Below are 57,671 nucleotides of genomic sequence, written 5' to 3' on the forward strand. Positions count from 1 at the left end.
GGGGTGCTCGGCGGCGGCGTCTTCATCAACGGCGGTGACACGACCGCCGTCCAGAGCCAGCTCACCGACAACACCAGCAGCCTCGACGGCGGCGGTCTGGTCGCCCTCGGCGACAGCCGGGTGAGCCTGGAGCACCTGCTGGTCGTCCGGAACTACGCGAGCGACGACGCCGGCGGCCTCGGGATCGCCGAAGACTCCATCGCCGTCGTCGACCACAGCGTCGTCAAGGAGAACGTGGCCGCCAACGGCGCTGCCGGCGGGCTGTTCAACGACGGCGCCTCGGTGACCCTGCGTGACTCCGAACTGTGGGGCAACCAGGCGTCGGGTACGGCTGGCTTCGCGGGGGGCATCGCCAATCAGGACGGCGTGACCACGCTCATCCGGACCAGGGTCGCCGACAACGTGGCCACCAACCAACCCGGCGGCATCTACACCGACAACAACCGGGTGGAGATCGACCGGAAGTCCGCGGTCACCGGCAACCGACCGACCAACTGCCTCGGCAGCCCGGTCATCCCCGAACGCTGCTTCGGCTGAGCCATCGCCGAGGCGAGTGACGAGCAACCAGGACAGCACCACCACATAGCGGGGCTCCTCCGTGCCGCTCGGCGCCACGGAGGAGCCCCACCTTCGTCCCGATTCCGTGCCATCCAGGGCCGTCCGCGCAGGTCAGAGCAGGTCCGGGGGGAAGCCGCCCGACCGTGCCGATCAGCACGGACCTGGCCTCGCTGGTCATACGCGTACCCAATGTGGGGTTATTTCGGATAAGGCCTTGAGGCGAGGAACATTCTCATACGGTGGTTCTGGGAGCTACAACCGATTTGTAGCAGGGGACGCTCGCCTGTGCGTGACGACCCTGTCTGGTACGACGAGAGGGCAGAGAGCTCCGATGTCCAACTACGTAGCTAAGAACAACGCCAGCGAGTCGGAGGCGACGCCCAAGCGGCGTCGTAAGCTCTGGCTCGCCAGCGGCGTCGCCGGGCTCACCGGCGTGGTCAGCATCGCCGCCGTCGGGGTCGCCACTGGCGCCGGCGCGGTTGGTACCGATGGTCTGCGCTGGTCCACCGCCCAGCAGGTCAGCAGGGACGGGGATCAGCCTGCCGCGACACCGGCAGCACCTGCGGGCAAGAAGGGCGCGCCCGGACAGGCCGACCGCGGCGACGAACGCAACGGGGAGCACCGCGGTGACGAACGCAACGGGGACAACCGCGGCGCCGACCGGCGGATGCCCGTCCCTCCGCCGGAGGGCAAGGATGTGCCCTGCGACAGCGACAAGCTGATCCAGGCACTGATCTTCGCCAACGAGAACCACGGCGGCGTGCTGAACCTGGCCAAGGGGTGCACCTACAAGCTGACCCGGTCCGGCGTCGGCGACGACCGCACCGGCTCGAACGGGCTTCCGGTCATCACCGAGGATGTCGTGCTCAAGGGACACGACACCACAATCACCCGGGACGCCACCGCGGCGGAGTTCCGGATCCTCAACGTGGGTCGCGGCGGAAACCTGACCGTCAAGGGCCTGACCATCAAGAACGGCCAGACCCGGGCACTGCCGATCAACAACGAAACGCCGGAGGCGGTCTGGTCGCGGTTCTCCAACTCGGTCGAGGCGACCAAGGCCGCCGAGGCCAAGAAGGAGTACCTGCCGCTGCTCCAGGCCACGCCGAAGGGCATCGCGCTCAAGGCCAAGGCCGACAGCGCCCCGTCGACGCTTGTCGACCCGTTGTCGAACGACGGTGGCGGCGTACTCGTCCAGCCCGGCGGCAGCGCCTCGTTCGAGGAGACGCACATCGTCGCCAACCAGGCCGGCGGTGTCGGGGGTGGCCTGGCCAACTTCGGTAAGGCCAGCCTGCACCACACCACGGTCGCCGACAACACCGCTTTCCTCTACGGCGGCGGCATCTTCAACGCCGGCGTCCTGCGGGTGGGCGAGTCGAGGGTGCTCAACAACGACGCCATCATCGGCGGGGGTGGCGTGGCCAACGGCGCCGCGTTCATCTTCCGGCGGGACATCGACGGTGGCACCGCCCTGATCGAGAAGGCCGAGATCACCGGCAACGAGGCTCTCGGCTTCGGTGGCGGCCTGCTGGACATCCAGGGCAACACCACGGTGAAGTACACGAAGATCACCGGCAACACCGCTGTCCTGGCCGGCGCCGGGGTCACCGCCGCGGGCGACGACAGCACCGTCGAGCTGGCGCACGCCGAGGTCGCCAAGAACACCACGGCCGGCGTCGGCGGCGGTCTGGCGCTCGGCTTCCGGGCGATCGCCAACGTCACGGAAAGCAAGATCGTCGAGAACAAGGCCGGCTTCTTCGGCGGTGGCGTGTTCAACGGCACCGGTGAGGCGACCTTCCGGCACAGCGAGATCAGCGGCAACCGGGCAGTCGGCCCGCTGGGCGTCGGCGGCGGCATCTTCACCGTCGCCGGTGTGATCGACCTGGAGAAGACGAAGGTAGCGCACAACTTCGCCACTCTCACCGCTGGCGGCGTCTTCAGCTTCCTCGGTGAGGTGAACGTGGACGACAAGTCGGCCATCACGGCCAACAAGCCGACCAACTGCGCCGGCACCTTCACCCCGATCCCGAACTGCTTCGGCTGATCAACCGGGTGACCGGCTCCGCCGGACCGAGGTGAGGGACTTCGGCCCCGCCGGGACGATCCAGAAGGATCGGACCGGCGGGGCCGGAGCGTGTCGCGCGTCGTGTCTCCGGGTGCACTACCGCTGGACGAACACCGCCACGCTGCGTCCCGGCACGGTGAACGTGCCACTGGAGCGGTCGAAGGCCGCGGTACGCAACACCGGGTCGGCCGAGGAGCGCAGCACCGGGTGCAGCGTCACGTCCGCCCCACGCAACCCGGTCACCCGCTGCGTGGCACTCTCCGGAGTGGCGTTGAAGACCACAGTCACCGACTTCCACGCCCCGCCGAGCCCCCGGGCGTCGAGGGTCATGGTGAGCACACCCGGGGTCTCGTCCGCACCCGACAGCGGGAAGGCGACCCGCCGCTGCACCTCCTTCGCGGTGGGCAGGCCGAAGACCGGCGACGAGGCCCGGATCCGCAGCAGCTCGGCGTAGCGGGCGTCGGTCAGCTCGACCGCCGCGCAGTCCGGCACCAGCAACGGATCGGCCAGCAGCGGCTTCGCGTACGGCCACTTGTCCCGGTTGTCCTCGGCCGGCGGCAGCCCGATGCCGAAGCCGTTGCCGTCGGCGCAGTTCCACCGGATCTGGTTGAACCAGTCCCCCGAGTTGTACGAGTTGCGGTCCAGCGACTTCGACCGCAGCCGCTCGGTGCCGGTGGTGACGAAGCCGGTGCCCTGACCCATGACCACGGTGCTCAGCGCCAGCACCTGCATCCGGGCCCGGTCCGTGGCCGAGGTGTCCTGCGGCAGCTTGTACGCAAGCGCGTCGTACAGGATCTCGTTGTCGTGCGCGTCGACGTAGGTGACCGCCTCCCCGGGTGCGTCGGTGTAGCCGGCCGGCGAGCCGTTGTAGTCCACGTCGGTCCCGGTGACCTGCCGGCCCGCCGAGTCGACGAACCGGTAGCCGCGCAGGTTGCCGGTCAGCCCCACCTTCACCAGGTCGTGCTGGAGCAGCAGCCGGGCCCGCTGCTCGGCGGTCGAGCCGTTGACCGGGTCGCCGTTGGGGTCGGTGAACAGCCCGGAGGCGAAGCCCTGCCGGCGTGGGTTGTCGTCGAACGGGCCGCCGCCGCGTACCGCGTCGCGCAGCCGGTCGTTGAACGTGCCGATGCCGGTACCGGCCATGTTGGCCTGGGTGGCCTGCACGAATCGGGCGTCGTCGGCCACCTCGCCGAAGTTCCATCCCTCGCCGTAGAGCAGGATGTTCCTTCCGTCCACCCCGTCCCGGGCCACCGTCAGCTTGTCCAGTGCGGCGCGTACGGCCAGGATGTTCGCCTTCGGGTGGTGCCCCATCAGGTCGAAGCGGAACCCGTCGACCTTGTACGCCTTCGCCCAGGTGACAAGCGAGTCCACCACCAGCTTGCCCATCATGGCGTGCTCGGGTGCGGTGTTGGCGCAGCAGGTGGAGGTGGCCACCGTGCCGTCGTCGAGCAGCCGGTGGTAGTAGCCGGGCACGATCTGGTCCAGCACCGACTTCGGGTCGGTGCCGGCGGCCGAGGTGTGGTTGTAGACCACGTCCATGACCACCCGCAGACCCGCGTCGTTGACCCCGGCCACCAACTGCCGGAACTCGGTGGTGCGCCCGGCGCCCTGCGGGTCGACCGCGTACCCGCCCTCGGGGACGGTGTAGTGCAGCGGGTCGTACCCCCAGTTGTAGCCGTCGGTCTCCTGCACCGCGGCGACGCACTCCTGCTGGCGCTCCGAGTCCGGCGGCAGGGCGGCCAGGTCGCAGTCCGGCTGTCGCTGGTCGGCCCGGCGCTCGGGAATGGTGGCGAAGTCGAACGCCGGCAGCAGGTGCAGGTGGGTCACCCCGGCGTCGCTTATCGCCCTCAGGTGCCGCATGCCGGCGGTGGCCGGGTCGGTGAAGGCGAGGAAGGTGCCCCGCCGCTGCGGCGGCACGGTGTCGTCGGCGATGGAGAAGTCCCGCACCGACAGCTCGGAGATCTGCACCTTGGCCGAGGGCACCGCGGCCGGTTTGCGTAGCCGCGCCCAACCCGCCGGGGCGAGCTTCGGGTCGGTCAGGTCGACGATCTGGCTGTGCGTGGAGTCCGCCGCCAGCGCCACCGAGTACGGGTCGGTGACCGAGGCGGTGACCATCTGCTGCGTGGCCGGCTGCCACGCCTGCACCCGGTAGCGGTAGTACTTGCCGCTCCAGGACCGCTGCCCGCGTACCGACCAGACGCCGGTACGGTCGTCGCGGCGCATCGCCATCGGCCGCGCGGTGGCCGTCGGCGAGTCGGACAGCTCCAGCGACACCGTCCGGGCCGTGGGTGCCCAGACCGACAGGGTCGGTACGCCACCGGTGAACGTGGCGCCGAGTCGGGCGGCGGTGGCCGACGCGTACACGTCGTCGAGCACGCCGGGGATCTGCACACCGGTGGCACCGAGCAGGGTGCCGTCGGCGGCCCGCTCGGTCACCAGCAGCTGCCCGCGCAGCGCCGCCGGCACCTTTGCCAGGTCCCGCCGGTCGAGGGTGAGGGCCCGGTGGTCCCACAGGTGCGGGAAGGCCGCGCGCTGGGCCTCGGTGAGCCCGTTGCGCTGCGCGGTCAACGGCAGCGAGGTGTACGTCCCGACCAGCTCGCCGTCCACCACCCTCACCCCGCCGGTCGGCGCGGTCACCAGGGCGTACGCCCGACCGTCGGTGGGGCCGGTGCGCCAGGCGACGGTGGACCGGTCGATCCAGTGCGCCCGCTGCTTGCCGATGTCGGTGTCCCTGCTGCTGCCGGTGGCCGTCGCCGGCAGCAGCCCGCCCGGTGTCGCGGCGAGCAACCAGACCTCCCGGCCGGCGTCGGCGAAGTCGAGCCGCTGGTCCTGCGGCAGGTCCTTCTCGTCGCCACGATGGACGATGTAGCTGAGCCCGGTGGCCCCCTCGGCCAGCGGCACCCGGAACTCCGCGCCGAAGGAGTCGATCCGGGTCGGCGGCATCGGCTTCGCCCAGTCGGTGGGGGTGGCCGCGCCGTCCCACAGGTGCAGGCCCCAGCCGTCGTAGTCGCCGTCGGGACGGTGGTAGTGGATGACCGCCACACCCTCCTCGACCGGCGGCGCGGGTTCGCCCGCGGCCTCCTCCCGGGTCTGGTACGTCGCCGGGTCGCCCTGCTTGACCCAGACCTCGCCGGTCCGGGTCACGTCGACGGTCCGGTCGTTGTCGACGTCCTTGTTGCCGTCGGCGTCGACCACCAGGAAACCGACGGTCTTCGCGCCCGGCTTGAGCTTCACCCAGGCGAACCGTCCGTACGCGTCGGTGCCCGCGAACGGCTGTCCCTGCGGCCACTCGGTGGCGTACTCCGGGTCGATGTCACCCCAGGCGTACAGCCCCCAGTCGTCGTAGTCGCCGTCGGGGCGCTGGTGGTGGACCACCAGCCAGTCCCAGGACGAGCCAGGCAGATCCGGGGTGCCGACGGTGGTGGTGGAGCGGGCGGCGGCGGTGCGGCCCCGACCGTCACGGACCACCGCCTTGTACTCGATCCTGGTGCCGGCGGCCAGACCGGTCAGGTCGTGGTGCACGGTGTAGGGCGCACGCTGGGCGGAGCCGAGCAGCGTCCACTTGCCACCGGCCACCCGGGCGGCCATCGCGACACGCGCCAGCGGGTCGCCGGTGACCTGGGCGGTCACCTCGGCGCGGGTGGCCGGCGACCCCTCGGGGGCGGTGATGGTGATGCCCGGTTTGGCGTCGGGCAACGCGACCGGCTTGCCGGCCCGGTGCACCACCGCCGACAGGGGCGGCACGGTCAGGGTCAGCTTGCCGTCGCCGGTGGCGACCGGCCGGCCGGTGCTGCCGTGGAGACCGGTGAAGGTGGCGCCGGCCGACCAGGTGTCCACCGTGACGGTCTGCGCGCTCGTGGCGTTGTTGACCGCGACCAGATACTCGGTGCGGTTGTCCGGGTCGAAGCGGGAGAAGGCGAAGACGCCGGGTCCGTCGGCCGCGTACCGGGTGATCTGCACGCCGTCCCGCAGGGCCGGGTGGGCCTGGCGCAACCGGCCCAGGTCGGCGATGGTGCGGTAGAGCGGGTGCGTCGGGTCGAACTGGTCGACCGCGTGGGTGCGGTCGGTGCCGAGCAGGTCGTCGTCGAGGTAGTCCGGGGTGCGCGAGGCGAACATCGGTTGCCGGGCGTCCTTGTCTCCGCCGGCACCCGTGAAGCCCTGCTCGTCGCCGGAGTAGATCACCGGCTGACCCCGGGTGAGGAACATCAGCTCGTGGGCGAGCTGGTCGCGACGGAGGTGGCTGGCCGGGTCGGTGGGACCGTTGGCGATGAACGACCCGATCCGGCCCATGTCGTGGTTGCCGAGGAACGTGGTGAGTCGCCCGGCGTGGGTGTCCCGGGCGGCGTAGAGGTCGTCGCGGGCGTAGAGGTCGGCCAGCGTCCTGGCCGATCCGTCGTTCGCGGTGTAGCCGCGCGCGGCCTCCTGGAAGCCGAAGTCCAAGGTGGCGGGCAGCCCGCCCTGCCGCACGTAGCTGGAGGCGATCTCCGGGTCCGCGCTGTACACCTCGCCGAACATGAAGAAGTCCCGCTTGCCGGCGCGGGCCGCCGCCTGCTGCACCCCCTGGCTGAACTGCGGCCAGAAGTCCATGTTGACGTGCTTGACCGTGTCCAGCCGGAAGCCGTCGACACCGGTGGCCCGCACCCAGTCAGCGTAGATCTTCGTCATGCCACGGACCACCTCGGGCCGCTCGGTCCACAGGTCGTCGAGGCCGAAGAAGTCGCCGTACTCGCTGTTCTCCCCGGCGAAGGTGGAGTCACCGCGGTTGTGGTACATGGTGGGATCGTTCAACCACGCCGGAACCTTGACCTTCGCGTCGGCCCGGGTCTCGAAGGCCGGGGTGTACGGGAAGGAGTCGCCGTCGACCTTCGGGAAGGCCCGGCTGCCGTCGGCGTAGTTGCGGTCCTCGAACGCTCGGCCCTGTGTGTCGCGGTAAGGTGCGGTCGCCTTGTCGACGTAGGTGTACGTGTCCTCTTCGTAGGCGATGACGTCGGCGGTGTGGTTGACGATGACGTCGAGGTAGACCTTGATACCGCGCCGGTGGGCGAGCTGGACCAGCTTCTTCAGGTCGGCGGGGCTACCGAAGTGCGGGTCGACCTGGGTGAAGTCGGTGATCCAGTAGCCGTGGTAGCCCGCCGACACGTCGTCGCCCTCGCCCTGCACCGGCCGGTTCTTGAAGACCGGGGCGAGCCAGATGGCGGTGGTGCCCAGCCCTTCGATGTAGTCGAGTCGCTCGGTGAGTCCCTTGAGGTCGCCGCCCTGGTAGAACCCCTTGTCCGTGGGGTCGTACCCGGTGCGCAGCCGGTCGCCGGCCAGGCCGCCCCGGTCGTTGCGCGGGTCGCCGTTGGCGAACCGGTCCGGCAGTACGAAGTAGAACTGCTCGGCCTTTGCCTGATTACGGCCGGCCGCGAGCAGGGCCGTGGCGGAGGGTTCCCGGTGCCAGGTGACGGCGCCGGTGGCGCTCGGTGCCCCGATGCCGGCGGACCGACCGATCGCGGCGGCGGGGGTCACCGCGACGGGCGTGCCGACCAGGGTGACGGTGAGCAGGAAGACGAGGGCGAGCAGGATTTTTCGCGGTGTCGGCGGGGGTTTCATCGACGGCCTTCCTCTGGTCGCTGATTGGCCCGCACGCTAGCCCTTGCCGAAAGATTCTGCAATACCTTGCAAACAGACCCGCAACAAAGCAGACACTTGCGCAAGAAGGGAAAGTCACCCGTGCCCGTGGGCTAACGACGACTGCGGCAGGTGCGTCCGGAGACGCTGCAGCTCGCGGGACGGAAATCGGCCGACTCGATGTGGAAGCGCAGGTCCACCGACGACCAGGCGTCCAGGTCCGGCCCGCTGCGGTAGGTCAGCGTCCCGCCGGTACCGCTGAACGTCCCCTGCGGCACGCCCTCCAGCCAGGCCGTCACCACCCGCCCGCCCGGGTAGTCCACCCGCGCCACCCAGTCCAGGTCACGGGAGGAGATGTTGCGGATCGACACCTCGGCGATGAAGCCGCCATGAAACGTGTGCAAGACCCGGTAGCGGGCGTCGATCGGTGCGGGCTGCGGTGCCGGTGGCACCGTCGTACGGGACGGTGCCACCGATGGCGGTGCCGACGTCGTACGGGAGGCGCTGGGAGTCGGGCTCGGTGGGTCGGTCCGGCGCGGGGACAGCCCCGGCACCGCGACCGACGGTGGTGTCGACACCTCCCGACCTGCCGAGGAGGCCCGCTCGGGTATCGGCGCGGCGGCGACCGGTGGCTGTCCCGGCGGCACCGGCTGGAAGTCCGGCCCGGGACCCCGGTACGCGCCGACCGCGACGACGAGCAGCACCACCATGACGACGACCCCGATCGACACCAGGATCCACGGCGAGGAAGCCACGGCGGCGGAGCCGTGCGGCGGGAACTGACGGGGAGCGCGACGCGTACCGGACATGTCTCTCCTCAGCGGGCAGCCCGGCAAGCGTAACGATCTTCAGCCGCGCCGGAAAGTGCCCGACGAATCATGAACTGTCCTAACCCATCCCGCAGCCGGCTCCGTTCACCGTGCACTGTGTCGGGTACTCCCCGCCCCCGGTACGGGTGAACCGCAGTTGCACCGACTGCTGCGCGCCGGCGGCGAGCTGACCGGTGCCGCTGAGCAGATACCAGCCGCTGCCCCTGATGGTCACCGACACCCCCGGACCGCTGGAGGCGCGGACGCCGGTGACGCCGCCGGCGAAACGCAACTCCACCTGCCAGTCATCCGACCGGCTGGTGCCGTTGCGGACCACCAGTTGCGCCTCGAAGTGGTCCGCGTCGCTGTCCTGCACCCGGTAGCTGGCGGTGACCGTCCCACCCTCGTCGGCCGGCACCGCCGACACCGACGCACTCGGCGACCGGCTGGCGTCCGGCCCGGCGGCCGATCCGGTACGCGACGGGTCGGTCGGCGGCTGCGGCGACCCGGACCGGGTGGGTGAGCCGGTCGGGCTCACCGAGGCCGTCGAGGTGGCCGAGGCGGACGGACCGGTCGAGGCGGTCGATGGTGCCGTGGGCGTCGAGTCGCCGCGCTGCCCGACGGCTGTCGGCAGACCCATCGGCGGGCCCGGTGACCAGGCCGACGGACTTTCGGGGCCACGGAACGACAGCAGCGCCACCACCAGCAGCACCGCCAGGACCGCGACGCCGACCAGCACCACCACCCAGGGCGCGGAGGCGATCATCCTGGACAGGGCGTGCCCACCGGGTGCGTCACCAGCGCCGGCAGGCTCGCCCGGCCGGTCACCGGTGGCATCGTCGTGCCGGTCACCGGTGCCGGCACGGTTGTCGTCGCCGTACCCGTCACCGGTGGCATCGTCGTTGGCGTCATCACCGGACGGCCGCACTGACATTGAGGTCCCCACTCGTCGTCGCCGACGGGCAGCCTAGTCACGCCGACGCGGGGCGCGAAACGGGCAGGTGCCGAAGCCGTCCGACCCGCCCGACGTACCGGACGCATCGACATCGGGTACCTGGCCGGTCGGCGGCCACGGTCGTCCCGGCGGCTCAGCCCGTCCGCACGACGGTGCAGATGGCCAGCCCCTGCTCGGTGCTGCGCAGCAGGTAGCGGTACCGTTCGCCGGGCACCTGCCGACCCTGACTGTCCAGGAACTCCCACCGCACCGCGACCTCCACGAGCAGCGCGGAGATCTGCTGCACCTGCTCGATGTCGGCGTGCGCCGCGACCAGTTCGCGCTCGGTGTAGTCCGGCGCGGCACCCACGAACGACAGCGCGACGGCCGCCGGTGAGTTGAACGAGAAGCTGTAGGTGTCGGCCACCACCAGCCCGGGCAGGGCGTAACAGCCGGCGATCGCCGGCACGTCACCGACGGTCAACGCCACCCCGTACCGGTCGAAGAAGTCGGTCAGCAGGTCGAGATCGGTGGAAGCAGTCACGCCGCAAGCAATTGCCGCAGCGCGGCTCGCCGAAACCTCAACGCGGCGGGATCCGCACCTCGATCTCGCTGCCCAGCCGGGCACCACCGTGCAGGCCCAGGTCGTCCCCGCTCCAGAACCGGCCCGGGTCGTACCAGCTCGGTCGTCGACCGACCGGCAGCAGACCCATCGCCTCGTAGGTGACCGCGACGACCTCGGCGCAGTACGCGGTCTCCAGGGCCAGGTCCCGCGCCGCCGGGCCGCGCCGCCGCGCCGCCGGCAGCGGCAACCGCGGTGACGGCACCCGGCCGCGCAACCACCGCCAGGCCAACTGGGCGGTGGACGGAAACGGTGTGCCGTCCAGCCGGGCGATGGTCCGCAGCACCGACCGCTCCATCTCCGCGTCCGCCGGCGGCTCGATCTGGCGCAGCCAGCCACGCTGGCCGTACCGGTTGCCCCAGACGCAGACCGCGTCGCGCAGGTCGTGCAGCTGCACACCACGTTGGTGGGTGCCGGTCCACAGGTCCGGCAACGACCGGCCCAGCTCGGCGTGCCACATCAGTGGCGGCATGTCGTCCAGCACCACCGCCATGCCGACGTGGTTGACCGGACTGTTGGTGGTCAACTGGATGGCCCGGTCGGGCACGCTGCGGCCACGGAAGACCCACAGATCGCCGGTACGGGTCAGCTCCACCGCCTCGTCCAGGCTGATGCTCATAGGGGACTACCCTAAGCGGATGCGGCGACGGATGCGGTGGTGGAAGGTCCTCGGGTTGGCCGGTCTGGCCGGTGTCGCGGCCTCCGGCGTGGTGATCGCCCGAGCGGAACGACGGCGGCGCGCGTACACCCCGGAGGAGATCCGGGCCCGGCTGCGCGACCGGCACGCGGAGGCCAGCTCGATCGCCCCGGCCGAGGCGGACGGCTGAGGCGTCCCTCAGTCCACGTCGACGTGGTTGCGGTCCCAGCGGCCGCCGACCGGTTGGTGGTCCAGCCGCAGCGCTCCCTCGGTGTTGCCGGCGAGGTCGTTGTCCTCGACCCGGCAGGAGACACACGCGCCCTGATCGCTGATCCAGATGCCGTAACTCTGCGTCGGGTCGTCGCGGTTGTCCCAGATCCGGTTGCCGCGCACCGTCGCGGACTCGAAATGGGCGTTCACCGTGATTCCGGCCCGTACCGGTGCCGCCGCCGGCAGCTCGTAGCGCGCACCGGGTGGCGGCACGTCCTCGTTCCAGGCGATCGCCGCGTCCGGTCGCAGGTCGGCCAGTTCCAGCTCCATCTCGGTGTTGCCGACCACAAGGGCCAGTCGGGACCCCACCCGGAGCAGCTTGCCGCGGTGCCCGTCGACCGACCACGCCGCCGCCCGGTCGGACACGGCACGCCGGCCGTACCGCACCGACTCCCCGGAGCCGGTGGCCGCCGGGGCGCACTGCCGCCCGTTGCTCCGGATCCGGTTGTTCGTCACCGTCGCGTCGACCATCGGCCGGTCCACCCGGATCCCGTCCAGACCGTTGTCCCAGAACTCGTTGTTGTCGATCACCACGTCCGACGCCGGGCCCTCGTAGCCGTTGCCCAGGCTGTGCTGGTGGTACCCGTACCAGCCGTTGCCGCTGATCCGATTGCCCCTGATCGTGTACGCCCCCGGGGTGTTGCCCATGCTGATCCCGTCGCGGACATTGCGGTCGATCACGCAGTCGGTGAGGATGCCACCCCGACCGGCGATGCCGGCCGTGCCGTTGGCGGACACGTCGAAGCCGGCCTCCAGATTCCCGGTGATCGTGCAGGCCGAGACGATCAGGCCGTCGGCGCCCCAGTCCGAGATGCCGAACCGGTTGGCCTGGCTGTGGCAGCCGATGATGCGGTAGCCGCGCGGCGGCGTCCAGTACGGCTTCTGCAGTTCGAGGAAGATCCCGTTGGTGCCGTTGCCCAGGGTGGTGCAGTTGCTGATGGTGCAACGCTCCACCGCACCCCAGCCGCCGATGCCGATGCCGATGCCCGCGCCGCCCATCTCCTCACCGGTGTCCAGCCGTCCGCACCCGACCACCACCACGCCGTCGATCAGGCTGTCCTGGAGGAAGTCGCAACCGAGTCCGGTGGCGCCGGTGTGGTGGATGTAGAGATTGCGGAAGACGCCCCGCACCACGTACTGCAGGCCGAGCCCCTTGGCCAGATAGCTGTACTCGGCCATGGCCACGCCGGAGCCGTCGATCTCGAAATCGGCGAAGGTGCAGTCGGCGATGTGCCGGTCCCGGTCGGCGCCATGCTGCACCGTGGTCCAGAAGGCCAGCGGTGTCGGGTCGGCACGGTTGCCTTCGTTGCTCAGCACGAACCGGGTCGCTCCCGGCCCGGCGCCGATCAGCGACACCCCGCTGCGCCACACCGTGCCCGCGTCCCGGATCGAGTAGATCCCGGGCGGGCAGTAGATGACCCGCGCCCGGCTGTCGGCGGCGTATCCCTCACCCAGGCGGTCGACCAGAGCAGACAGCGCCGGCTGGTCGTTGGTGACCCCGTCGCCCCGAAGTCCGAAATCAAGCGCGTCGCACCACAGCGGCGCACCGGCGACCGGTGACAGGCGCTCGCGGATGGCGGTGGACCGGTCCTGCTGCCGCACGGACCTCTCCCCTCGGTCGTGACCTGCTGCCCCGGCCGCCGCTTTCCCCTTCCCCCGCTTGAAAAACGCCCCACCACCCCCGCCATGCCCACCGCGAGCCTCGGCTCGCGCAGGCAGGGCCCACCGATGTGGCGACCACCGACTACATGTCCGTTACGTCATGCTTTGCGGTGACCCGGCTCACGCCCCCGGCGGAATCGTGGGCCCGGTCCGGTGGTTGTACATGGCGTAACCACGAGCGCCTCCGAGCGCCGTCCCCGGCCCGGGTCGGAATGACCCCCCGCCGCCGGGCGTTACACCCCCCGGAACCAGGTCAGCCGCCTCCCCCGGCGAGGCCCCGGAATGACCCCGGCCCACCCGGCGTTACATCCCCGGCCCGCGAGCCTACGGGAATGAGCCCGGCCCACCCGGCGTTACACCACGTCCCGGGCACCGACCCGCCGGACAGCGCGTAGCAACGATCATCCCCTTTCCGCACGGCCCACCCGCACCCCCCACGCGGGCACCGCCGCGCGCACCCCCGACCGAAAGGTGCAGATCATCATGGCTACCACCATCCTGCGCAAGACCGCCCTGACCATCGCCGCAGCCGCCGCCACCGCCGGTGGCATCGCCGGCCCCGCCGTCGCCGCCCACGCCGCACCGGCCACCAAGCCCGCCGCCATCCAGGCCGACCGCAAGCCCGGCGGCGAACGCGAACTCGGCGTCCGCTACGAAGCCCAGCCCAACTTCTACTACTGCGGCCCCGCCGCCGCCCGCAACGCCCTGAGCGTGCAGGGCAAGAACATCGACGTCGACACCATGGCCAAGCAGATGCGCACCACCGAGGCCGGCACCAACTCCATCAACGACATCACCCCGGTACTCAACAAGGAGACCGGCAAGGACGTCTACCGCTCGGTCGAGATCACCGACCCCAAGGCCGACGACAAGCAGACCGACAAGCTGCGCGACGACATCGTCGCCACCGTCGACAACGGCCGCGCCGTGGTCGCCAACATCGCCGGCACCGCCACCGACACCGACGGCACCACCCACAGCTTCGAAGGCGGCCACTACATCAGCATCGTCGGCTACCGCGACGGCGGCGACACCGTCACCATCGCCGACTCCGCCGACCCCACCCAGGCCTCCTACCGGATGAACATCGACACCCTGGCCGACTGGATCGCCACCCGCGGCTACAGCGCCACCTCCTGACCAACCCAACACCACGAAGGGCCGACCCCACCCGGGGCCGGCCCTTCGTCGTCTCTCCCGAGCCACCTCCGGACGACGCCGGGGATGCGACAACATCGGGGATAGTGCCGTGTCACGCCACGGTGAACCAGCAACATCCCCGATGTTGTCGCCTCCGGTTGGAGCCTCCGGTTGGGCCGGGCGCCAGCACGGGATCCAGCGTCACGCCGCTTCCCAGTACACCTCCACCCGCCAACCGTCCGGGTCCAGGCACTTGAACGAGACCAGGTCCGATTCGTCGTCCCGTTCCACGATCGGCACGCCGTCGCGTGCCAACCGGGTACGCAGGTCGTCGACCGCCGCCGGGTCGACCATGGCGAATCCGATGTGCAGGAAGGTGGACGACGGGGGCACCTCCGCCGCCGGGTGCAGCGCCAGGTCGAACCCGTCCGCGTTGCGTACGATCACCGTGCCGTCCGGGTACGACCGCGCGGTGGCAGGGTCGAATTCGAAGTACGTCGTGTAGAAGCGCAAGCTGCGTTCGTGGTCACGCACAGGCAGCCCGAGATGACGAAGGCGCACGCCGACCAGCGTTCGGCACCTCCGCCCGCGATGTCAACCGGTTACGGAGTGTTCGAGATCGGGCCGCAGCAGGCACCTCCCGTCCACCCAGTGACACCGGGTTGCACGAATAGCAAGACGGACGTACGGTTTTGTTGACGGCAGGAATCGGCGGTAAGTGTTGCCTAAGCACGGCGGCGCTCCGACCGGTGCGAAAGACTGCTCAGGACTACTCACGGTCGCTGGTGTGAAGGAGTACGACGTGGCGAGCCTCGACACCTTCGGTGCGAAGACCCAGCTACGCGTCGGAGACGCGAGCTACGAGATTTTCAAGATCAGCAAGGTGGAGGGCCAGGAACGGCTCCCCTACAGCCTGAAGATCCTGCTGGAGAACCTGCTGCGGACCGAGGACGGCGCGAACATCACCGCCGAGCACATCCGCCAGCTCGGTGCGTGGGACCCGACCGCGGATCCGAACGTCGAGATCCAGTTCACCCCGGCCCGGGTGCTGATGCAGGACTTCACCGGCGTACCGTGCGTGGTCGACCTGGCCACCATGCGTGAGGCCGTCCGCGAGCTGGGTGGTGACCCGACCAAGGTGAACCCGCTCGCCCCCGCCGAGCTGGTCATCGACCACTCGGTCATCGCCGACCTGTTCGGCCGCGAGGACGCCTTCGAGCGCAACGTCGAGCTGGAGTACGCGCGCAACAAGGAGCGCTACCAGTTCCTGCGCTGGGGCCAGAGCGCGTTCAACGAGTTCAAGGTGGTCCCGCCGGGCACCGGCATCGTGCACCAGGTCAACATCGAGTACCTGGCCCGCACGGTGATGGAGCGCGGCGGCCAGGCGTACCCGGACACGGTCGTCGGCACCGACTCGCACACCACCATGGTCAACGGCCTGGGCGTGCTGGGCTGGGGCGTCGGCGGCATCGAGGCCGAGGCCGCCATGCTCGGCCAGCCGGTGAGCATGCTGATCCCGCGGGTCGTCGGCTTCAAGCTCTCCGGCGAGATGCCGGCCGGCACCACCGCCACCGACCTGGTGCTGACCATCACCGAGATGCTGCGCAAGCACGGCGTGGTCGGCAAGTTCGTCGAGTTCTACGGCCCCGGCGTGAGCGCGGTGCCGCTGGCCAACCGGGCCACCATCGGCAACATGTCCCCGGAGTACGGCTCCACCGTCGCGATCTTCCCGATCGACGCCGAGACCGTCCGCTACCTGGAGCTGACCGGCCGTGACCCGCAGCAGGTCGCCCTGGTCGAGGCGTACGCCAAGGAGCAGGGCCTGTGGCACGACCCGGACCACGAGCCGGTCTACTCCGAGCAGCTGGAACTCGACCTGGGCACGATCGAGCCCTCGCTCGCCGGACCGAAGCGCCCGCAGGACCGGGTGCCGCTCGGCAACGCCAAGACCCTGTTCCGCTCGGCGCTCACCGACTATGTGTCCGCCGACGAGACCGGCGGCGACCCGGGCCGCAAGCCGGGCGTCCCGCAGCAGGAGCAGCCGTACGGCGTGACCGGCCACGCCGACGAGGCCAGCGCCGAGTCCTTCCCGGCCAGCGACTCCCCGGCCAACGGCATCGACGACCCGGCCGACGCGCCCCGTGACCTGGTGAACGCCGCCGTGGGCTCGGGCGGCCGGGCCAGCAACCCGATCCGGGTCACCGGCGCCGACGGCACCGAGTTCGAGCTGGACCACGGTGCCGTGGTGATCGCCGCGATCACCTCCTGCACCAACACCTCCAACCCGCAGGTGATGATCGGCGCGGCGCTGCTCGCCCGCAACGCCGTCGACAAGGGCCTGAACCGCAAGCCGTGGGTGAAGACCACCCTCGCGCCCGGCTCCAAGGTCGTGATGGACTACTACGAGCGGGCCGGTCTGACGCCGTATCTGGAGAAGCTCGGCTTCCACCTGGTCGGATACGGCTGCACCACCTGCATCGGCAACTCCGGCCCGCTGCCGGAGGAGATCTCCGCCGCGGTGAACGAGGCCGACCTCGCGGTCGTCTCGGTGCTCTCCGGCAACCGCAACTTCGAGGGCCGGATCAACCCGGACGTGAAGATGAACTACCTGGCGTCCCCGCCGCTGGTGGTGGCGTACGCCCTGGCCGGCACCATGGACATCGACCTGGCCAACGAGCCGCTCGGTGAGGACAGCGCGGGCAACCCGGTCTTCCTGCGCGACATCTGGCCGAGCACCGCCGAGATCCAGGACGTGATCGCCTCCGCGATCGGCGCCACCGGCTTCAGCTCCGCGTACGCCGACGTGTTCGCCGGTGACGAGCGGTGGCAGTCCCTGCCGACTCCGACCGGGGACACCTTCGCCTGGGACGGTGACTCCACCTACGTCCGCAAGCCCCCGTACTTCGAGGGCATGGGGCAGCAGCCGGAGCCGGTGACCGACATCGCCGGTGCTCGGGTGCTGGCCAAGCTCGGCGACTCGGTGACCACCGACCACATCTCGCCGGCCGGTTCCATCAAGGCCGACTCCCCGGCCGGGCAGTACCTCGCCGAGCACGGGGTGCCGCGCCACGAGTTCAACTCCTACGGTTCCCGCCGAGGCAACCACGAGGTGATGATCCGGGGCACCTTCGCCAACATCCGGCTGCGCAACCAGCTGGTCCCCGGGGTGGAGGGCGGCTTCACCATCAACCACCTGACCGGGGAGCAGACGTCGATCTACGACGCCTCCATGGCGTACCAGGAGGCGGGCGTGCCGCTGGTCATCCTGGCCGGCAAGGAGTACGGATCGGGCTCGTCGCGGGACTGGGCGGCCAAGGGCACCATGCTGCTCGGGGTGCAGGCGGTCATCGCCGAGTCCTACGAGCGGATCCACCGCTCCAACCTGATCGGGATGGGCGTGCTGCCGTTGCAGTTCCCCGCCGGAGAGAACGCCGAGTCGCTGGGGCTGACCGGCACCGAGACGTTCTCCATCTCCGGGGTCACCGCCCTCAACGACGGCGACACCCCGCGCACGGTGCAGGTCACCACCGACGCCGGGGTGGAGTTCGACGCGGTGGTGCGGATCGACACCCCGGGTGAGGCGGACTACTACCGGCACGGCGGCATCCTGCAGTACGTGCTGCGCCGCATGATCGCCAACTGACCGCGATGCCGTGAGGGCTCCCACCCCGGACGGGGTGGGAGCCCTCAGTACGTGCGGGTTCCGTCAGTCGGCGCGACGGGCCGCCCGGATCTTCATGGCGTGCTCCACGAGCATGATGAGCACCTCCTTGGCCGACTCCCGCTGCCGGGCGTCGCAGAGCAGCACCGGCACCTCGGGGTCGAGGTTCAGCGCCGCCTGCACCTCGTCGAGCCGGTACCGGCGGGCTCCCTCGAAGCAGTTGACCGCGACGAGGAACGGTGTTCCCCGCCCCTCGAAGTAGTCGATGGACGGGAAGCAGTCAGCCAGCCGACGGGTGTCGGCCAGCACCACCGCACCGATCGCCCCGAGGGCCAACTCGTCCCAGACGAACCAGAACCGGTCCTGACCCGGGGTACCGAACAGGTACAGCACCAGGTCGTCGCTGATGGTGATCCGACCGAAGTCCATCGCGACGGTGGTGGTCCGCTTCGTCTCGACGCCCTCCAGGTCGTCGATGCCCACACCCGACTCGGTGAGCACCTCCTCGGTCCGCAGCGGACGCGTCTCACTCACCGCGCCCACCAGGGTGGTCTTACCCACCCCGAACCCGCCGGCGATCAGGATTTTGATCGCGGTGGGCAGCGGGGCCGCGTCCGACGGCCGCTCAGAGTGCCCGTAGTCCATTGACAACCGCCTCGAAGATGCTGTGTTCGGTTGGTCCGACGGTGAGGTGCGGTTCGCGAATCCGCACCAGGTTGCGCGCCACCAGATCGCCGAGCAGGACCCGTACGGCGCCTACCGGCAGGTCCAGGTGCGCCGCGATCTCGGCGACGGACTGCACCCGCCGGATCTCCCCGCACCACCATGTGGGTTACTGCTCCCCGCCGGTCTGCTCGGCTGACCGGGGCGGCGACGCCACGTACTTGCCGACCCGGGTGACCAGCATGGCCATCTCGTACGCGATCAGACCGACGTCGGCGTCCTCGCTGGCCAGTACCGCCAGGCAGGCGTTGCGGCCGGCGGCTGTGACGAACAGGAACGACGACTGCATCTCGATGATCGTCTGCTGTACCTGCCCGCCACCGAACCGCTTGCCAGCGCCACGGGCCAGGCTCTGGATGCCGGCCGCCATCGCTGCCAGATGCTCGCCGTCGTCGCGACCGAGCCCCTGCGAGGAGGCCATCAGCAGACCGTCGGCGGACAACGCGACCGCGTGCTCGGCCTGCTTGACCCGGCCAACCAGATCGTCCAGCAACCACGTCAGGTCGGCACTCGAAGCCGTCTTCTGCGCCACTTCGTCGTCCCTCTTCTCCTCCGGCTCATCGCCGGCTCACTTGGGCCTGACCGTTCTCCCCGGGCTCACCGGGCAGCGCACCTCGGTCAGGTCTCCTGTTGATCGGCGTCGTCGGACTCATCGTCGGGTCCGGGCCGACCCCCAGCACCGAGCAGCCGGGCGGCGTCGGAGCGTCCCCGCCGGGTGCCGGTCTGGTACGAACTCATCATGCGCCGAACCTGCTCCGGCTCCCGGATCGCGTCGTCGCCCTCCGCCACCGCCTCGGGCTCGGCCCGCAACGCCGGTGCCAAACTCGCCTGGCGTACCCGAACCGGCAGGCCCGACTCGGTACGGGTCGGGCCGATCCCGCTGACCGTGAGGTCACCCGGCTCGGCCGGCTGACCGGCAGGGTCGGCACCGGCGCCCGGACCGGGATTCGCCGACCGGCGCGGCTGCCAGGGCGAGCCGTCGACGGGCGCGGTGGTGACCGGCAGTCCGGTCGGAACGGTCGGTCCGTCCAGCGCCGCGGTGTGCTCCGGACGGCGCCGGGGTTCGGTCGACGGTCCGGATCCGTCGGCGCCGGCCGCCGAGGCCTTCCCCGGCACGCTCGGCTCGCTCTCGTCCCCGATGATCAGGTCGCTCGGGATCAACACCACGGCGGTAGTCCCGCCGTACGCCGACTCCCTGAGCTGGACCCGCACGCCGTGCCGGGTGGCCAACCGGCTCACCAGGTGGAGACCCAGCCGGGACGCGTCGCCGTGGGTCAGCTCACCATCGTCTGCGATCCGGTGGTTGGCGGCGGCGCGGTCCGCCTCGGTCATGCCCGGACCGCGGTCCTCGATCTCGACGGCGAAGCCGTTGGCGACCGGTTGACCACGGACCTCGACGCTGGTGTGCGGCGGTGAGTAAATGACTCCGTTCTCGATCAGCTCGGCGAGCAGGTGGATGACCGCACCGACGGCCGGCCCGGCCAGCGAGACATCGGCGATCTCGCGCACCGTGACGCGGGTGTAGTCCTCGACCTCACCGACCGCGCCCCGGACCACGTCCACCATCGGGACGCCGCGGCGCCAGGCCCGGCCGGGGGTGGCGCCGCCGACGGTGATCAGGTTCTCTGTGTGGCGCCGCATCCGGGTGGCCAGGTGGTCGACGCGGAACAGGTCTTCCAGTTCGTCGGCGTCGTGCTCGCGCCGCTCCATCGCGTCGAGCAGGGTGAGCTGGTGGTGCACCAGGGCCTGGGTACGCCGGGCCAGGCCCAGGAACACCTCGTCTTGGGCCCGACGCAGCTCGGCCTGCTCGACGGCGGTACGGACGGCGGTCTGCCGCACCAGGTCGAGGGCCCGGCCGACCTGGCCGGTCTCGTCGTCGCCGAAGCGCAGCGGCGGTGCCTCCTCGGCGATGTCCACCTGCTCGCCGCGGCCGAGCCGCTCGGCAACGCGCGGCAACCGTTCGGCGAACTGGAGCGCCGCGTCGCGCAGTCGGTGCCACTGCCGCGCCCGAGCCCGTGCCGTGCTGATCGAGACGACCACCGCGGTGATGACCACGAGCAGGCCGAGACCTGCGGCGAGGACCAGCCGGACGATGACGCCGATCGCGACCGGTGTGGCGTTCCTGACGATGTCGTCACCGCCGGCCAGCACCACGTCACCGATCTCGATCAGCGCCGCAGCCGTGACATTCGACCAGTCCGAGGTCGAGAACGGCGGTCGGGAGGTGCCGTTGCCGTTCATGATCCGGGTTTCCAGGTCGGCCAGCCGCCGGAAGTTCGTCCCGGTGAGCAGCTGTTCGTAGCGGCGCTGGTCGGCATCGGGCAGCCGGACGATCGCCTGCTCGGCGAGGAACTGACGGGCACCGACGATCCGGGTGAACTCGGCCCGCTCGGCCGGGGTGATCCGGCCGGCGGCGAGCACGCCGGCCAGCAGGGCGTCCTCCTGGGACAGCAGTTCCCGGGCCTGGTTGAGCCGGATCAGTTGGGTGGTGTCGTCGGCGATCTGGTCGTCGTCGACATTGCCGAGTTCGTCGTACACCTCGTAGAACGACCCGATCAGCTCGGTGGACGCCGCCCCGGCGACGCTGCGGCCGACGTTGCGCCCGTCGACGGCGGTACGCGTGTCGGGCAACGCGGCCAGTTGCCGCTTCGACTCGGTGACACGGTCGTGCAGCGCGTCGCTGCCGAACAGGCCGACCTGCCAGTTGTCGGTCGACTCGACGTACTCGGCGGCCAACTGGTCGGTGCGCTCGCGCAACCGGGTCAGCTCGTCCAACGTCGTCTCGTTCGGCCGTCCGAGGTAGACGAGTGAGGTACGCCGTTCCAGTTGCAACTGCAGCAGCAGCGGCTCGGTGGGGTCGAAGACCTGCAGGTCGAGCGCCCGCATACCGAGCAGGTCGACTCCATCGCGGACGGTGACCCAGGCAGTGAAGCCCCACAGCGCCACAAGCGCGGCCAGCAGGGCCACCACCTTGGTACGCAGACTCCTACTGCGGGAACCCATTACACCGTCCCTGGCCCTGAGCTAGTTGACCGGTCAGTCAGGAGTGAGGCACACAGCACACCGACCCCGGCGCAACCTAACAACGTCACCGGATCAACTCAAGCGCTCGTGATCATGCCGTGGTCGGCCTGGTGTGGTGTCCCGGAACGTTCACCGGGTCGCGCCGGGCAACCGGCACCACCGCCCGTACGATGAGCTGCGTCGCGCGGGCGCCGAAGCGTCTCCGCCCGCCCGTCGAGAACCGGGTGATCTACGTCATGTCGAGGCGACCCGACCCGACCCGAACCGCGGGCCGGGACAACTGGTCACGGCCCGTCGCGCCGGTCGCTCGCCGGCACCGGTGAGCCCGTCCGTCGGATTCGCCGACGGGAATGCGGGCCGTGGTCGGCCCCGCTGTGCCAGGCTCAGGGACATGGACGACAAGACCATCCTGAGCCGGATCTCGGATCTGGTCGACGAGGAGCACCGGCTGCGCGCACAGGCGCAGGAACACGAGACGGGCACGGACGACGAGGCCCGCACCCGGCTGCGCGAGCTGGAGGAATCCCTCGACCAGTGCTGGGACCTGCTGCGCCGCCGCCGCGCCGCCCGGCAGGCCCACGGCGATCCCGAGGCCCAGGGCGCCCGCCCCGTGTCCGAGGTCGAACGGTATCTGCAGTGAGCTGGGCGCACCCGCACCTCGCCGTTAGGCCGACCGCCCGGTCGGCGGTGCCCGCCACGCGGTCCAGCTCGGTCGGGCCCCGGTAGCCGCGACGGGCTCCGGGCGGCGTGACCACCCGGAGCCCGTCGGTCAGGCCAGACCGGCCTCGCGGCACAGCGCCTCGGTGAGCACCGTCGGGTCCACGAGATCCGCCGGCAGGCCCCGGGCGGCGAACCAGCTCGCGACGATGCGGACGTCGCGGGCAAGGAACTCCCGCCCCTGTGGGTTCACCACCACGTCGACCACCTGCGGCAGGTCGATCAGCGTCAACCGTCCCGCGTGCACCAGCAGGTTGTACGGCGACAGGTCACCGTGCGCGTAGCCGGCCCGGGCCAGGACGACAAGCGCGTCGACCAACTGCCCCCACAGGCCACGCAGTTCGGCCGGTGACGGACGCAGCTCGGCCAGCCGGGGTGCGGCCGTTCCCTCGTCGGGGTCGCCGAGGAACTCCAGCATCAGCTCGGTGCCGCGCAACTGCACCGGGTACGGCACGGTGACGGTGCCGTAGCGCTCACCGATCTCCCAGAGCCGGCTGAGGGCCGCGAACTCCGCCGCCGCCCACTGCCCGGCGATCATCTGCCGGCCGAACGCGGTCCGGCCGGTCATCGCCCGCATCTCACGCGAGCGGCGAACCCGGCGCCCTTCGAGGTACCCGGCGTCCCGGTGGAACAGCCGGTGCCGAGGATCCCGGTAGCGTTTCGCCGCCAGCAGGCAGAACCGGTCGGTGCCGGGAAGGCCCCGGCGCACCAGGTGGACGTCGGCCTCCTTGCCGGTCTTCAGCACACCGAGTTCGGTGTCCTTCGCGGCCAGCTCGGTGACCAGCCAGTGCGGGTGCGGTTGCGGACCGTGCAGCGCGCCATCCCAGGAGGACCACGTCTCGTCGGTCTCCGGGTCGGGCTCGTCGGGGTCGGTCGGGGCGGGGCCGGTCGGTCGGCCGCGCTTCAGGAAGTGCGGTTCATCGTCGTCGAAGCGGCGGCGGCCGCCGCGGGTCCGGCGCTCGGGCGCCGGGGAGTCGTGATCGCGCATGGTGCGGGTAGTCCCTTGGTCGAGTTGTCAGGAGGCAGGAAGTGACCTGCGAAGACGGCCATGACCGACCTCCCTTCCTCGTCCGGGCGCCCGCCCGGGTCGCACGATGCGTGGACCAATGCTCGTCGGCGGTACCGACCTGGTCAATCGAATTAGAGCTCCTAACTCTTTGAGCGCTGCAGCCGGCGCCAGCACACGATGGCGCAGGCGAGGGTGAGGAACGCTTCGTGGATGTCGTCGCGGATCTCCCAGCGGATACGTAGGCGGCGGAACCAGTGCAGCAGGGCGATGGTCTGCTCGACGACAAAGCGGCGGGTGCCGAGGCCGGAGCCGTGGCCGATGCCGCGTCGGGCGATGACGGGTGTGATGCCGCGCGTGCGGAGCTCGCGGCGGTACTTGTCGAAGTCGTAGCCACGGTCGGCGTAGATCCGGTCGGGCCGTTGCCGGGGCCTGCCGCGGATGCCCTTGATCCGTGGGACCTTGTCGACCAGGGGCAGCAGTTGGGTGACGTCGTGGCGGTTGCCGCCGGTCAGGCTGACGGCGAGAGGGATGCCGCCCGCGTCGGTGATGACGTGGTGTTTCGAGCCTGGCTTGCGGCGGTCGACCGGGCTCGGACCGGTTTTGGGCCGCCCTTGAGCGCCCGAACGTGAGAGCCGTCGATCACCGCCCGAGACATGTCCAACTGCCCAGCGGCCCGCAGTCTGCCGAGCAGAACCTCATGCAGTCGTTGCCAGACACCAGCATCATTCCAGTCCCGCAACCTGCGCCAGCACGTCATGCCCGACCCGAACCCAAGCTCCTGGGGCAGGTACTCCCACGGGATCGCGGTGTAGAGCACGAACAGGATCCCGCACAACACCTTCCGATCATCGAGAGGCTTTCGGCCCGGGAACCGGTGCCTACGCGGTGCTCGGGGCGGCAGCAGCGGCGCGATCTCGGCCCACAACTCGTCCGAGACGATCCACGGCGGCTGCTCACCCCTCCTCACGTTCAGACAGAACGACCCTCACGTCCCGAGGACACGCCCACCATCATTTCGTTAGGAACTCTTAGTCAGGCACCCATGATCTCGGCGATGGCCGCGATCACGGTGTCCACCGTCGCGGTGGGCGCGAAGCGGGCGTCGGTCCAGGGACGCCCCCGGTGCAGCCAGATGCTGGGCAGGCCGACGGCGGTGGCTCCGCCGATGTCCGCCTCTGGACCGTCCCCGACCACCCAGGCGCCGCGCAGCGGCATTCTGGCCCGCTGCGCGGCCAGCGCGAAGATGCGGGGGTTGGGCTTGCTGACCCCGGCCTCCTCGGAGATCACCCAGTCGGCGATGTACCGGTCCAACCCGGTGCGGCGGATCTTGGTGTCCTGCTGCCGCACCGCGCCGTTGGTCACCACGACCGGCATCCAGCCGGCGTCGTCGGCGATCCGCAGGGCACACGCCACCAGCGGATCCAGCCGGGTGAACTCGACGACCCCGTCGTGCAGCTCCTCCACCAGGTCGATGGAGGGGATCCGCAACCGGTAGCGGTCCCGGATCGCGTCCGCCACGTCCCAACGGTCCGTCAACCCGTCGGCGTCGATTGACAGCAGCCACTCGATGTCGTGCGGTGGCGCACCGATGCCGTCGAGGAAGCGCTGCGCCCAGGTGCGGAACGGCCCGGCCCGATCGAGCAGGGTGTTGTCCAGGTCCAGCAGGAGCAGCGGCACTCGGGCACCTTACGGGAATCGGGTGCCTCGCCGACAGGGCGGAAGGTTACGCGGTGGTGTCGGTCGGGAGCAGTGACCGTCCACGGCCCGCCAGAGAACCAAGCCGTACGTACGGTTTGCGTCAGCAGGGGGGAGCTGACACGATCGACACGTGCCCAGAGTAAGCCAGGACCAGCTCGACGCCCGCCGACAGGAGATCCTCGCCGCCGCGCGAGCCTGCTTCGCCCGGCACGGCTACGAGGGCGCCACCGTACGTCGGCTGGAGGAGGCCACCGGCCTCTCCCGCGGCGCCATCTTCCACCACTTCCGGGACAAGGACTCGCTCTTCCTGGCCGTCGCCGAGGACGATGCCGCCACGATGGTGGAAACCGTCGCCCGCAACGGACTGGTCCAGGTGATGCGTGACCTGCTCGCCCGGGCGGTCTCCCCGGACACCACCGGATGGCTGGGCAGCCAACTGGAGGTGTCGCGGCGGCTGCGTACCGACCCCACCTTCGCCACCCGGTGGGCACAGCGGTCGGCCGCCATCGCCGAGGCGACCCGGGACCGGCTGGCCCGTCAACGTGAGGCCGGCGTACTCCGCGAGGACATCCCCATCGACGTGCTGGCCCGCTTCCTCGAACTCGCCTACGACGGGCTGGTGCTCCACCTGGCCATGGGCCGACCCGCCGGTGACCTGGGCGCGGTGCTCGACCTGGTCGAGGAAGCGGTACGCCGGCGCTGACCTCGGCAGGTAACGAGAAGATAACTCGACCCTCCGGGCAGCCGGAGGCTGGCGTCGCCGCTCCACAATGAAGCCGCGTTCCCTCGCGTGACAGGAGCAGGCCATGACGGGTTTCGCAGTCGACTACGACACCTGGGGAGTTCCCGGTCCCACCTTCATCACGCTCTACCTGCTGGCCACGGTGATCGCCGTCGCCGTCGTGCTGATCCGTCGCCGAGCGCTGCTGGGCGGGCATGCCGCTCCGCCGGCCAACCAGCTGAGCCCACAGCAGGTCGCCTACCTCAACGGGGGCGACGACCTCGCCGTCTGGACCTCGCTGGGCACGCTGCGCAGCCAGGGCGCGATCGGCGTCCACCCGGACCACCGACTGACCGCCGACGGTCCGCTGCCACCCGCCGCCACCCAACTCGACCGGGCCATCCACTACGCCGCGACGCAGCGCACCCTGGCCCGGGACGTGCGGCGCACCGAGTGGGTCGAGCGGGCCCTCACCGAGCTGCGCGACGGGCTCGACCAACGCGGTCTGGCCATCGGCCCGGACCGGCGAGCGGCCCTGCGCCACGGTCCGTTGCTGCTGGTCGCGCTGCTGGCGCTCGGTGTCGCCCGGATCGTCGCCGGGCTCGCCAACCACCGTCCGGTCTGGTACCTGGTACTCACCGTCCTCGCGCTCGGCGCGCTGACCACCGTGCTGCTCGTCCGGGTGCCCCGCCGGACCCGAGCGGCCGAGACCGCGCTACGGACCCTGCGCCAGCGCAACCGACACCTCGCGCCCGCCTCGAACCCGGCGTACGCCACCTACGGAGCGGCGGGGGCGGCCATGGCGGTGGCTCTCTACGGCACCGCGTCGCTCTGGGCCCTCGATCCGACGTTCGCCCAGCAGGCCGAGATCCAGCGCCAGGCCGTGGCCGGCGGCGCGACGTCCACCGGAGGGTGCGGCGGCGGCAGACCGCGGGTGCCGGTTGCGGCAGCAGCAGCTGCGGTGGCGGTGGGGGCTGCGGTGGCGGCGGGTGCGGCGGATGAACCTTCCGCACGGCGTCGGCATCGGCTGGCGGCCGGAGATCTCCGGGTTCGTCGCCGAGCTGCCCGGCCTGCGCTTCGTCGAGGTGGTCGCCGAATCGGTACCGGCCGCCGGACCGCCACCGGACGATCTTGTCGAACTGCGCGACCGGGGCGTCACGGTCGTACCGCACGGCGTGCGGCTCTCCCTCGGCGGCGCGGAACCGGTCGACCCGGCCCGGGTCGCCCACCTGGCGGCGGTCGCGCAGCAGCTGGCGGCTCCCCTGGTCAGCGAGCACATCGCCTTCGTCCGGGCCGGCGGGCTGGAGGCGGGCCACCTGCTGCCGCTGCCCCGCACCCACGAGGCGGTCGACACGATCTGCGCCAACATCGTCCGCGCCCAGGCGGAACTGCCGGTGCCGATCGCGCTGGAGCCGATCGCCGCCCTGTTCGACTGGCCGGACGACGAACTCGACGAGGCGGCGTTCCTCACCGAGATCCTGGACCGCACCTCGGCGCTGCTGCTGCTCGACATCGCCAACGTGTACGCCAACGCCCGCAACCGGGGCACCGACCCGCTGGCACTACTGGACCGGCTGCCGCTGGAACGGGTGGCGTACCTGCACGTCGCGGGCGGCGCCGAGCGCGGCGGCTTCTACCACGACACGCACACCGATCCGATCGGACGGGAGGTGCTGGAGCTGCTCACCGAACTGTGCGCCCGACACCGTCCGCCAGCGGCCCTGCTGGAACGCGACGGGCACTACCCACCCGCGGCCGAGCTACGCACCGAACTCGACGCCGTGGCCGCCGCCTGCGGCTTCCCGGCGGTGACATGACACCGGCCGGGGTGGGGCCCGACGACCCGGGTGGTCGGGTGGTCGGATCACTGGCCTCGCGGCAGGCGGAACTGGTCGCGGCCCTGGTGGCCGGTGGTCCACCACCGTCCGGCTTCGCACCCGGGCCGTTGGCCGCCGCCCGCGCCGCACTGTTGCGCAAGCGGGCCGGCGAGGTCGCCCGGCACTGGCCGCTGCTCGCCGCCGGGCTCGGACCGGCCTGGCCGACGGTATTCATCGAGTGGGCGGCCGGCCGACCCACCGGCGGCGGACTACGCGACGGCTGGGACCTGGCCCGCGCGCTGCACGCCCGTACCGCCCTGCCGGCGCTGGGCGCGGATGAACTGGCCGTCCGGGAGGCGGAATTCCGCTACGACGCGCACCGGGCACCGCGTCGCCGCCGGTCCCCGCCATCCGGCGGGTCGGCGGCGCGATCGCGGTCCAGGTCGCCGGTCGGGTACGCCTGCTGCGCCCGGCCCGCCCCTGAACCCGACCCACGACCCGGGACCACCCCTGTTTCCCGTCGGGCGGGCTGGGGCAGGATCGTCGGCATGGATCTCGGACTGACCGATCGGGTGTACCTGCTCACCGGCGCCTCCCGTGGGCTCGGATACGCCACCGCACAGTGCCTGGTGGCCGACGGCGCCCGGGTGGTGCTCTGCGCCCGGCACGCCGAACCAATGGAGGCCGCCGTGACCGGCCTCGGCGGACCCGACCGGGCCGTCGGCATCACCGCCGACCTGGCGGACCCGGCGACACCCGAACGGTTGCTGACCACCGCACAGCAGCACTTCGGCCGCGTCGACGGCGCTCTGGTCTCCGTCGGCGGACCGCCCGCCGGCAGTGCCGCGTCGGTCGCCGACGAGCAGTGGCGGCAGTCCTTCGAGACCGTCTTTCTCGGCAGCGTCCGCATGGTACGGGCGGTCGCCGCGGCACTGCCCGAGGGCGGCGCCATCGCGTTGGTGCTCTCCACCTCGGCGCGCGGCCCGGTGCCCGGGCTGGGCATCTCCAACGGCTTGCGGCCCGGCCTGGCCGGCGTCGCCAAGGACGTCGCCGACGAGTACGGCCCACGTGGCGTACGGGTGGTCGGGCTACTGCCGGGTCGACTGCTGACCGACCGCAACCGGGAACTCTTCGCCGCCTCCGGCGACCCCGAACGGGCCCGGACCGAGGCGGAAGCCGCCATCCCGCTGCGCCGCATCGGTGACCCGGCGGAATTCGGCCGGGTCGCCGCCTTCGTGCTCTCCCCCGCGGCCAGCTACCTCACCGGCGTCACCGTTCCGGTCGACGGCGGCGCGCTGCGCGGCCTGTGACCGCCGGCCAGTCGCCCCGCGATCAGCGGGTCACCCCCACGAGCCCGTCACGGCCGGCACCGGCCACCGACGGCAGGTCACCGAACCCGTCCCGGCCGAGGCCCGAGGAGCCACGACCGTACCCGCGCCCGAGCCGGGAGGAACTGGCCGCCGCAGCCGACAAGACCATCCCGGACCTCATCGCCGTCGGGCTGGGCGTGCTCTTCGTCGGGATCAACCCGGGGCTGTGGTCGGCCGCGACCGGATGGCACTTCGCCCGCCCCGGCAACCGGTTCTGGCCGGCTCTGCACCGGGGCGGGTTCACCCCCCGGCTGCTGCACCCCAGCGAGCAGGACCAACTGCCGGCACTCGGGCTCGGCATCACCAACATGGTGGCCCGGGCCAGCGCCCGCGCCGACGAGTTGACCGCCGTCGAGCTGGTCGACGGCGCCCGGCAACTCACCGACAAGGTGGCCCGGTACCGGCCGCGCTGGGTCGCGGTGGTCGGGGTGACGGCGTACCGGATCGGCTTCGCCCGGCCGAAGGCGGGATTCGGGCCGCAACCGGAACAGCTGGCCGACGCCCGGCTGTGGGTGCTGCCCAACCCCAGCGGCCTGAACGCCCACTACACCCCGCAGACCCTCGGTGCCGCCTTCGCCGAACTCCACGCGGCCACCATCGAGTGAGCGGCGATTCGACCAGCAGCCTCAGTTGGCGGCGGCGGGCGGCATGGCCTCGTCGGCGATGTACTCCCGGGTGGGAATGACCACCGGTTCCGGCCCGGTGGCGTCGGCGTACGGACTCGGCGAATCAGCCACCGCGAACTGGGTGCGGTACAGCTCGGCGTAGAGGCCACCGACCGCGACCAGCTCGTCGTGGCGGCCCCGCTCCACGATGCGGCCGTCGTCGAGGACCAGGATCTGGTCGGCGTCCCGGACGGTGGACAGGCGGTGGGCGATCACCAGAGCGGTACGCCCGGTCAACGCCACCGACAGTGCCCGTTGCACCGCCGCCTCGCTCTCCGAATCGAGGTGGGCGGTGGCCTCGTCGAGGATCACGATCGACGGTGCCTTGAGCAGCAGCCGGGCGATGGCGATGCGCTGCTTCTCGCCACCGGAGAAGCGGTATCCACGCTCGCCGACGGTGGTGTCGAGCCCGTCCGGCAGCGACCTGACCAGGTCGGCGACCTGCGCCCCGGCCAGCGCCGCCCACAGCTCGTCATCGGTGGCGTCCGGCTTGGCGTAGCGCAGATTCTCCGCGATGGTCTCGTGGAACAGGTGCGAATCCTGGGTGACCACGCCGATCTCGTCGCGCAACGAGTCGAGCCGGGCATCGCGGACATCGACCCCGCCGACGAGCACCTGCCCGTCGGTGACGTCGTAGATGCGGGAGATCAGCATGGACAGCGTGGACTTGCCGGCACCGGAGGGCCCGACCAGCGCCACCATCTGCCCCGGCTCTACGCTGAACGAGACGCCCTTGAGCACCGGTTCGTTGACCGTACGATCCAGGGCGGCGACCTCCTCCAACGACGCGAGCGAGATCTCCGCGGCGCTCGGGTAGCGGAACCGGACGTCCCGGAACTCGACGGTCCCCGCGCCCTCGGGGATCCGCACCGCGTCGGGGCGTTCCTTGATGCCCGGTTGCAGGTCGAGCACTTCGAAGACCCGGTCGAACGAGACGAGCGCGCTCATCACGTCCACCCGGACGTTGCTCAGCGCGGTGAGCGGGCCGTAGAGGCGGGTGAGCAGCAGCGCGAGGGTCACCACGGTGCCGGCGCTGACCTGGCCGCTGACCGCGAGCCAGCCGCCGAGGCCGTAGGTCAGGGCCTGCGCCAGCGAGGCCACCAGCAGCATGGCCACGAAGAAGGTCCGCGAGTACATCGCGGAGGTGATGCCGATGTCGCGGACCCGTTCGGCGCGGGCGGCGAAGCGGGCCGCCTCGGCGTCGGGTCGACCGAAGAGCTTCACCAGCAACGCGCCGGCCACCCCGAACCGCTCGGTCATCGTCGCGTTCATCTTGGCGTCGAGGTTGTACGACTCGCGGGTGATCTCGGCCAGCCGCCGGCCCACCCGGCGCGCCGGAATGATGAACACCGGCAGCAGGACCAGTGAGAGCGCCGTGATCTGCCAGGAGAGGGTGAACATCACCGCGGCGGTGAGGACCAGTTGGATCACGTTGCTGACCACGCCCGACAACGTCGAGGTGAACGCCCGCTGGGCCCCCATCACGTCGTTGTTGAGCCGGCTGACCAACGCACCGGTCTGCGTCCGGGTGAAGAACTGCAGCGGCATCCGCTGCACGTGGTCGTAGACGCGGGTACGCAGGTCGAGGATGATGCCTTCGCCGATGCGGGCCGAATACCACCGTTGGGCCAGCGACAGGAGAGCGTCGGCGACCGCGAGCGCGGCGATGAACAGGGCCAGCCGGGTCACCAGTGCCCCGGCCTCGGCGCCACCCCGGGTGATCGCGTCGATCACGTCGCCGGCCAGCAGCGGGGTCGCCACCCCGATCACCGCGGCGACGATAACGGTGAGCAGGAAGACGACGATGTCGCGCCGGTAGGGGTGGGCGAATGCGACGATCCGGCGGGCGACACCGCGCTTGAGCCGGTGCGCGGAGATGTCGTCCTGGCTGCGCATCGAGCGGAGCATGCTCCAACCGCCCATGCCGCCAGCGGCCATGTGGTTGGACACGCTCACCTCCGGGTCGGGACGTCGTACACCGTCGGGTCAATTCTCCCGACGCCTACGACAACCACGCGAGTAACCCGGATCTTCCCGAACGGTCCTTACTATTCGCCCCGTCCGGCAAGATCCCGCAGTCGGCGCGTCTGCGCCTCCCGCTCGGCGCGCTGCTGCTCGGCGTGGGTACGCCCGGCGGCGCCGGTGAGCAGCGCCTTGATCTCGACGACGGCGTCCCGGCTGGGGGCGAGCAGCCCAGCGGTCAGGTCACGCACCGCGTCGTCCAACTCGACGGCGGGAACCACGAGCGTGGCCAGCCCGATCCGGTCGGCCTCGGCGGCGTCCATCCGCCGCCCGGTGGTGCAGATCTCCAGCGCGCGGGCGTAGCCGACCAACTCGACCAGGCGCTTGGTGCCGGCCAGGTCGGGCACCAGCCCCAAGGTCGCCTCGGCCATGGCGAACTTCGCATCATCGGCCAGCACCCGCAGGTCACAGGCGAGGGCGAGTTGGAAACCGGCACCGATGGCGTGCCCCTGGACGGCGGCGACCGAGATGACGTCCGGGCGGTGCAGCCAGGTGAATCCGCCCTGATATTCGGCGATCCGGTCGGCGCACTCCTGCTCCGACAGGGTGGTCAGCTCGGCGAAGGAACCCGGCCCGGAGGCGCCGGCCACCGCCAGGTCGAGACCGGCGGAGAAGGCCCGCCCCTCGCCGCGTACCACGACCACGCGCACGTCACCGGGAAGCTCCCGGGAGAATTCGCTCATCGCGCGCCACATCGCCGGGGTCTGCGCGTTGAGCACGTCGGGCCGGCACAGGGTGACCGTGGCAACCGGCCCGTCGCATTCCAGCCGGACCCCGGTCGCCTCGGCGGTCACCGGGCGGCCCGGGTCGCGGTGGTGGTGGCGGTGCTGCTGAACGACGCTGACGGGCGGGTCACGCCTTCTTGCGGCGCCGGGCGCCGCCGCGCTGCCGCAGCTGCACCCCGGACTCGGTGAGTACGCGGTGGATGAACCCGTACGATCGCCCGGTCGAGGCCGCGAGCGCCCGGATGCTCTCGCCTCCGGTGTACCGCTTGACGAGGTCCTTCGCGAGCGTCTGACGCTCGGCTCCGACGATCCGGCGACCCTTCTCAGTGCTGGTGGCTGTGCCAGTGGCTGCCATGCTGTGTCCTCACGTCCCAGACTGTGCGGTTCGGATACGGTCCCACCTATTAGACCGTCTCGAACGATCATGCGCCAGATATCAACTATTCGCCAACCGACACGCTATGCAGTGTCAGCTTCCCGATAGGTGATGGCGCCGCCGGCTCAGGCCAGCTCGACCAGTTCCAGCAGGTCGTCGCTCCAGGCGTCCTCGTCGCCGTCGGGCAGCAGGATCGCCCGGTCCGGCTTGAGCGCGAGGACCGCGCCCGGGTCGTGCGTGACCAGCACGATCGCGCCCGGATAGCGGGCGATGGCGTCGAGCACCTGCTCCCGGCTCACCGGGTCCAGGTTGTTCGTCGGCTCGTCGAGCAGCAGCACGTTGGCACCGGAACAGACCAGGGTCGACAGCGCCAACCGGGTCTTCTCGCCACCGGAGAGCACCCCGGCGGGCTTGTCGACGTCCTCGCCGGAGAAGAGGAAGGCGCCCAGGATCTTCCGCAGCTCGGTGTCGGTCTGCTCGACCGCCGCCGCCCGCATGTTCTCCAGCACGGTCCGGTCCACGTCAAGCGTCTCGTGCTCCTGGGCGTAGTAGCCCAGTCGCAGACCGTGACCGGGGCGCACCTCGCCGGTGTCCGGCTCCAGCAGACCGCCGAGCATCCGCAACAGGGTGGTCTTGCCGGCGCCGTTGAGCCCGAGGATGGCCACCCGGGAGCCCCGGTCCACCGCCACGCTCACGTCGGTGAAGATCTCCAACGAGCCGTACGACTTGGACAGCCCGGTCGCGGTCAGCGGCGTCTTGCCGCACGGCGCCGGTGCGGGGAACCGCACCTTCGCCACCTTGTCGGCGACGCGTACCTCCTCCAGGCCGGACATCAGCCGTTCCGCGCGACGGGCCATGTTCTGCGCGGCAACCGTCTTGGTGGCCTTGGCCCGCATCTTGTCGGCCTGGGCCATCAGCGCGCCGGCCTTCTTCTCGGCGTTGGCCCGCTCCCGGCGACGACGCCGCTCGTCGGTCTCCCGCGCCTCCAGGTACGCCTTCCAGCCCAGGTTGTAGACGTCGACCACGCTGCGGGTGGCGTCCAGGAACCAAACCTTGTTGACCACCGACTCCAGCAGGTCGCCGTCGTGGGAGATCACGATCAGGCCGCCCTTGTGGTTGGCGAGGAAACCCCGCAACCAGGTGATCGAGTCGGCGTCGAGGTGGTTGGTCGGCTCGTCCAGCAACAGGATGCCGCCGCCGTTCTCGCCGGCGTCCCGGAACAGGATCCGGGCCAGCTCGATGCGGCGACGCTGACCGCCGGAAAGGGTGCCGATGGTCTGCGCCAGGGCCCGCTCGGGCAGCCCCAGGTTCGCGCAGATGCGGGCCGCCTCGGCCTCGGCCGCGTACCCGCCGAGCGCGGCGAACTGATCCTCAAGCGCGCCGTAGCGGCGCACCAGGCGCTCGTCGGCGTCCTCGGCGAGCCGCGCCTCCAGCTCCTTCATCCCGGCCATCAGCGCGTCCAGGCCGCGAGCGGAGAGCACCCGGTCCCGGCCGGTGACGTCCAGGTCGCCGGTACGCGGGTCCTGCGGCAGGTAGCCGACGGCGCTGCGCCGGTCGACCTGCCCGGCGTACGGCTGGCCCTCCCCGGCGAGCACCTTCAGCGTGGTGGTCTTGCCGGCGCCGTTGCGCCCGACCAGGCCGATCCGGTCACCGGGCTGCACCCGCAGCGTGGTGTCGGACAGCAGGATCCGGGCTCCGGCGCGCAGTTCCAGGCCGGTGGCAGTGATCATTTCCAGGTACTCGCTCTCGGGATCCGAAGGGCTGACTCAGGGCACACGAAAGCGCCGGCGGATCCACCAGACCCGTCGGCGCGGGGCGTTCAGCCTTCGCAGCGCAGCACGGCACCAAGTGTACCGGGCCCGGCGCGGTACCCCACGCGGATTACCGAGCAAGATCGTCGGGTACCGGATCGCCGACCGGACCCGGTTCCGGCTAACGAGCCACTTACTGATCGGGGTCACCATGGAGCTGAACGAGAACGCACGGATCGACACCAGTCAGGTGGAGGACCGGCGAGGCAGCGGCGGAGGCGGTGGGATGGGCATCCCCATCCCGATCGGCGGCGGGCGCGGCGGCATCGTCGGCATCGTCATCGCCGTACTGGTGGCCCTCGTCGGTGGCGGCTTCGGCCTGAACGCCATGACCGGCGGCGCGGAGCAGGGCGACAACACCGCGCTGGAACAGCGCTGCGCCGCCGAGAACGCGCTGGAGCAGCTCGACTGCCGCAACACCCTCTACGTCAACTCGATCCAGGCGTACTGGCGCACCGCCCTGCCGCAGGCGCTCGGCGAGCAGTACCAACCGACCCGCACCGTCTTCTTCAGCCAGGCCGTCAACACCGCCTGCGGCCAGGCCGACTCCGGCGTCGGCCCGTTCTACTGCCCCGCCGACTCGCTCGTCTACATCGACCTCTCCTTCTACGAGGTGCTCGCCACGCAACTCGGCGCCGAGGGCGAGTTCGCCCAGCCGTACGTGCTGGCCCACGAGTACGGCCACCACGTGCAGAACCTGCTCGGCACCAACGAGCAGGTGCGCCGCCAGCAGCAGCGCGACCCCGGCAACGCCAACGACCTGTCGGTACGCCTGGAGTTGCAGGCCGACTGCTACGCCGGAGCCTGGGCCAAGAACGCCACCGGCACGGCCGACGACAGCGGCCAGAAGATCTTCACCAGCATCACCGAGCGGGACATCGCCGAGGCCATCGACACCGCCGAGGCCATCGGTGACGACGCCATCTCCAAGCGCGCCGACCGGCCGGTCAACCCGGAGGAGTTCACCCACGGCTCGTCGGAGCAGCGTAAGCAGTGGTTCAACCGGGGCTACGACAGCGGCGACCCGGCCTCCTGCGACACCTTCAGCGGCGCGGTCTGACGAAGCGGCACGCCGCGGGCCCGGTCACCGGTGACCGGGCCCACAGCCGTACTACGCGCCCTCTCCGCCGGGCCGGGCGCTAGCGGCTGCCTTCCGGCTGCGGTTCGCGGACCAGGATGCGAACCGCCCGGGCGGCGGTCACCGCGGCCAGCAGCACCGCGTGTCGAGGTTCGGGGACGTCGAGCAGACGGTCGGCGCGCAGTGCGGCCAGCGGGGCGAGTCGACGGTCGGCCAGCACGGTGTCCACGGCCCGCCGGTCCCCGCCGGCGATCAGCGCGTCGAGCCGGTCGGCCGCCGGCAGCAGCAGCCGGACGGCCAACTCGACGGCGTCGGCCAGCGCCGCCTTGGTCTGGTTGTCCCGGCGGCGGGCGAAACGCTGCTGCGACCAACCACCGGCGGCGGTACGTCCCTGCACGTAGCGGGTGTCCACCTTGTGCACCGGCAGCCGCTCCCCCTCCGCGATGCCCACCGCCACCGCGCCCTTGCGGACCAGCAGCAGCCCGAGCCGGTGCGGCAGGGTGACCGCCGCCACGAAACCCGCCAGATCGGTGGCGGGCGACGAGCCCGGGGCGCGTGCAGTTCGGCGGTGGCACCGTCCGGAGCGGACAGCAGCAGGCCGTACCCGTGCGCGCTGACGGTGGGCGGGCCGTGCCGGTCGGCGAAGCCGGCGACCCAGCGGGCGACGCGGTCCGGATCGACCTCCACCCACCGGCCGCCCCCGGCGGCGGGTCGGCTGCTCATCACCCGACCGTACGGCACGGGTGGCCCGGTTCAGCCACCGAGGAGCATGCCGACGGCGAGCACGGTGATGATGGCGCTGGACAGCAGCGCGGTGACCAGCCGACCACGATCGCTGGTGAGCACCCGCCCGATCAGCGAGCCACCCCCGGCGATCAGCAGCTGCCAACTGGCCGAGGCGAGGAACACCCCGAGGGTGAACACCACCGCGACGGCGGTGCCGGAGCCGCCCAGGTCGGCCCGGCCGAGCACCAACGCCGTGAAGTAGACGATGGTGGCCGGGTTGAGCAGGGTCAGCGCGAGGATCCCGACAAACGCCCGGGTCGGCGTGTCCAACCCACGCCGTACCGATGCCGGACCGGACCCCGGCCCGGCCGCGACGGCCGCCGACCGGTCCGGGCCACCCACCGACGAGACGGCCGGGACGCCCGGCGTCGGCGCGTGGTTCGAGCACCGGCGTGGGCCGGGCACCCGCAGGGCGCGCCAGGCGCCGTGGGCGGCGAGGGCGAGCAGCACCGTCGCGCCGACCAGTCGCAGCGGCCCGGCGACCGGAGCCAGCCAACCCGCGACCACCGCGCCGCCGAGCGCCGCGACACCGGCGTAGATCCCGTCGGCGGTGGCCACCCGAGCGCGGCGGCCGCACCGACCCGGAACGAGGTCCGGGCGGTGAGCCCGAGGATGAGCACGGCGATCGCGCCGACCGGGACGGCCACGCCGTAGCCGGCGACCAGACCGGCGAGGAACGCGCCGGTCACGACCGACGCCGTGGCGAGACGCGGCCCGGCGCGAGCCGCTGTCGACGCGCGGCGGTGGCCACGGCGACAGGACACAGCTTTTTCGGGTACGCCTCACTCACCGCGCCATCTTCCGGGCCCGGCTGCGGCGACGCCACGGATTATCGACAGAGCAGCACGCCCTCTCCCGTCCGGCGATCGATCAGGGCTCGCTACCGCGACCCGTGGCGGACCGCCGCACGCCCGGCACCTCTACCCCTGCCGAGGCTGTCGAGCTGAACCGTCGGCGTCAAGCGGGGCCTGGGGTGATGCGTCTGCGCTCTCAGCTCGACAGCGCCGGGACCACCACCATCAACCGGGGTCGACCCACTGGACGGGTCGCCGCGCGGCAACGATAACTCCGGGCAATCCGACCGTGGTGGCACGGCGGCGGACGGGTGAGTCACGTCGGGCGCGGCACCCGGTGGATGCCGCGCCCGAGGCAGACTGCCCGGAGGAGCCGTCAGACGTTGAAACCGAGGGAGCGGAGCTGGTCGCGGCCCTCGTCAGTGATCTTGTCCGGTCCCCACGGGGGCAGCCAGACCCAGTTGATCCGGATGTCGTCGACGAGACCACCGCCGGGGCCGGTGGTCAGCGCCTGACGGGCCTGGTCCTCGATCACGTCGGTGAGCGGGCAGGCCGCCGAGGTCAACGTCATGTCCAGGGTGGCGACGTTCTGGTCGTCGACGTGTACGCCGTACACCAGGCCGAGGTCGACCACGTTGATGCCCAGCTCCGGGTCGACGACGTCCTTCATCGCCTCCTCGATGTCGGCGACGGCGGCCTTGCCGCCGACCGCCGGGGTCACCGCGCCGTCGGTCGCCACGGCGCCCGACTCCGGCGTGCTGTTGGTCTGCTCGGTCATGCCTTCACCTCCGTCGGGCTCGCGCCCACACCGGCGCGTGCCGCGGCGTCCTTGAACGCCATCCACGGCAACAGCGCGCACTTGACCCGGGCGGGATAGCGGGCCACGCCCTCGAACGCCACCCCGTCGCCGAGCACATCCTCGTCCGGCGTGACCTGACCACGGCCGGACATCAACGCCACGAACGCCTCGTGCACCTCGAACGCCTCCGTCGCACCCCGGCCGGTCAGCAGCTCGTGCAGCACGCTCGCGGACGCCTGGCTGATCGAACAGCCCATCCCGTCGTACGACACGTCGTGCAACGTCGCACCGTCGGTGGCCACCCGGACGGTGACCTCGTCACCGCAGGTCGGGTTGACGTGGTGCGCCTCGCCGACCCGGTCGGCCGGGTCCGCAGCGTCGCGCAGCCCGCGACCGTGCGGGTGCTTGTAGTGGTCCAGGATGATCTCCTGGTAGAGAGAATCAAGCTGCATCAGGCGAACACCTTCCGCACCTGTTCCAGGCCCGCCACCAGTGCGTCGATCTCCTCGGTGGTGGTGTAGAGGTAGAACGACGCCCGCGTGGTGGCCGGCACCCCGAACCGGGTGCAGACCGGGCGGGCGCAGTGATGCCCGACCCGTACCTGCACGCCGAGGGAGTCGAGCACCTGCCCCACGTCGTGCGGGTGCACGTCGCCGAGCGCGAACGAGATGGTGCCGCCCCGGCCCACCGGCACCTCCGGGCCGAAGATCCGCAGGCCGGGCACGCCGCCCAGGGCGTCCAGCGCGTACGCGGTCAGCTGCTTCTCGTGCCACTGGATCGACCGCATGCCGATGCCGGTGAGGTAGTCCACGGCCGCGCCGAGCGCGACCGCCTCGGCGATCGGCGGGGTGCCGGCCTCGAACCGGGCCGGCGGTGCCGCGTAGGTGGAGCCGCCCATCGTCACCGTCTCGATCATCGAGCCGCCGCCGAACACCGGCGGCATCGCCGCCAGCAGCTCGGTGCGGCCCCAGAGCACGCCGATGCCGGTCGGGGCGCACATCTTGTGCCCGGTGAAGACGATGAAGTCGGCGTCCAGGTCGACCACGTCGATCGGCATGTGCGGCACCGACTGCGAGCAGTCCAGCAACAGCAGCGCCTCCACCTCGCGGACCCGGGCGGTGATCCGCGAGGTGGCGTTGACGGTGCCGAGGATGTTGGACATGTGCACCAGCGAGACGATCTTCGTCCGCTCGTTGACCAGGTCGGTCAGGCCCGACTCGTCCAGCCGGCCGTTGTCGGTGACCGGGAACCAGCGCAGCGTCGCGCCGGTGCGCTCGGCCAGCAACTGCCACGGCACGATGTTCGAGTGGTGCTCCATCTCGGAGATGACGATCTCGTCGCCCGGCCCCAGCCGCAGCCGGGGGTCGGCGTCGGCCCGCAGCGAGGCGTTGGAGAACGCGTACGCCACGATGTTGATCGCCTCGGTGGAGTTCTTGGTGAAGACCACCTCGTCGACGCTCGGCGCGTTGACGAACGCGGCGACCTTCGCCCGGGCTCCCTCGTACGCCTCGGTCGCCTCGGTGCCCAGGGTGTGCACCGAACGGGACACGTTGGCGTTGTGCCGGGCGTAGTGCTCGGCAAGTACGTCGAGCACCTGACGCGGCTTGTGCGAGGTGTTGGCGCTGTCCAGGTAGACCAGCGGATGCCCGTTGACTTCCCGATCGAGGATCGGGAAGTCGGCGCGTACCGCCGCCACGTCGTAGCGCGGCACGTCGTCGTACTGCGGCATCCCCGGCGGGATCGCGATGGTGGTCATCGTGGTGACCGCCCCTTCCTTCGGGGTCAGACCCGCGCCGGACCGGCCCCGGCCGCGTACCGCTCGTAGCCGGACTCCTCGAGCTTGTCGGCCAGCTCCGGGCCGCCCTGCTCGACGATCCGGCCGGCGACGAAGACGTGCACGTAGTCGGGCTTGATGTAGCGCAGGATCCGGGTGTAGTGGGTGATCAGCAGCAGGCCGGTGTCGCCGGTGTCGCGCACCCGGTTCACGCCCTCACTCACCACGCGCAGCGCGTCCACGTCGAGACCGGAGTCGGTCTCGTCGAGGATTGCCATCTTCGGCTTGAGCAGCTCCAGCTGCACGATCTCGTGGCGCTTCTTCTCACCACCGGAGAAGCCCTCGTTGACGTTGCGCTGGGCGAAGGCCGGGTCCATGTGCAACCGCTCCATGGCACCGCGCAGCTCGCCGCCCCAGGTGCGCAGCTTCGGCGCCTCGCCGTCGATCGCGGTCTTCGCGGTACGCAGGAAGTTCGCCACCGACACGCCGGGCACCTCGACCGGGTACTGCATGGCGAGGAAAAGGCCGGCCCGGGCCCGCTCGTCGACGGACATCTCCAGGACGTCCTCGCCGTCCAGGGTCACCGAGCCGCCGGTGATCTCGTACTTCGGGTGGCCGGCGACCGAGTACGCCAGGGTCGACTTGCCGGAGCCGTTCGGGCCCATGATCGCGTGGGTCTCCCCCGACTTCACGGTCAGGTCGACACCGTGCAGGATCGGCTTGAGCTCACCCTCGGGCAGCTTCACCGACACCTGTAGGTCGCGGATCTCCAGGGTGCTCATTATCGGGTCACTCCATTGCTCGGCGTCAGACTGACGTAGATGTCACCGTCGCGGACTTCGACGGGGTAGACGGGTACGGGTTCGGTGGCGGGCAGCCCGGTGGGCTCGCCGGTACGCAGGTCGAAACGGGAGCCGTGCAGCCAGCACTCCAGCGTGCAGCCCTCGACCTCGCCCTCGGAGAGCGCGACGGCCGCGTGCGAGCACTCGTCGAACACGGCGTAGAACTGTTCGTCCTCGCCGTGCACGAGCGCGATCTGGGTGCCGTCGACGTCCGCGCTGATCGCGGTGCCCTTCGGCACGTCCTCGACGGCGCAGATGCGGATCATCAGGCGCCCGCCTTGGTCAGCCGCGCCTCGATAGCGTCCCCCAGGCGCTCCCGCAGGGACTCCACCGGGATCTTGTGCAGCAGCTCGGCGAAGAAGCCGCGCACCACCAGCCGGCGAGCCTCGGCCTCCGGGATGCCCCGGGCCATCAGGTAGAACAACTGCTCGTCGTCGAAGCGGCCGGTGGCGCTGGCGTGGCCGGCGCCGGCGATCTCGCCGGTCTCGATCTCCAGGTTCGGCACCGAGTCGGCCCGGGCACCGTCGGTGAGCAGCAGGTTCCGGTTGATCTCGTACGTGTCGGTGCCGGTCGCCTCGGCCCGGATCAGCACGTCGCCGACCCAGACGGTACGGGCGCTCTCGCCCTGCAACGCGCCCCGGTAGCCGACGTAGCTGCGGCAGTCCGGCACGGTGTGGTCGACCAGTTGGCGGTGCTCCTGGTGCTGGCCGGAGTCGGCGAAGTAGACGCCGTACAGCTCGGCCTCGCCGCCCCGGTCGGTGTACTCCACGGTGGTGTACTGCCGGACCAGGTCACCGCCGAGGGTGACCTGGACGTGCAGCACCCGCGCGTCGCGCCCCAGCCGTACCTTCAGGTGCTGCGCCTGCACGGCGTCGTCGGCCCAGTCGGCGACGGTGACCAGGGTGAGCTTCGCCCCGTCGCCCACCGACACCTCGACGTTGTCGGCGAGGGTGGCCGAGCCGACGTGCTCCAGCACCAGGATGGCCTCGGCGAACCGGCCCACCTCGATCACCGTGTGACCGAAGGCCAGGCCCTCGACGCCCTCGCCGACCGCCCGGAGGATGGTCGGGCCACTGATCACCGCGTCCTGCGCCACCCGCACCAGCAGCGCCTGCCCGGCCCCGCCGTAGGCCAGCGCGCTGACCCGGTCGAACGGGGTGAGCACGCTGCCGACCCGCGGGTCGTCGTGGCCGACCCGCTCCACGGACACGCCCTCGGGCAGGTCGGCGTACTCGTGCCGGACCGTGCCGGTGGCGGTCGGGTCGTCACCGACCAGCCCCCGCAGCCGCTTGAGCGGGGTGAAGCGCCACTCCTCCTCCAGGCCGGTCAGGGCCGGGAAGTCGGCGACATCGTACGAACGCAGCGCCTGCGACTTGGTGCTGGGCGGCGCGGAAGCCTGGGTAGTCATCTCGTCCTTGCTTGTGTCTACGACGACGGTGTCCGGTGCTGTGGTGCGGCCGGGGTCAGCCGACCGCGCCCTCCATCTGCAGCTCGATCAGGCGGTTGAGCTCCAGGGCGTACTCCATGGGCAGTTCCTTGGCGATCGGCTCGATGAAGCCGCGCACGATCATCGCCATCGCCTCGTCCTCGCTCAGGCCCCGGCTCATCAGGTAGAAGAGCTGGTCATCGCTGACCTTGGAGACGGTCGCCTCGTGCCCCATCGACACGTCGTCCTCGCGGATGTCGACGTAGGGGTAGGTGTCGGAGCGGGAGATGGTGTCGACCAGCAGGGCGTCGCACTTGACCGTGCTGGCGCTGCTGTGCGAGCCCTCCAGCACCTGCACCAGACCCCGGTACGAGGTCCGGCCGCCACCCCGGGCGATCGACTTCGACACGATGGTGCTGCTGGTGTGCGGTGCCGCGTGCACCATCTTGGCGCCGGCGTCCTGGTGCTGCCCCTCGCCGGCCATCGCCACCGAGAGCACCTCGCCCTTGGCGTGCTCACCGGTCATGTAGACCGCCGGGTACTTCATGGTGACCTTGGAACCGATGTTGCCGTCGATCCACTCCATGGTCGCGCCCTCGTGACACACGGCGCGCTTGGTGACCAGGTTGTAGACGTTGTTCGACCAGTTCTGGATGGTCGTGTAACGGCACCGGGCGTTCTTCTTGACGACGATCTCCACCACGGCGCTGTGCAGCGAGTCCGAGGAGTAGATGGGCGCGGTGCAGCCCTCGACGTAGTGCACGTACGCACCCTCGTCGACAATGATCAGCGTCCGCTCGAACTGGCCCATGTTCTCGGTGTTGATCCGGAAGTACGCCTGCAGCGGGATCTCCACGTGCACGCCCTTCGGCACGTAGATGAACGAGCCGCCGGACCACACGGAGGTGTTCAGCGCGGCGAACTTGTTGTCGCCGACCGGGATCACCGTGCCGAAGTACTCCTTGAACAGGTCCTCGTGCTCCTTGAGGGCGGTGTCGGTGTCGAGGAAGACGACACCCTGCTCCTCCAGGTCCTCACGGATCTTGTGGTAGACCACCTCGGACTCGTACTGGGCGGCGACACCGGCGACGAGGCGCTGCTTCTCCGCCTCCGGGATGCCCAGCTTGTCGTAGGTGTTCTTGATGTCCTCGGGCAGGTCCTCCCAGCTGGCGGCCTGCTTCTCGGTGGAGCGCACGAAGTACTTGATGTTGTCGAAGTCGATCCCGGTGAGGTCGGCGCCCCAGGCCGGCATCGGCTTGCGCTCGAACAGCCGCAGGCCCTTAAGGCGCAGGTCGAGCATCCAGGCCGGCTCGTTCTTCTTGGCCGAGATGTCCCGCACCACCGCCTCGTTGAGGCCGCGCTGAGCCGAGGCCCCGGCGACGTCCGGGTCGGCCCAGCCGTACTCGTAGTTGCCCAGGGCGGCGAGCTGCTCCTCCTGGGTCAGGGGCTGGACGATCTGCTCGGTCATCTATCTGTCCTCACAGTGGTGACGGTCTTACCGGACTGGGCGTGCGGCGAACCCGGGATGTGCGTGGTGCACACCCCGTCGCCGTGCGCGATGGTGGCCAGGCGCTGCACGTGGGTACCGACCAGGCGGGAGATCACCGTGGTCTCGGCCTCGCACAGTTGGGGAAACTCGGCGGCCACGTGCGCCACCGGGCAGTGGTGCTGGCAGAGCTGGCCGCCGGAGGCGATCGTGGAGGCACTGGCAGCGTATCCCTCGGCGGTCAGCGCCGCGGCGAGTGCCTCCGCACGGGCCATCGGATCGTCGCCCGCGTCGGCCAGGGCGGCCTGACAGCGCGTTTCCAGGGCGGCCACCTGCTCGGCGGCGAACCGCTCCACCGCCTGCGAGCCACCGGTGCGGGCGATCCAGCGCAGCGCGGCGGTGGCCATGTTGTCGTAGTGGTGGGTGCCACACCGGCTGCGGGCGGCGTCGGTGAGCAGGAACACCTTGGCCGGGCGGCCCCGCCCACGGTGACCGCGTACGGTCTGCTCGCGGGCCACGACGTCACCGTCGGCGAGCATCGCGTCCAGGTGCCGGCGGATCGCCGCCGGGCTGAGCCCGAGCGCGTCGCCCAACTGGGCGGCGGTGGCGGCGCGGCGCTCCAGCAGCAGCAGGGTGACCCGGTCCCGGGTCGACTGCTCACCGGTCGGCGCGGCCTGGGTGCTGGTCGTGGCAGGCGGGACGTGGGTGTCCGGCAGCGACCGGCCGGCGACCGTACCGGCCGTCGGCTGGTGCCCGGTGAGCCCCGCCGCCTTTTTCACAACGCCCACGTTACGTAATTCAATCAGGGCCCGCAAACGTGACCCCGGTGATCCGAACCACCGCACGGGCGGAGTCACCCGATCGGTGACAACTACGTTGCGTAGGATTCGCCTCGTGAAGCGACCCGACCGCTCCCCGGTCTCCGGCACCCTGCTGCGCCGCCTGGCGTTCGCCAACATCGTCGCGAACGCCGCGATCGTCGTCACCGGCGGGGCGGTGCGGTTGACCGCGTCCGGCCTGGGCTGTCCCACCTGGCCCCGGTGCACCGACGAGTCGTACACCGCCACCGCCGAGATGGGCATGCACGGAGCGATCGAGTTCGGCAACCGGCTGCTCACGTTCGTGCTGGTGCTGATCGCGGGCGCCACCCTGCTGGCCGCCCTGGCACACCGTCCCCGGCGACGCGGTGCGGTGCCGCTGGCGCTGGCGGTCGTGCTCGGCATCGTGGCACAGGCGGTGATCGGTGGGATCACCGTCCGTACCCAGCTGCATCCCTCGATCGTCGGCATCCACTTCGTGGTGTCGATGCTGCTGCTGCTCGTCGCGTACGCCCTGTGGCGCCGGGTGAGCGAGCCGGACGGCCCGACGGTGCCCGTGGTGCCACCGGCAGTGCGGACCCTGACCTGGCTCACCGTGGTGGCCAGCGCGGCGGTGATCGTCGTCGGGGTGGCGGTGACCGGCAGCGGCCCGCACGCCGGCGACGCCGACGCCGTCCGTAACGGCCTGGACCCGCAGACCATCTCCCAGATCCACGCCGACCTGGTCTTCCTGCTCGTCGGCCTGACCGTGGGCCTGTGGCTGGCACTGCGCGCGGTCGGCGCGCCGGCAGCCGCCGTGCGGGCGGCGCTGACCCTGCTCCTGGTCGAGCTGGGTCAGGGGGTGATCGGCTTCGTGCAGTACTTCACCAACCTGCCGGTGCTGCTGGTCGGCCTGCACATGCTCGGCTCCTGCCTGGTCTGGCTCGCCACCCTCGCCGTGCTCTGGTCCACCCGCGAACGCCGCCCCGCCGACCACCCACCCCCGCCCACCAGCCCGACCGCATCCACCTCAACCGAGCCCTCCCACCCCGCCCCGGCCCCCGCCTGATCTCAGGTTGATCATGAAGTTGTTGTGACGCCACGCCGGGGCGGGTGACAACAACTACATGATCAATCCAGCCGGTACGGGGGTAGGTGGAGGGTGATGGCGTGGGCTAGGCGGTCGGGAGCGCCGTCGGAGTGGCCGAGGAACAGTGAGGGCTCGGTCAGTTCCAGTTCCACGAGCACGGGGGTGCCGTCGGGGCCGGGGATCAGGTCGACCCGGGCGTAGAGCAGGCGGTCGGACCCGCCGGGCACCGCCGCGAGGGTCTGCGCCGCGACGGCGAGCTGGGCCGGCTGTGCGGTGCGGGCGGTGATCTCCTCGACCTTGTACAGCGCGTCGACACCCTCGTCCGGCCCGGTCAGCATCGGACCCTTGCGGATGGCGTGACTGAAGGTCAGACCGGTCGGGCCGGTCAGGAAGAGCAGCGCGGTCTCGCCGACGGTGTCCACCGCGGTCAGGTACGGCTGGACCATGGCCACCCGACCGGCCGCGCCGAGCCGACGTACGTGGGCCACCGCGAGATCCCGGTGGCCGGGCTCGGCCAGGTCGTAGCGGCCGGTGTCCAGGCTGCCGGCGCTCACAGCCGGTTTGACGACGTACTCACCGTGATCAGCAGGTGGCTGCCACGGCTGGTCGGGCAGTACCCAACCGGTGGGGACGGTGGGCACCCCGGCTGCTGACAACTCGTCGAGGTAGCGCTTGTCGGTGTTCCACCGCACCACGTCCGCCGGATTGACCAGTCGGGGTACGTCCGTCGCCCAGGAGACGAACTCGTCCCGGCGGGACATGTAGTCCCAGGGCGAGCGGAGCACCGCCAGGTCGTAGCGGGCCCAGTCGACGGTCGGGTCGTCCCAGACCACCGGCTCGGCGGCGATTCCCCGCGCGGCCAGCGGAGCCACCACGAGACGGTCGTCGTCGTCGAGGTCGGCGAGTTCGGTGCAGGTGACGAGAGCGACCCGGGGTTTCCCCCGGGTCGACTGGTGGTGATCGGTCAATTTATTCTCAACGGGCCATGGTGCGTCGGGCCATCGAGCGCCAGAGGTCGTTGCTCGGGCGCATCTGGTCCATCAGTTCCCGTTCCCAGGCGTTCTCCACGGCGACCCCGGCCTGCGCACAGGCCTCGCGGGCGGTCACCGTGTCCTCGGCGAACTGGTCGCCCCACGCGCCGTCGGAGCCCACCAGGACGATGCGGGCACCGCGCTTGCCGACGTACTCGATGACCGCCTTCGCCCCGCCATGCTCGGCGGCGAACGACCGGATGCCCGCGATCAGGCCGTTGGGGGCCTGCCCGGAGGCGGTCTGACCGGCCGTCAACGTCGTATCGGAACCATCTGCCATAACGTGAAGACTAAGCAGAGATGCACCCGGACGGGCGAGAACCATCAACCTTTTGTGATACCCATTACCCGCAGGTTTAAGGAAGACCAAAGGCGTTTCGCCCGTATTTATCAGCAACAAATCGGGTGAATCGGAGCGACAGAACGTCCGCAAACGGACGGAGCCGACGAGGGGGAAACCCGCCGCGGGCGGCCGTCAGAGCAGCGCGTCGAGCGCCGCGGCGGCGAAGACGATCGTCAGGTACGACGTCGACCAGTGGAACAGCCGCATCGGCTTGACCGGCTCGCCCCGACGGGCCCGCCCGGCGAGCCGGTGCGCCTCGACCAGGAAGATCGCGCCGACCACCAGCGTCGGGACGCCGTAGACCGCGCTCAGCCCCAACGCCCACACGGCCAGCGAGGTCAGCACGGTCAGCCAGGCGAACAGCACGATCTCGGCGTTCACCCGCCGCACCGAGGCGACCACCGGGAGCATCGGGATGCCGGCCCGCGCGTAGTCGTCCTTGTATTTCATCGCCAGCGGATAGAAGTGCGGCATCTGCCAGAAGAAGACCACCCCGAACAGCGCCCACGCCACCGGCGACAGCGAGCCGGTAACCGCCGCCCAGCCGATCAGCACGGGCGCGGCACCGCAGGCACCGCCCCAGAAGGTGTTCGCCGTCGTCGTGCGCTTGAGCCACAGGGTGTAGACGACGTCGTAGTAGACGATCGCGGCCAGCGTGAGCCCGGCGGCGAGCAGATTGGTGAAGGCCGCCATCAACGCGACCGAGACCACCGCCAGCACCAGGCCGAAGATCAGCGCGTTGCGGGGCGTCACCGTGTGCGCCGGCAGCGGCCGCCGCTTCGTCCGTCGCATCAACTGGTCGATGTCGCGGTCGATGTAGCAGTTGAGCACGCTGGCCGCGCCCGCCGCGAGCGAGCCGCCGACCAGCACCACCGCGACCAGCCACAGCGACGGCAGCCCCCCGTGCGCGAGCATCATCGCCGGCACCGTGGTGACCAGCAGCAGCTCCACGATCCGCGGCTTGGTCAGCGTCACGTACGCCGCCACCACCGCCCGCAGGTCGCGGGGGCGGGCTGGGGTCTCCCCGGCCGTACGCACCGGCGGCTGCCCGGCAGGGTTACTGACGGGGCGCTCGGTGATCATGCTCACGGATTGCCACCTTCCGGCGTCGGGAGGGGAGGTCACGGCGGCGGGACCACCTCGGGTCCACACACCGACCCACACACTACGCGTCGTCGTTTTGGCTGCCCGGGCGACCCGGCAACGGTGCCAGTCGTCACACCCGAGGCTGGCGACCGAGCCGGCGACGAGGGTGAACCGCGAGACACGCCCGAAACGTACAGACCAGCATGCTGAGATCCTCGGGCGCACGTTTAGCCGCGCTCGATAGGGTCACCACTGAGGGTTCCGCCCATCTCGCCGAGGAGCACAAACCACCGTGGCTGCCAACCGACCCGCGCACCCCGCACTTGACTGGTCCGATCTCGACCGCCGTGCCGTGGACACCGTCCGCGTCCTGGCCATGGACGCCGTGGAGAAATCCGGCAACGGCCACCCGGGCACCGCGATGAGCCTCGCCCCTGCGGCGTACCTGCTGTTCAACCGGGTGATGCGACACAACCCGGCCGATCCGAACTGGCCCGGTCGGGACCGCTTCGTGCTCTCCGCCGGGCACTCCAGCCTGACGCTCTACATCCAGCTCTTCCTCGCCGGCTACCCGCTGAGCCTGGACGACCTCAAGTCGCTGCGGCAGTGGGGTTCGCTGACCCCGGGGCACCCCGAGCACGGGCACACCCCCGGCGTGGAGACCACCACCGGCCCGCTCGGGCAGGGCCTGGGCAACGCCGTCGGAATGGCCATGGCGGCGCGGCGGGAACGCGGCCTGTTCGACCCGGAGGCCGAGGCCGGCGAGTCCGCCTTCGACCACCACATCTGGTGCATCGCCTCCGACGGCGACATCGAGGAGGGCATCAGCCACGAGGCCAGCGCCCTGGCCGGGCACCAGCAGCTGGGCAACCTCTGCGTGATCTACGACGACAACGAGATCTCGATCGAGGACGACACCCGGATCGCGCTGAGCGAGGACGTCGCGGCCCGCTACACCGCGTACGGCTGGCACGTGCAGACCGTCGACTGGCGGCGCGGCGACGCCGACAAGGGTGACTACCACGAGAACGTCGAGGAGTTGTACCAGGCGCTGCTGGCCGCCAAGGCGGAGACCGACCGCCCGTCGTTCATCGCGCTGCGCACCATCATCGGCTGGCCGGCACCGAACAAGCAGAACACCGGCAAGATCCACGGCTCGGCGCTCGGCGCGGACGAGGTGGCCGCCACCAAGGAGATCCTCGGCTTCGACCCGGCCGGCTCGTTCGAGGTCACCGAGGAGGTGCTCGGCCACACCCGCTCGGCGCTGCGGCGCGGCGAGGCCGCCCAGCAGGAGTGGACGACCACCTTCGACGAGTGGTCGCAGGCCAACCCGGAACGCCGCGCTCTCTACGACCGGCTGGCCGGCCGGACGCTGCCCGAGGGCTGGACCGACGCCCTGCCGGAGTTCCCCGCCGACGCCAAGGGTGTCGCCACCCGGGCCGCCTCCGGCAAGGTGCTGGCCGCGCTCGCGCCGGTGCTGCCCGAACTGTGGGGCGGCTCCGCCGACCTGGCCGAGAGCAACAACACCACGATGAAGGGCGAGCCCTCCTTCGTCCCCAGCCAGTACGCCACCAAGGAGTTCCCCGGCCACGAGTACGGCCGGACGCTGCACTTCGGCATCCGGGAACACGCCATGGGCGCGATCCTGAACGGCATCGCCCTGCACGGCGGCACCCGCCCGTACGGCGGCACCTTCCTGGTGTTCAGCGACTACATGCGGCCGTCGGTCCGGTTGGCCGCGTTGATGAAGCTGCCGGTGGTCTACGTCTGGACGCACGACTCCATCGGTCTCGGCGAGGACGGCCCGACCCACCAGCCGGTGGAGCACCTGACCGCGCTGCGGGCCATCCCCGGCCTGGACGTGGTCCGCCCGGCCGACGCCAACGAGACCGCCTGGGCGTGGCGGCAGGCGCTGGAGCACACCGACCGGCCGACCGCGTTGGCGCTGAGCCGGCAGGCACTGCCGACGCTGGACCGCTCGCAGCTGGCCGGCGCGGAGGGGGTCGCCAAGGGCGGCTACGTGCTGGCCGAGGCGTCCAACGGCAAGCCCGAGGTGATCATCATCGGTACCGGCTCCGAGGTGCAGCTCTGCCTCACCGCCCGGGAGCGGCTGGAGGCCGACGGCACCCCCACCCGGGTCGTCTCGATGCCCTGCCAGGAGTGGTTCTTCGAGCAGGACGAGGCGTACCGGGAGTCGGTGCTGCCGCGCGGGGTAAAGGCCCGGGTGAGCGTGGAGGCGGGCATCGCGATGTCCTGGCGCGGCATCGTCGGCGACTGCGGCGAGAGCGTCAGCATCGAGCACTACGGCGCGAGTGCTCCGCACTCGGTGCTCTTCGAGCAGTTCGGCTTCACGCCGGACCGGATCGTCGCCGCCGCACACGCGGCGCAGACCCGGATCGGCGACATCACCGGTTTCACGACCGGCAACTGAGGGAGGCGTTGGCGCACATGACGACCGACAGGCTGGGCGAGCTGACCGCCGCGGGAGTGGCGGTCTGGCTCGACGATCTTTCCCGGGTACGTCTGAACTCCGGCGGGCTGGACCAGCTGCGCCGGGACCAGCACGTGGTCGGGGTCACCACCAACCCGACGATCTTCGCGAAGGCGTTGAGCGACGCCGACGAGTACGACTGGCAGCTCCGCGACCTGGCCGCCCGGGGTGTCGACGTGGAAGAGGCCGTCCGCATGCTCACCACGTACGACGTGCGGTGGGCCTGTGACGTGATGCGCCCGTCGTACGACGCCAGCGCCGGTGTCGACGGTCGCGTCTCCATCGAGGTGGATCCGCGACTCGCCCACGACTCGCACCGCACGGTCGCCGAGGCCAAGGCGCTGTGGTGGTTGGTCGACCGACCGAACCTGTTCATCAAGATCCCGGCGACCGAGGCCGGTCTGCCGGCGATCACCGCGGCGTTGGCCGAGGGGATCAGCGTCAACGTCACGCTCATCTTCGGCCTGGACCGCTACTCCCAGGTGATGGAGGCGTTCCTGGCCGGGCTGGAGCAGGCCAAGGCGAACGGCCACGACCTGAGCACCATCGGCTCGGTGGCCTCGTTCTTCGTCTCCCGGGTCGACACCGAGGTCGACGCCCGGCTGGAGAAGATCGGCTCCGCCGAGGCCAAGGCGCTGCGCGGCAAGGCGGCGGTGGCCAACGCCCGGTTGGCGTTCGAACGCTACAGCGAGGTCTTCGCCACCGACCGGTGGCGGGCCCTGGCCGATGCCGGAGCGCACCCGCAGCGTCCGTTGTGGGCCTCCACCTCGACCAAGAACCCGGACTACCGGGACGTCATCTACGTCGAGGAGCTGATCGCGCCCGGCACGGTCAACACCATGCCGGAGCCGGTCATCCACGCCTACGCCGAGCACGGTGAGACCCACCCGGACACCGTCACCGGCGCGTACGACGACGCCCGGGAGGTCTTCGCCGCGCTGGAGTCGGTGGGCGTGGACCTGGCCGACGTGATCGCCACGTTGGAGCGCGAGGGCGTGGAAAAGTTCGAGGCGAGCTGGCAGGAACTGCTCGACGGCGTCCGCAAGTCGCTGACCGCCGCCGGTCAGGGCAGCGGCAGTCCGGGCGACGCCGCCCGGGGCAACGCCGACGCCGCCGTGCGCGCCGGCGGAAATGCGTGACGATGCCGTCGTCCGGCAGTACCCACGCCGCCACCTGGACCGGGTGGCGGCGTGGGTCGGTGGTGCTACGGCAACGGTTCGCAGGTGGGTAGCTTTCTTCAGACAACCGGTACGGTCGGCGTTGATCTACCGGTGCCCGGAAACCCGTACTCAGGTGAGGAGTCGCCGGTGACCGGCGTCCCTGGCCGGTCGGCGACGTCCGCTGCCGCACCAGTAGCCGGCCGAGCGGTCGGCGGAACCGGTCCGGCCGGTCGGCGCGGTGGGGTCGCTACGGGCATGACGATGGACGACGTGGACGAGCGGAGCGAGGAGGCGGCGTGAACCCGCTGCGCGACCCGCAGGACCGGCGACTACCCCGGATCCCGGAGCCGTGCGCTCTGGTGATCTTCGGGGTGACCGGTGACCTGGCCCAGAAGAAACTGCTACCCGCGGTCTACGACCTGGCCAACCGGGGGCTGCTGCCGCCCGGCTTCGTGGTCGTCGGGTTCGCCCGCCGGGACTGGGCCGACGGCGACTTCGCCTCGCTGGCCCGTGAGGCGGCCAAGGCCCACTCCCGCACACCGTGGCGGGAGGAGGTGTGGTCACGACTCGAACACAACATCAAGTTCGTCGGCGGGTCGTTCGACGACGACACCGCCTTCGACAACCTCGCACACTGCCTGGAAGGGCTGCGCGACAGCCACGGCATCCACGGCAACGCGGCCTTCTACTTCTCCATCCCACCGGCGGCGTTCCCGGTGGTGCTCAAGCAACTGGCCCGCACCGGCATGGCCGACAACGAGAAGTGCGGCGGCTGGCGCCGGGTGGTGGTGGAGAAGCCGTTCGGCAACGACCTGCCCTCGGCCAAGGCGCTCAACGACCTGGTCGACGACGTCTTCACCCGGCAGGACGTCTTCCGCATCGACCACTACCTGGGCAAGGAGACGGTCCAGAACATCCTCGCCCTGCGCTTCGCCAACAGCCTCTTCGAGCCGCTGTGGAACTCGCAGTACGTCGACTCGGTGCAGATCACCATGGCCGAGGACGTCGGGATCGGCAGCCGGGCCGGCTTCTACGACTCGGTCGGCACCGCCCGCGACGTGTTGCAGAACCACCTGCTGCAACTGCTCGCCCTGGTGGCGATGGAGGAGCCGACCAGCTTCGACGCCGACGAGATCCGGGCCGAGAAGCTCAAGGTGCTCAAGGCCATCACGCTGCCGAAGGACGTCACCCAGGGCACCGTGCGCGGTCAGTACCTGCCCGGCTGGGTCGGCGGGCAGCGGTCCAAGGGCTACCTGGAGGAGGACGGCGTCCCGTCGACGTCGACCACCGAGACCTACGTGGCGGTGCGGCTGGGCATCCAGAACCGCCGATGGGCGGAGGTGCCGTTCTACATCCGGGCCGGCAAGCGGCTGCCACGGCGGGTCACCGAGGTCGCGGTGATGTTCAAGCAGGCGCCGCACCTGCCGTTCAATCCGGCCGACATGGAGATGCTCGGCAACAACCAACTGGTGATCCGGGTGCAGCCGGACGAGGGCGTGGTGCTCAAGTTCGGTTCCAAGGTGCCCGGCACCACCATGGAGGTCCGCGACATCGCGATGGACTTCCAGTACGGCGAGGCGTTCACCGAGTCCAGCCCGGAGGCGTACGAGCGGCTGGTGCTGGACGTCCTGATCGGCGACCGGACGCTGTTCCCGGACGCCGCCGAGGTCGAGCAGAGCTGGGCCGTGGTGGACCCGCTGGAGCACGCCTGGGAGGGCACCAAGCCCGAGCCCTACCGGTCCGGGGAGTGGGGCCCCCGGGCCGCCGACGAGATGCTGGCCCGCGAGGGCCGGGCCTGGCGGCGGGCGTGACCGGGCGGACCATCGGGCTCAGCGCCGCGCCGCGCGCCGCCGGTGAGCGGAGCGAGGCGGCGGCGCGGCGCGCGGAGCGAGCGAAGCAGGAGGCTGCGGGTGATCGGACTGTGGGACACCACCGGCAACGAGGTGGTCAAGGCGCTCGCCGCGGAACGACGCAGCGCGGGCGGCGGGCCAGCGGCATGGCGCTGACCCTGATCGTGGTGGTGGACGAGAAGCGGGTCCGCGAGGCGGAGGCGGCGGCCACCATCGCCGCGGCCGCGCACCCGTGCCGGCTGCTGGTGGTGGTCCGCTCCGACGTGGACCGGGACCGCAACCGGCTCGACGCCGAGATCGTGGTCGGCGGGCGGCTTGGCCCCTGCGAGGCCGTGGTGATGCGGATGTACGGGCGGCTGGCGCTGCACGCCGAGTCAGTGGTCATGCCGTTGCTGGTGCCGGACGTACCGGTGGTGACCTGGTGGCACGGTGAGCCGCCGGAGGAGATCGCCACCGACTTCCTCGGCGTGGTCGCCGACCGGCGGATCACCGACTCCGCGCAGGCCGCCGACCCGATCGCGGCGCTGCGGCAGCGGGCCCGCGACTACGTCTCCGGCGACACCGACCTCGCCTGGACCAGGATCACCCCGTGGCGCACCCTGGTGGCCGGCGCCTTCGACACCACGGACGCGCAGCTCACCGAGGCCGTGGTGGTCGCGCCGCCGACCGACCCGACCGCCGCGCTGATGCGGGGCTGGCTGCGCAGCCGGCTCGGCATCAAGCCACGCTGGGACCGGGCCCGCGAGTTTCCTCGGATGCGGGAGGTCCAGCTGCGCTGCGGCAACGGCGACGAGTTGACGCTGACCCGGGAGGACAGCGTGGCCACGTTCCGGCGCACCGGCCAGGAGGACCGGATCCTGCCGCTGGTGCGTCGGCCGCTCGGCGACGAGTTGGCCGAGGAACTGCGCCGGCTCGGCCCCGACCAGGTGTACGCGGAGGCGTTGGGTGCCTTCGCCGGGCTGGCCAACCTGGAGCGGCGGCCCAGCCAGCGGGTGCACGTCTGGAAGGACCCGGCCACCGCCCGACGGGCCGAGGCCGGCGCCACCGCGCACGCCACCACGAACACCGGCTCCTGACCCCCATCCCCTCCGGCACGCACGACACCGACCGCCCCGCGGTCGCGAAAGGACACCATGAGTGAGGCGAGTGTCGCCGTCCACGCCGACGCCGACCTGCTGGCGCAGGCGGTCGCGGCCCGACTGGTGGTGCGGCTGCTCGACGCCCAGGCGGCCCGCGCCAGGCGTCGGTGGTGCTCACCGGCGGTCGGATCGCGGCGGCGGTCTACCGGGCGGTGGGGCACTGCCCGCTGGGACGCGGTCGACTGGTCCCGGGTCGACTTCTGGTGGGGCGACGAACGGTTCCTGCCCGCCGGTGACCCGAGCGCAACGAGACCCAGGCCCGGGCGGCGCTGCTGGCGCGCTGCCGGTGGATCCGGCCGGATCCACGCCATGCCGGCTCGGACGATGGCGCCGACCTGGAGGAGGCCGCCGCCCGGTACGCCGCCGAACTCGCCTGGCGGCCGGCTCCGGCACCCGCCGTCTGCCCCACTTCGACGTGCTGATGCTCGGCGTCGGCGAGGACGGGCACGTCGCCTCGGTCTTCCCGGAACACCCGGTGCACTACGAGAGCCGACCGGTGAGCGCGGTGCGGGCAGTCCGAAGCCCCCACTGGTACGCATCACCCCTCACCCTCCCGGCGATCAACACCGCCGAGGAGGGTGGCTGGTGGCCGGGGCGGCGACAAGGCCCCACGCGGTCGGCATGGCGCTGGCCGGTGCCGGACCGGTGCAGTGCCGGCGGCCGGTGCAGGGCGTCGGGCGTACCTTCGCGTCGACCGGGCCGGTGGCGGCCGCACCTGCCGGCCCGCTTCCGCAGCCTGCGCTGACGCGACCGGCGGCGGCGAAGCTTGCGACCGGCCGCGGCGCTGACGCAGCGCGGCGAGCGCCTCGGCGAGGATCGCTTCGCCCTCGGCGTCGGTACGCCGTTCCTTCACGTACGCCAGATGGGTCTTGTACGGCTCGGCCCGGGCCCGGCCCGGCGGATCCTGGGCGTCCTGACCAGCGGGTAGCCCGCAGCGGGGGCAGTCCCAGACCGTCGGGGCCGCCACGTCGGCGACGATCCGGATGTCGGTGCGGTGCCCGTTGCGGCACCAGTAGCTGACCGACCGGCACGGGACCGGCTGGTGGCGTTCGGGCGGGCGTGGGGGCGCGGACCCGACGCGGGCGCCCCGGATGACGTGGCCGTTCGGCACGGCGCTGACTCCTGTCGTCGGAGGGGACCGCCGTCGGGGGGTGGACGGCGGGCGACGCGGTGCAGCGGGTGAAACGGACTGCGCGCGGACCGTCGGGTGACGGACCGCGCGCAGATTGTACGCCTCGGGGGTCGAATCAGACGCCCGTGCCCACCTCGAGCCGGAGCCAGAGACCGAGCCCGATGATGCAGGCGAACCAGACGATGCCCACCAGCACGGTGTAGCGGTCCAGGTTCTTCTCGGCCACCGACGAGCCGGCCAGGCTGGAGCTGACGCCACCGCCGAACATGCTGGACATCCCACCGCCCTTACCGCGGTGCAGCAGGATCAGCAGGGTGAGCAGGACGCTCGTGATGACCAGCAACACGATCAACGTGTAGGCGAACCAGATCGGCATGGCGGGGGTCAGTCCTCTCGTTACGATCCTCGCCCGGGCAGTTCGGGCACGGCGGCACCGACCGGCGGACGGGCGGAGTCAAGGATAGCGAGCGATCAGCCGGTGATGTGCTCCGGGAACCGGCAGATCTTCGCGAACTCCTCGGCGTCCAGGCTGGCGCCGCCCACCAGGGCGCCGTCCACGTCCGGCTGCGCCATGATCGAGGCGACGTTCGACGACTTGACCGAGCCGCCGTAGAGGATCCGCACCCCGTCGGCGGTGGCCTGGTCCACGGTCTCGGCCAGCCGGGCCCGCAGCGCGCCGCACACCTCCTGGGCGTCCTCCGGGGTGGCCGTCTTGCCGGTGCCGATCGCCCAGACCGGCTCGTACGCGACCACCACCCGGAGGACCTGCTCCGGGCTGAGCCCCTTGAGGGCGGCGTCGAGCTGGTCGGTGCAGTGCGCCACGTGGGTGCCCTGCTCCCGGACGTCCAGCCCCTCCCCCACGCAGAGGATCGGGGTGAGCCCGTGGGTCAGCGCCGCCTGCACCTTGGCGCCCACCAACGCGTCGTCCTCGCGGTGGTACTGCCGCCGCTCGGAGTGGCCGACGGCCACGTACGTGCAGCCGAGCTTGGCCAGCATCGCGCCGGAGATCTCCCCGGTGTACGCGCCGGAGGCGTGCGGTGACAGGTCCTGCGCGCCGTAGCCGATGAGCAGCTTGTCGCCCTCCACCACGGTCTGCACCGTGCGCAGGTCGGTGAAGGGTGGCAGCACCACCGTCTCCACCTCGGTCAACTGCTTCTCGGTGAGGCTGGCCGCCAGCTTCTGCACCAGCAGGTTCGCCTCGAGGTGATTGAGGTTCATCTTCCAGTTGCCGGCCATCAGCGGCCGGCGGGGGGCGCTCGCCATCAGTTCTCCAGGGCCGCGATGCCGGGGAGGGTCTTGCCCTCCAGGTACTCCAGGGACGCGCCACCGCCGGTGGAGATGTGCCCGAAGGACTTCTCGTCCAGCCCCAGGGCCCGCACCGCGGCGGCCGAGTCACCACCACCGACCACGCTGAACGCGTCCGCGCCGGCGATCGCCTCGGCCACCCCGCGGGTGCCGTGCGCGAAGGCGGGCATCTCGAACACGCCCATCGGGCCGTTCCAGAAGATCGTCCGGGCGCCCTTCAGCGCGGCGGCGAAGCCCGCCACCGTCTTCGGGCCCACGTCCAGCCCCACCCGCTTGCTGGGGATGCCGTCGGCCGGCACGGTGTCGTGCGCGGCGTCCGGGGCGAACGCGTCGGCGGCCACCACGTCGACCGGGAGCATGATCTTGCCCTCGGAGCGCTCCAGCAGGTTGCGGCAGGTCTCCACCATCTCCGCCTCCAGCAGGGAGGAGCCGACCTCGTGGCCCTGGGCCTTGAGGAAGGTGAAGCACATGCCACCGCCGATGAGCAGCCGGTCGACCTTCGGCAGCAGCGCCTCGATCACCGCGAGCTTGTCGGAGACCTTCGACCCGCCGAGCACCACCACGTACGGCCGCTCGGGGTCGCCGGTGAGCTGCGAGAGCACCTCCACCTCGCGCAGCA

At 71.1% G+C, this 57,671-nt stretch carries 48 protein-coding genes and 7 pseudogenes (2 of these 55 cut by a window edge); 20 read left to right on the top strand and 35 right to left on the bottom strand.

The features are described from left to right. On the top strand, window positions 1-537 hold the 3' portion of the coding sequence (locus tag ENC19_RS17785) for a right-handed parallel beta-helix repeat-containing protein (protein ID WP_164448252.1). It extends 1,197 nt beyond the left edge of the window; only the last 537 of its 1,734 coding nucleotides appear in the window; the start codon falls outside the window, past its left edge; the stop codon is at window positions 535-537. Between the two features lie 352 nt (window positions 538-889). Beyond that, window positions 890-2,602 (top strand): hypothetical protein, encoded by a 1,713-nt coding sequence (locus ENC19_RS17790; protein ID WP_164448253.1) that lies wholly within the window; start codon window positions 890-892, stop codon window positions 2,600-2,602. 117 nt (window positions 2,603-2,719) lie between these two features. On the opposite strand, the gene pulA is transcribed toward ENC19_RS17790, so the two are convergent. The 5 genes from pulA to ENC19_RS17815 form a co-directional block, all read right to left on the bottom strand. Then, window positions 2,720-8,212, bottom strand: coding sequence for a pullulanase-type alpha-1,6-glucosidase (gene pulA / locus ENC19_RS17795; protein WP_164448254.1), 5,493 nt, complete (start codon window positions 8,210-8,212; stop codon window positions 2,720-2,722). Between the two features lie 131 nt (window positions 8,213-8,343). After that, window positions 8,344-9,039, bottom strand: a complete 696-nt coding sequence (locus ENC19_RS17800) for a cellulose binding domain-containing protein (protein WP_164448255.1) — start codon at window positions 9,037-9,039, stop codon at window positions 8,344-8,346. Between the two features lie 79 nt (window positions 9,040-9,118). Beyond that, on the bottom strand, window positions 9,119-9,973 hold the full coding sequence (locus tag ENC19_RS17805; protein ID WP_164448256.1) for a cellulose binding domain-containing protein: 855 nt from the start codon (window positions 9,971-9,973) through the stop codon (window positions 9,119-9,121). Window positions 9,974-10,127: 154 nt separating this feature from the next. Beyond that, the gene (locus ENC19_RS17810) at window positions 10,128-10,517 is read right to left on the bottom strand and encodes a hypothetical protein (RefSeq protein ID WP_164448257.1); all 390 of its coding nucleotides are present in this window, start codon (window positions 10,515-10,517) and stop codon (window positions 10,128-10,130) included. Between the two features lie 37 nt (window positions 10,518-10,554). Beyond that, window positions 10,555-11,214: a hypothetical protein gene (locus tag ENC19_RS17815; RefSeq protein WP_164448258.1), complete on the bottom strand. Its 660-nt coding sequence runs from the start codon at window positions 11,212-11,214 to the stop codon at window positions 10,555-10,557. A gap of 19 nt (window positions 11,215-11,233) precedes the next feature. On the opposite strand from ENC19_RS17815, the gene ENC19_RS17820 reads away from it, so the two are divergent. Then, entirely contained in the window at window positions 11,234-11,422 is a 189-nt protein-coding gene (locus ENC19_RS17820; protein WP_208020949.1) for a hypothetical protein, read from the top strand. 8 nt (window positions 11,423-11,430) lie between these two features. Here ENC19_RS17820 and ENC19_RS17825 read toward each other — a convergent pair whose 3' ends face one another. Next, window positions 11,431-13,104, bottom strand: a complete 1,674-nt coding sequence (locus ENC19_RS17825; protein WP_164448260.1) for a right-handed parallel beta-helix repeat-containing protein — start codon at window positions 13,102-13,104, stop codon at window positions 11,431-11,433. A gap of 543 nt (window positions 13,105-13,647) precedes the next feature. On the opposite strand from ENC19_RS17825, the gene ENC19_RS17830 reads away from it, so the two are divergent. After that, entirely contained in the window at window positions 13,648-14,304 is a 657-nt protein-coding gene (locus ENC19_RS17830; RefSeq protein WP_164448261.1) for a C39 family peptidase, read from the top strand. 201 nt (window positions 14,305-14,505) lie between these two features. Here ENC19_RS17830 and ENC19_RS17835 read toward each other — a convergent pair whose 3' ends face one another. Further along, window positions 14,506-14,865, bottom strand: a complete 360-nt coding sequence (locus ENC19_RS17835) for a VOC family protein (protein WP_164448262.1) — start codon at window positions 14,863-14,865, stop codon at window positions 14,506-14,508. Window positions 14,866-15,091: 226 nt separating this feature from the next. Between ENC19_RS17835 and ENC19_RS17840 the strand changes: the two genes are divergently transcribed. Further along, window positions 15,092-17,947, top strand: a complete 2,856-nt coding sequence (locus ENC19_RS17840) for an aconitate hydratase (protein ID WP_164448263.1) — start codon at window positions 15,092-15,094, stop codon at window positions 17,945-17,947. 63 nt (window positions 17,948-18,010) lie between these two features. Here ENC19_RS17840 and ENC19_RS17845 read toward each other — a convergent pair whose 3' ends face one another. The 4 genes from ENC19_RS17845 to ENC19_RS17860 all read right to left on the bottom strand — a co-directional run bounded on the left by ENC19_RS17845 (window position 18,011) and on the right by ENC19_RS17860 (window position 21,691). Then, window positions 18,011-18,610: a GTP-binding protein gene (locus tag ENC19_RS17845; RefSeq protein WP_164448264.1), complete on the bottom strand. Its 600-nt coding sequence runs from the start codon at window positions 18,608-18,610 to the stop codon at window positions 18,011-18,013. Next, complete coding sequence (locus tag ENC19_RS17850; RefSeq protein WP_281603509.1) at window positions 18,591-18,767, bottom strand: DUF742 domain-containing protein; 177 nt, start codon at window positions 18,765-18,767, stop codon at window positions 18,591-18,593. Before ENC19_RS17850 ends, ENC19_RS17845 begins: the two co-directional genes overlap by 20 nt. Before the next feature lie 30 nt (window positions 18,768-18,797). Next, entirely contained in the window at window positions 18,798-19,220 is a 423-nt protein-coding gene (locus ENC19_RS17855) for a roadblock/LC7 domain-containing protein (RefSeq protein WP_164448265.1), read from the bottom strand. 86 nt (window positions 19,221-19,306) lie between these two features. After that, complete coding sequence (locus tag ENC19_RS17860) at window positions 19,307-21,691, bottom strand: sensor histidine kinase (protein WP_164448266.1); 2,385 nt, start codon at window positions 21,689-21,691, stop codon at window positions 19,307-19,309. Between the two features lie 412 nt (window positions 21,692-22,103). Between ENC19_RS17860 and ENC19_RS17865 the strand changes: the two genes are divergently transcribed. Beyond that, entirely contained in the window at window positions 22,104-22,352 is a 249-nt protein-coding gene (locus ENC19_RS17865) for a DUF2630 family protein (protein WP_164448267.1), read from the top strand. A gap of 129 nt (window positions 22,353-22,481) precedes the next feature. On the opposite strand, the gene ENC19_RS17870 is transcribed toward ENC19_RS17865, so the two are convergent. The 3 genes from ENC19_RS17870 to ENC19_RS17880 form a co-directional block, all read right to left on the bottom strand. Next, complete coding sequence (locus ENC19_RS17870; RefSeq protein ID WP_164448268.1) at window positions 22,482-23,417, bottom strand: serine protein kinase RIO; 936 nt, start codon at window positions 23,415-23,417, stop codon at window positions 22,482-22,484. Between the two features lie 161 nt (window positions 23,418-23,578). Further along, window positions 23,579-24,378, bottom strand: a protein-coding gene (locus tag ENC19_RS17875) for an IS5 family transposase (RefSeq protein ID WP_164447377.1) whose coding sequence is annotated in 2 segments (ribosomal slippage) — window positions 23,579-24,042 and window positions 24,042-24,378 — 801 coding nt in all. Because the reading frame shifts where the segments join, the coding sequence is not laid out codon by codon here. 92 nt (window positions 24,379-24,470) lie between these two features. Then, entirely contained in the window at window positions 24,471-25,115 is a 645-nt protein-coding gene (locus ENC19_RS17880; protein WP_164448269.1) for an HAD family hydrolase, read from the bottom strand. Between the two features lie 151 nt (window positions 25,116-25,266). Between ENC19_RS17880 and ENC19_RS17885 the strand changes: the two genes are divergently transcribed. The 6 genes and pseudogenes from ENC19_RS17885 to mug all read left to right on the top strand — a co-directional run bounded on the left by ENC19_RS17885 (window position 25,267) and on the right by mug (window position 29,649). Beyond that, window positions 25,267-25,839, top strand: coding sequence for a TetR/AcrR family transcriptional regulator (locus ENC19_RS17885; protein WP_093401424.1), 573 nt, complete (start codon window positions 25,267-25,269; stop codon window positions 25,837-25,839). A gap of 103 nt (window positions 25,840-25,942) precedes the next feature. Further along, window positions 25,943-26,859: pseudogene (locus ENC19_RS17890) on the top strand (TIGR04222 domain-containing membrane protein). After that, the gene (locus ENC19_RS17895) at window positions 26,856-27,674 is read left to right on the top strand and encodes a DUF692 domain-containing protein (protein ID WP_164448270.1); all 819 of its coding nucleotides are present in this window, start codon (window positions 26,856-26,858) and stop codon (window positions 27,672-27,674) included. The pseudogene ENC19_RS17890 and the gene ENC19_RS17895 overlap by 4 nt, the downstream one beginning before the upstream one ends. Further along, a pseudogene (locus ENC19_RS17900) lies at window positions 27,671-28,158 on the top strand (hypothetical protein). The gene ENC19_RS17895 and the pseudogene ENC19_RS17900 overlap by 4 nt, the downstream one beginning before the upstream one ends. 64 nt (window positions 28,159-28,222) lie before the next feature. Further along, window positions 28,223-28,984, top strand: coding sequence for an SDR family oxidoreductase (locus ENC19_RS17905; protein WP_164448271.1), 762 nt, complete (start codon window positions 28,223-28,225; stop codon window positions 28,982-28,984). Then, window positions 28,981-29,649 carry a G/U mismatch-specific DNA glycosylase gene (gene mug / locus ENC19_RS17910; protein WP_164448272.1) on the top strand — a complete coding sequence of 223 codons (669 nt, stop codon included), beginning with the start codon at window positions 28,981-28,983 and terminating at the stop codon, window positions 29,647-29,649. Before ENC19_RS17905 ends, mug begins: the two co-directional genes overlap by 4 nt. A 21-nt stretch (window positions 29,650-29,670) precedes the next feature. Here the strand turns inward: mug and ENC19_RS17915 are convergent, their stop codons facing one another. From ENC19_RS17915 to ENC19_RS17930, 4 genes are all read right to left on the bottom strand, one after another. Continuing rightward, a complete protein-coding gene (locus ENC19_RS17915; RefSeq protein ID WP_164448392.1) occupies window positions 29,671-31,647 on the bottom strand; it encodes an ABC transporter ATP-binding protein in 1,977 nt (658 codons plus the stop codon). A gap of 110 nt (window positions 31,648-31,757) precedes the next feature. Then, window positions 31,758-32,525, bottom strand: coding sequence for an enoyl-CoA hydratase/isomerase family protein (locus ENC19_RS17920; protein ID WP_164448273.1), 768 nt, complete (start codon window positions 32,523-32,525; stop codon window positions 31,758-31,760). Between the two features lie 58 nt (window positions 32,526-32,583). Next, a complete protein-coding gene (locus tag ENC19_RS17925; RefSeq protein WP_007072022.1) occupies window positions 32,584-32,811 on the bottom strand; it encodes a helix-turn-helix domain-containing protein in 228 nt (75 codons plus the stop codon). A 146-nt stretch (window positions 32,812-32,957) separates the two neighbouring features. Continuing rightward, window positions 32,958-34,562 carry an ABC-F family ATP-binding cassette domain-containing protein gene (locus ENC19_RS17930; RefSeq protein WP_164448274.1) on the bottom strand — a complete coding sequence of 535 codons (1,605 nt, stop codon included), beginning with the start codon at window positions 34,560-34,562 and terminating at the stop codon, window positions 32,958-32,960. 232 nt (window positions 34,563-34,794) lie between these two features. On the opposite strand from ENC19_RS17930, the gene ypfJ reads away from it, so the two are divergent. Next, on the top strand, window positions 34,795-35,703 hold the full coding sequence (gene ypfJ, locus ENC19_RS17935) for a KPN_02809 family neutral zinc metallopeptidase (RefSeq protein ID WP_164448275.1): 909 nt from the start codon (window positions 34,795-34,797) through the stop codon (window positions 35,701-35,703). Between the two features lie 79 nt (window positions 35,704-35,782). Here the strand turns inward: ypfJ and ENC19_RS17940 are convergent. The 10 genes and pseudogenes from ENC19_RS17940 to ENC19_RS17985 all read right to left on the bottom strand — a co-directional run bounded on the left by ENC19_RS17940 (window position 35,783) and on the right by ENC19_RS17985 (window position 44,407). Then, window positions 35,783-36,444, bottom strand: a pseudogene (locus tag ENC19_RS17940) (acVLRF1 family peptidyl-tRNA hydrolase). Between the two features lie 30 nt (window positions 36,445-36,474). Further along, window positions 36,475-37,196 (bottom strand): annotated as a pseudogene (locus ENC19_RS17945) (LysE family transporter). A gap of 481 nt (window positions 37,197-37,677) precedes the next feature. Then, window positions 37,678-38,079 carry a metal-sulfur cluster assembly factor gene (locus ENC19_RS17950; protein WP_164448276.1) on the bottom strand — a complete coding sequence of 134 codons (402 nt, stop codon included), beginning with the start codon at window positions 38,077-38,079 and terminating at the stop codon, window positions 37,678-37,680. Beyond that, window positions 38,076-38,552, bottom strand: a complete 477-nt coding sequence (gene sufU, locus ENC19_RS17955; protein WP_164448277.1) for a Fe-S cluster assembly sulfur transfer protein SufU — start codon at window positions 38,550-38,552, stop codon at window positions 38,076-38,078. Before sufU ends, ENC19_RS17950 begins: the two co-directional genes overlap by 4 nt. Beyond that, window positions 38,552-39,856, bottom strand: coding sequence for a cysteine desulfurase (locus ENC19_RS17960; protein WP_164448278.1), 1,305 nt, complete (start codon window positions 39,854-39,856; stop codon window positions 38,552-38,554). The genes sufU and ENC19_RS17960 overlap by 1 nt, the downstream gene beginning before the upstream one ends. Before the next feature lie 26 nt (window positions 39,857-39,882). Next, entirely contained in the window at window positions 39,883-40,656 is a 774-nt protein-coding gene (gene sufC / locus ENC19_RS17965) for a Fe-S cluster assembly ATPase SufC (protein ID WP_164448279.1), read from the bottom strand. Beyond that, window positions 40,656-40,982, bottom strand: coding sequence for a non-heme iron oxygenase ferredoxin subunit (locus tag ENC19_RS17970; protein WP_164448280.1), 327 nt, complete (start codon window positions 40,980-40,982; stop codon window positions 40,656-40,658). Before ENC19_RS17970 ends, sufC begins: the two co-directional genes overlap by 1 nt. Further along, on the bottom strand, window positions 40,982-42,124 hold the full coding sequence (sufD, locus tag ENC19_RS17975; protein WP_164448281.1) for a Fe-S cluster assembly protein SufD: 1,143 nt from the start codon (window positions 42,122-42,124) through the stop codon (window positions 40,982-40,984). The genes ENC19_RS17970 and sufD overlap by 1 nt, the downstream gene beginning before the upstream one ends. A 55-nt stretch (window positions 42,125-42,179) precedes the next feature. Further along, complete coding sequence (sufB, locus tag ENC19_RS17980; protein ID WP_164448282.1) at window positions 42,180-43,610, bottom strand: Fe-S cluster assembly protein SufB; 1,431 nt, start codon at window positions 43,608-43,610, stop codon at window positions 42,180-42,182. Continuing rightward, window positions 43,607-44,407 (bottom strand): helix-turn-helix transcriptional regulator, encoded by an 801-nt coding sequence (locus ENC19_RS17985; RefSeq protein WP_408058082.1) that lies wholly within the window; start codon window positions 44,405-44,407, stop codon window positions 43,607-43,609. The genes sufB and ENC19_RS17985 overlap by 4 nt, the downstream gene beginning before the upstream one ends. A gap of 115 nt (window positions 44,408-44,522) precedes the next feature. On the opposite strand from ENC19_RS17985, the gene ENC19_RS17990 reads away from it, so the two are divergent. Beyond that, on the top strand, window positions 44,523-45,494 hold the full coding sequence (locus ENC19_RS17990) for a COX15/CtaA family protein (protein ID WP_164448283.1): 972 nt from the start codon (window positions 44,523-44,525) through the stop codon (window positions 45,492-45,494). Between the two features lie 62 nt (window positions 45,495-45,556). On the opposite strand, the gene ENC19_RS17995 is transcribed toward ENC19_RS17990, so the two are convergent. The 3 genes from ENC19_RS17995 to ENC19_RS18005 form a co-directional block, all read right to left on the bottom strand. Further along, window positions 45,557-46,483: an ATP-grasp domain-containing protein gene (locus ENC19_RS17995; protein ID WP_164448284.1), complete on the bottom strand. Its 927-nt coding sequence runs from the start codon at window positions 46,481-46,483 to the stop codon at window positions 45,557-45,559. A gap of 7 nt (window positions 46,484-46,490) precedes the next feature. Next, a complete protein-coding gene (locus ENC19_RS18000) occupies window positions 46,491-46,826 on the bottom strand; it encodes a hypothetical protein (RefSeq protein ID WP_164448285.1) in 336 nt (111 codons plus the stop codon). A 195-nt stretch (window positions 46,827-47,021) separates the two neighbouring features. Then, entirely contained in the window at window positions 47,022-47,978 is a 957-nt protein-coding gene (locus ENC19_RS18005; RefSeq protein ID WP_164448286.1) for a heme o synthase, read from the bottom strand. A gap of 289 nt (window positions 47,979-48,267) precedes the next feature. On the opposite strand from ENC19_RS18005, the gene tkt reads away from it, so the two are divergent. From tkt to ENC19_RS32010, 6 genes and pseudogenes are all read left to right on the top strand, one after another. Next, window positions 48,268-50,406 (top strand): transketolase, encoded by a 2,139-nt coding sequence (gene tkt / locus ENC19_RS18010; protein WP_164448287.1) that lies wholly within the window; start codon window positions 48,268-48,270, stop codon window positions 50,404-50,406. A 17-nt stretch (window positions 50,407-50,423) separates the two neighbouring features. Beyond that, window positions 50,424-51,605 carry a transaldolase gene (gene tal / locus ENC19_RS18015; RefSeq protein WP_164448288.1) on the top strand — a complete coding sequence of 394 codons (1,182 nt, stop codon included), beginning with the start codon at window positions 50,424-50,426 and terminating at the stop codon, window positions 51,603-51,605. A gap of 317 nt (window positions 51,606-51,922) precedes the next feature. Continuing rightward, the gene (gene zwf, locus ENC19_RS18020) at window positions 51,923-53,437 is read left to right on the top strand and encodes a glucose-6-phosphate dehydrogenase (protein WP_164448289.1); all 1,515 of its coding nucleotides are present in this window, start codon (window positions 51,923-51,925) and stop codon (window positions 53,435-53,437) included. 99 nt (window positions 53,438-53,536) lie between these two features. After that, window positions 53,537-54,552, top strand: a pseudogene (locus ENC19_RS18025) (glucose-6-phosphate dehydrogenase assembly protein OpcA). Window positions 54,553-54,609: 57 nt separating this feature from the next. Continuing rightward, a pseudogene (locus ENC19_RS31865) lies at window positions 54,610-54,804 on the top strand (6-phosphogluconolactonase); the annotation flags it as partial. Window positions 54,805-55,036: 232 nt separating this feature from the next. Continuing rightward, window positions 55,037-55,132: pseudogene (locus tag ENC19_RS32010) on the top strand (6-phosphogluconolactonase); the annotation flags it as partial. 21 nt (window positions 55,133-55,153) lie between these two features. Here ENC19_RS32010 and ENC19_RS32015 read toward each other — a convergent pair. The 4 genes from ENC19_RS32015 to ENC19_RS18050 form a co-directional block, all read right to left on the bottom strand. Next, window positions 55,154-55,726 carry an RNA polymerase-binding protein RbpA gene (locus ENC19_RS32015; protein ID WP_456243350.1) on the bottom strand — a complete coding sequence of 191 codons (573 nt, stop codon included), beginning with the start codon at window positions 55,724-55,726 and terminating at the stop codon, window positions 55,154-55,156. A 136-nt stretch (window positions 55,727-55,862) separates the two neighbouring features. Then, complete coding sequence (secG, locus tag ENC19_RS18040; protein ID WP_093401450.1) at window positions 55,863-56,123, bottom strand: preprotein translocase subunit SecG; 261 nt, start codon at window positions 56,121-56,123, stop codon at window positions 55,863-55,865. A 95-nt stretch (window positions 56,124-56,218) separates the two neighbouring features. After that, entirely contained in the window at window positions 56,219-57,010 is a 792-nt protein-coding gene (gene tpiA / locus ENC19_RS18045; protein WP_164448290.1) for a triose-phosphate isomerase, read from the bottom strand. Continuing rightward, window positions 57,010-57,671 carry the 3' portion of a phosphoglycerate kinase gene (locus ENC19_RS18050; protein WP_164448291.1) on the bottom strand. Its footprint extends 538 nt past the window's final position, so the window shows 662 of its 1,200 coding nt (coding positions 539-1,200); its start codon lies off the right edge, out of view — the gene reads right to left on this strand; the stop codon is at window positions 57,010-57,012. The genes tpiA and ENC19_RS18050 overlap by 1 nt, the downstream gene beginning before the upstream one ends.

Source organism: Verrucosispora sioxanthis (assembly GCF_010560025.1).
Classification (GTDB): Bacteria; Actinomycetota; Actinomycetes; order Mycobacteriales; family Micromonosporaceae; genus Micromonospora; species Micromonospora palythoicola.

What these genes read in the sequence shown, in the direction of transcription:
- sufU (WP_164448277.1), bottom strand. Translation starts at nt 38,552, where the DNA reads ATGCAGCTTGATTCTCTCTACCAGGAGATCATCCTGGACCACTACAAG.
- ENC19_RS17950 (WP_164448276.1), bottom strand. Translation starts at nt 38,079, where the DNA reads ATGACCGAGCAGACCAACAGCACGCCGGAGTCGGGCGCCGTGGCGACC.
- ENC19_RS17815 (WP_164448258.1), bottom strand. Translation starts at nt 11,214, where the DNA reads ATGAGCATCAGCCTGGACGAGGCGGTGGAGCTGACCCGTACCGGCGAT.
- ENC19_RS17870 (WP_164448268.1), bottom strand. Translation starts at nt 23,417, where the DNA reads ATGCGCGATCACGACTCCCCGGCGCCCGAGCGCCGGACCCGCGGCGGC.
- sufD (WP_164448281.1), bottom strand. Translation starts at nt 42,124, where the DNA reads ATGACTACCCAGGCTTCCGCGCCGCCCAGCACCAAGTCGCAGGCGCTG.
- ENC19_RS17805 (WP_164448256.1), bottom strand. Translation starts at nt 9,973, where the DNA reads ATGTCAGTGCGGCCGTCCGGTGATGACGCCAACGACGATGCCACCGGT.
- pulA (WP_164448254.1), bottom strand. Translation starts at nt 8,212, where the DNA reads ATGAAACCCCCGCCGACACCGCGAAAAATCCTGCTCGCCCTCGTCTTC.
- ENC19_RS17925 (WP_007072022.1), bottom strand. Translation starts at nt 32,811, where the DNA reads ATGGCAGCCACTGGCACAGCCACCAGCACTGAGAAGGGTCGCCGGATC.
- ENC19_RS17860 (WP_164448266.1), bottom strand. Translation starts at nt 21,691, where the DNA reads ATGGGTTCCCGCAGTAGGAGTCTGCGTACCAAGGTGGTGGCCCTGCTG.
- sufC (WP_164448279.1), bottom strand. Translation starts at nt 40,656, where the DNA reads ATGAGCACCCTGGAGATCCGCGACCTACAGGTGTCGGTGAAGCTGCCC.
- ENC19_RS17820 (WP_208020949.1), top strand. Translation starts at nt 11,234, where the DNA reads ATGCGGCGACGGATGCGGTGGTGGAAGGTCCTCGGGTTGGCCGGTCTG.
- ENC19_RS17865 (WP_164448267.1), top strand. Translation starts at nt 22,104, where the DNA reads ATGGACGACAAGACCATCCTGAGCCGGATCTCGGATCTGGTCGACGAG.
- ENC19_RS18000 (WP_164448285.1), bottom strand. Translation starts at nt 46,826, where the DNA reads ATGGCAGATGGTTCCGATACGACGTTGACGGCCGGTCAGACCGCCTCC.
- ENC19_RS17830 (WP_164448261.1), top strand. Translation starts at nt 13,648, where the DNA reads ATGGCTACCACCATCCTGCGCAAGACCGCCCTGACCATCGCCGCAGCC.
- ENC19_RS17915 (WP_164448392.1), bottom strand. Translation starts at nt 31,647, where the DNA reads ATGGCCGCTGGCGGCATGGGCGGTTGGAGCATGCTCCGCTCGATGCGC.
- ENC19_RS17800 (WP_164448255.1), bottom strand. Translation starts at nt 9,039, where the DNA reads ATGTCCGGTACGCGTCGCGCTCCCCGTCAGTTCCCGCCGCACGGCTCC.
- sufB (WP_164448282.1), bottom strand. Translation starts at nt 43,610, where the DNA reads ATGACCGAGCAGATCGTCCAGCCCCTGACCCAGGAGGAGCAGCTCGCC.
- ypfJ (WP_164448275.1), top strand. Translation starts at nt 34,795, where the DNA reads ATGGAGCTGAACGAGAACGCACGGATCGACACCAGTCAGGTGGAGGAC.
- ENC19_RS17960 (WP_164448278.1), bottom strand. Translation starts at nt 39,856, where the DNA reads ATGACCACCATCGCGATCCCGCCGGGGATGCCGCAGTACGACGACGTG.
- ENC19_RS17790 (WP_164448253.1), top strand. Translation starts at nt 890, where the DNA reads ATGTCCAACTACGTAGCTAAGAACAACGCCAGCGAGTCGGAGGCGACG.
- secG (WP_093401450.1), bottom strand. Translation starts at nt 56,123, where the DNA reads ATGCCGATCTGGTTCGCCTACACGTTGATCGTGTTGCTGGTCATCACG.
- ENC19_RS17930 (WP_164448274.1), bottom strand. Translation starts at nt 34,562, where the DNA reads ATGATCACTGCCACCGGCCTGGAACTGCGCGCCGGAGCCCGGATCCTG.
- ENC19_RS17845 (WP_164448264.1), bottom strand. Translation starts at nt 18,610, where the DNA reads ATGGACTACGGGCACTCTGAGCGGCCGTCGGACGCGGCCCCGCTGCCC.
- tal (WP_164448288.1), top strand. Translation starts at nt 50,424, where the DNA reads ATGACGACCGACAGGCTGGGCGAGCTGACCGCCGCGGGAGTGGCGGTC.
- ENC19_RS17895 (WP_164448270.1), top strand. Translation starts at nt 26,856, where the DNA reads ATGAACCTTCCGCACGGCGTCGGCATCGGCTGGCGGCCGGAGATCTCC.
- ENC19_RS17970 (WP_164448280.1), bottom strand. Translation starts at nt 40,982, where the DNA reads ATGATCCGCATCTGCGCCGTCGAGGACGTGCCGAAGGGCACCGCGATC.
- ENC19_RS17905 (WP_164448271.1), top strand. Translation starts at nt 28,223, where the DNA reads ATGGATCTCGGACTGACCGATCGGGTGTACCTGCTCACCGGCGCCTCC.
- tpiA (WP_164448290.1), bottom strand. Translation starts at nt 57,010, where the DNA reads ATGGCGAGCGCCCCCCGCCGGCCGCTGATGGCCGGCAACTGGAAGATG.